At 68.2% G+C, this 57,011-nt stretch carries 54 protein-coding genes (2 of these 54 only partly in view); 17 read left to right on the forward strand and 37 right to left on the reverse strand.

Going from position 1 to position 57,011, the window contains the following annotated elements:
- A protein-coding gene (locus EV643_RS01335) for a thiolase family protein (RefSeq protein ID WP_133798066.1) crosses the window boundary here: on the forward strand, positions 1-853 show its 3' portion. It extends 356 nt beyond the left edge of the window; 853 of the gene's 1,209 nt are visible here — the last part of the coding sequence; its start codon lies beyond the left edge, outside the window; it ends in the stop codon at positions 851-853.
- An 11-nt stretch (positions 854-864) separates the two neighbouring features.
- Positions 865-1,722 (forward strand): intradiol ring-cleavage dioxygenase, encoded by an 858-nt coding sequence (locus EV643_RS01340; RefSeq protein ID WP_133798067.1) that lies wholly within the window; start codon positions 865-867, stop codon positions 1,720-1,722.
- Here the strand turns inward: EV643_RS01340 and EV643_RS01345 are convergent.
- Complete coding sequence (locus tag EV643_RS01345) at positions 1,719-2,972, reverse strand: alpha-amylase family protein (protein WP_202869343.1); 1,254 nt, start codon at positions 2,970-2,972, stop codon at positions 1,719-1,721. The two genes, EV643_RS01340 and EV643_RS01345, sit on opposite strands and share 4 nt — an antisense overlap.
- Positions 2,973-3,018: 46 nt before the next feature.
- Complete coding sequence (locus EV643_RS01350; RefSeq protein ID WP_133798069.1) at positions 3,019-3,687, reverse strand: TrmH family RNA methyltransferase; 669 nt, start codon at positions 3,685-3,687, stop codon at positions 3,019-3,021.
- Positions 3,688-3,711: 24 nt separating this feature from the next.
- Between EV643_RS01350 and EV643_RS01355 the strand changes: the two genes are divergently transcribed.
- Positions 3,712-4,431 (forward strand): DedA family protein, encoded by a 720-nt coding sequence (locus tag EV643_RS01355; RefSeq protein WP_370452178.1) that lies wholly within the window; start codon positions 3,712-3,714, stop codon positions 4,429-4,431.
- 21 nt (positions 4,432-4,452) lie between these two features.
- Here the strand turns inward: EV643_RS01355 and EV643_RS01360 are convergent, their stop codons facing one another.
- The 8 genes from EV643_RS01360 to EV643_RS01395 form a co-directional block, all read right to left on the reverse strand.
- A complete protein-coding gene (locus EV643_RS01360) occupies positions 4,453-4,863 on the reverse strand; it encodes a hypothetical protein (protein WP_238165277.1) in 411 nt (136 codons plus the stop codon).
- Between the two features lie 131 nt (positions 4,864-4,994).
- The gene (locus tag EV643_RS01365) at positions 4,995-7,976 is read right to left on the reverse strand and encodes an AfsR/SARP family transcriptional regulator (RefSeq protein ID WP_133798070.1); all 2,982 of its coding nucleotides are present in this window, start codon (positions 7,974-7,976) and stop codon (positions 4,995-4,997) included.
- Between the two features lie 291 nt (positions 7,977-8,267).
- Positions 8,268-9,071 (reverse strand): LemA family protein, encoded by an 804-nt coding sequence (locus tag EV643_RS01370; RefSeq protein ID WP_133798071.1) that lies wholly within the window; start codon positions 9,069-9,071, stop codon positions 8,268-8,270.
- A gap of 79 nt (positions 9,072-9,150) precedes the next feature.
- Complete coding sequence (locus tag EV643_RS01375; RefSeq protein WP_133798072.1) at positions 9,151-10,122, reverse strand: quinone oxidoreductase family protein; 972 nt, start codon at positions 10,120-10,122, stop codon at positions 9,151-9,153.
- A gap of 53 nt (positions 10,123-10,175) precedes the next feature.
- A complete protein-coding gene (locus EV643_RS01380; RefSeq protein ID WP_133798073.1) occupies positions 10,176-10,535 on the reverse strand; it encodes a hypothetical protein in 360 nt (119 codons plus the stop codon).
- Positions 10,532-11,395 carry a DODA-type extradiol aromatic ring-opening family dioxygenase gene (locus EV643_RS01385; RefSeq protein ID WP_133798074.1) on the reverse strand — a complete coding sequence of 288 codons (864 nt, stop codon included), beginning with the start codon at positions 11,393-11,395 and terminating at the stop codon, positions 10,532-10,534. Before EV643_RS01385 ends, EV643_RS01380 begins: the two co-directional genes overlap by 4 nt.
- Before the next feature lie 27 nt (positions 11,396-11,422).
- Entirely contained in the window at positions 11,423-12,274 is an 852-nt protein-coding gene (locus EV643_RS01390; RefSeq protein WP_133798075.1) for a citryl-CoA lyase, read from the reverse strand.
- Positions 12,271-13,491, reverse strand: a complete 1,221-nt coding sequence (locus tag EV643_RS01395; RefSeq protein ID WP_133798076.1) for a CaiB/BaiF CoA transferase family protein — start codon at positions 13,489-13,491, stop codon at positions 12,271-12,273. The genes EV643_RS01390 and EV643_RS01395 overlap by 4 nt, the downstream gene beginning before the upstream one ends.
- 212 nt (positions 13,492-13,703) lie before the next feature.
- Between EV643_RS01395 and EV643_RS01400 the strand changes: the two genes are divergently transcribed.
- Positions 13,704-15,191, forward strand: coding sequence for an amidohydrolase family protein (locus EV643_RS01400; protein ID WP_133798077.1), 1,488 nt, complete (start codon positions 13,704-13,706; stop codon positions 15,189-15,191).
- Positions 15,192-15,294: 103 nt separating this feature from the next.
- A complete protein-coding gene (locus tag EV643_RS01405) occupies positions 15,295-16,125 on the forward strand; it encodes an IclR family transcriptional regulator domain-containing protein (protein ID WP_133798078.1) in 831 nt (276 codons plus the stop codon).
- Positions 16,126-16,155: 30 nt separating this feature from the next.
- On the opposite strand, the gene EV643_RS01410 is transcribed toward EV643_RS01405, so the two are convergent.
- From EV643_RS01410 to EV643_RS01420, 3 genes are read right to left on the reverse strand one after another with little or no spacing between them, the layout of a single operon-like run.
- Positions 16,156-16,851 carry a hypothetical protein gene (locus EV643_RS01410; protein ID WP_133798079.1) on the reverse strand — a complete coding sequence of 232 codons (696 nt, stop codon included), beginning with the start codon at positions 16,849-16,851 and terminating at the stop codon, positions 16,156-16,158.
- Positions 16,851-17,396 carry an orotate phosphoribosyltransferase gene (gene pyrE, locus EV643_RS01415; RefSeq protein WP_133798080.1) on the reverse strand — a complete coding sequence of 182 codons (546 nt, stop codon included), beginning with the start codon at positions 17,394-17,396 and terminating at the stop codon, positions 16,851-16,853. The genes EV643_RS01410 and pyrE overlap by 1 nt, the downstream gene beginning before the upstream one ends.
- Positions 17,397-17,423: 27 nt before the next feature.
- Positions 17,424-18,050: a class E sortase gene (locus EV643_RS01420; RefSeq protein WP_238165278.1), complete on the reverse strand. Its 627-nt coding sequence runs from the start codon at positions 18,048-18,050 to the stop codon at positions 17,424-17,426.
- Between the two features lie 108 nt (positions 18,051-18,158).
- On the opposite strand from EV643_RS01420, the gene tdh reads away from it, so the two are divergent.
- From tdh to EV643_RS01445, 5 genes are all read left to right on the forward strand, one after another.
- Positions 18,159-19,226 carry an L-threonine 3-dehydrogenase gene (gene tdh / locus EV643_RS01425; RefSeq protein WP_133798082.1) on the forward strand — a complete coding sequence of 356 codons (1,068 nt, stop codon included), beginning with the start codon at positions 18,159-18,161 and terminating at the stop codon, positions 19,224-19,226.
- Positions 19,226-20,407 carry a glycine C-acetyltransferase gene (locus EV643_RS01430; protein WP_133798083.1) on the forward strand — a complete coding sequence of 394 codons (1,182 nt, stop codon included), beginning with the start codon at positions 19,226-19,228 and terminating at the stop codon, positions 20,405-20,407. Before tdh ends, EV643_RS01430 begins: the two co-directional genes overlap by 1 nt.
- 249 nt (positions 20,408-20,656) lie before the next feature.
- Positions 20,657-21,139 (forward strand): hypothetical protein, encoded by a 483-nt coding sequence (locus EV643_RS01435; RefSeq protein ID WP_238165279.1) that lies wholly within the window; start codon positions 20,657-20,659, stop codon positions 21,137-21,139.
- 3 nt (positions 21,140-21,142) lie between these two features.
- On the forward strand, positions 21,143-22,228 hold the full coding sequence (locus EV643_RS01440; RefSeq protein WP_133798085.1) for a winged helix DNA-binding domain-containing protein: 1,086 nt from the start codon (positions 21,143-21,145) through the stop codon (positions 22,226-22,228).
- Between the two features lie 62 nt (positions 22,229-22,290).
- Positions 22,291-23,115 carry an aldo/keto reductase gene (locus EV643_RS01445; protein WP_133798086.1) on the forward strand — a complete coding sequence of 275 codons (825 nt, stop codon included), beginning with the start codon at positions 22,291-22,293 and terminating at the stop codon, positions 23,113-23,115.
- Between the two features lie 22 nt (positions 23,116-23,137).
- Here the strand turns inward: EV643_RS01445 and EV643_RS01450 are convergent, their stop codons facing one another.
- Positions 23,138-24,010 (reverse strand): LysR family transcriptional regulator, encoded by an 873-nt coding sequence (locus EV643_RS01450; protein WP_133798087.1) that lies wholly within the window; start codon positions 24,008-24,010, stop codon positions 23,138-23,140.
- Positions 24,011-24,292: 282 nt separating this feature from the next.
- On the opposite strand from EV643_RS01450, the gene EV643_RS01455 reads away from it, so the two are divergent.
- Positions 24,293-25,192, forward strand: a complete 900-nt coding sequence (locus EV643_RS01455; protein WP_133798088.1) for a LysR family transcriptional regulator — start codon at positions 24,293-24,295, stop codon at positions 25,190-25,192.
- A gap of 1 nt (position 25,193) precedes the next feature.
- Here EV643_RS01455 and EV643_RS01460 read toward each other — a convergent pair whose 3' ends face one another.
- The 6 genes from EV643_RS01460 to EV643_RS01485 all read right to left on the reverse strand — a co-directional run bounded on the left by EV643_RS01460 (position 25,194) and on the right by EV643_RS01485 (position 32,593).
- Positions 25,194-27,641 carry an XRE family transcriptional regulator gene (locus EV643_RS01460; RefSeq protein ID WP_133798089.1) on the reverse strand — a complete coding sequence of 816 codons (2,448 nt, stop codon included), beginning with the start codon at positions 27,639-27,641 and terminating at the stop codon, positions 25,194-25,196.
- 103 nt (positions 27,642-27,744) lie between these two features.
- Entirely contained in the window at positions 27,745-28,548 is an 804-nt protein-coding gene (locus EV643_RS01465; RefSeq protein WP_133798090.1) for a hypothetical protein, read from the reverse strand.
- Between the two features lie 100 nt (positions 28,549-28,648).
- A complete protein-coding gene (locus tag EV643_RS01470) occupies positions 28,649-29,416 on the reverse strand; it encodes an SDR family NAD(P)-dependent oxidoreductase (RefSeq protein ID WP_133798091.1) in 768 nt (255 codons plus the stop codon).
- Positions 29,417-29,479: 63 nt separating this feature from the next.
- Positions 29,480-30,316, reverse strand: a complete 837-nt coding sequence (locus EV643_RS01475) for a carbohydrate ABC transporter permease (protein WP_133798092.1) — start codon at positions 30,314-30,316, stop codon at positions 29,480-29,482.
- The gene (locus tag EV643_RS01480; RefSeq protein ID WP_133798093.1) at positions 30,313-31,281 is read right to left on the reverse strand and encodes a carbohydrate ABC transporter permease; all 969 of its coding nucleotides are present in this window, start codon (positions 31,279-31,281) and stop codon (positions 30,313-30,315) included. Before EV643_RS01480 ends, EV643_RS01475 begins: the two co-directional genes overlap by 4 nt.
- 4 nt (positions 31,282-31,285) lie before the next feature.
- Entirely contained in the window at positions 31,286-32,593 is a 1,308-nt protein-coding gene (locus EV643_RS01485; RefSeq protein WP_133798094.1) for an ABC transporter substrate-binding protein, read from the reverse strand.
- 187 nt (positions 32,594-32,780) lie between these two features.
- On the opposite strand from EV643_RS01485, the gene EV643_RS01490 reads away from it, so the two are divergent.
- The 3 genes from EV643_RS01490 (at position 32,781) to EV643_RS01500 (ending at position 36,945) form a co-directional block, all read left to right on the forward strand.
- A complete protein-coding gene (locus EV643_RS01490; RefSeq protein WP_133798095.1) occupies positions 32,781-33,482 on the forward strand; it encodes a FadR/GntR family transcriptional regulator in 702 nt (233 codons plus the stop codon).
- Between the two features lie 252 nt (positions 33,483-33,734).
- Positions 33,735-35,714, forward strand: a complete 1,980-nt coding sequence (locus EV643_RS01495; RefSeq protein ID WP_133798096.1) for a glycosyl hydrolase family 28-related protein — start codon at positions 33,735-33,737, stop codon at positions 35,712-35,714.
- Positions 35,715-35,793: 79 nt separating this feature from the next.
- Complete coding sequence (locus EV643_RS01500) at positions 35,794-36,945, forward strand: pyridoxal phosphate-dependent aminotransferase (protein WP_133798097.1); 1,152 nt, start codon at positions 35,794-35,796, stop codon at positions 36,943-36,945.
- 161 nt (positions 36,946-37,106) lie between these two features.
- Here the strand turns inward: EV643_RS01500 and EV643_RS01505 are convergent, their stop codons facing one another.
- From EV643_RS01505 to EV643_RS44625, 4 genes are all read right to left on the reverse strand, one after another.
- Positions 37,107-37,664: a hypothetical protein gene (locus tag EV643_RS01505; RefSeq protein WP_133798098.1), complete on the reverse strand. Its 558-nt coding sequence runs from the start codon at positions 37,662-37,664 to the stop codon at positions 37,107-37,109.
- 221 nt (positions 37,665-37,885) lie between these two features.
- Positions 37,886-38,716 (reverse strand): hypothetical protein, encoded by an 831-nt coding sequence (locus EV643_RS01510; protein WP_133798099.1) that lies wholly within the window; start codon positions 38,714-38,716, stop codon positions 37,886-37,888.
- A 90-nt stretch (positions 38,717-38,806) separates the two neighbouring features.
- Entirely contained in the window at positions 38,807-41,389 is a 2,583-nt protein-coding gene (gene clpB, locus EV643_RS01515) for an ATP-dependent chaperone ClpB (RefSeq protein WP_133798100.1), read from the reverse strand.
- 247 nt (positions 41,390-41,636) lie between these two features.
- The gene (locus EV643_RS44625; RefSeq protein WP_202869344.1) at positions 41,637-41,795 is read right to left on the reverse strand and encodes a hypothetical protein; all 159 of its coding nucleotides are present in this window, start codon (positions 41,793-41,795) and stop codon (positions 41,637-41,639) included.
- Positions 41,796-41,897: 102 nt separating this feature from the next.
- Here EV643_RS44625 and EV643_RS01525 point away from each other — a divergent pair, with 102 nt between their 5' ends.
- A complete protein-coding gene (locus tag EV643_RS01525; protein WP_133798101.1) occupies positions 41,898-42,152 on the forward strand; it encodes a hypothetical protein in 255 nt (84 codons plus the stop codon).
- On the opposite strand, the gene EV643_RS01530 is transcribed toward EV643_RS01525, so the two are convergent.
- From EV643_RS01530 to dnaK, 5 genes are all read right to left on the reverse strand, one after another.
- Positions 42,113-42,655, reverse strand: coding sequence for a GNAT family N-acetyltransferase (locus EV643_RS01530; RefSeq protein WP_133798102.1), 543 nt, complete (start codon positions 42,653-42,655; stop codon positions 42,113-42,115). The two genes, EV643_RS01525 and EV643_RS01530, sit on opposite strands and share 40 nt — an antisense overlap.
- A gap of 388 nt (positions 42,656-43,043) precedes the next feature.
- The gene (locus EV643_RS01535; protein WP_133798103.1) at positions 43,044-43,499 is read right to left on the reverse strand and encodes a heat shock protein transcriptional repressor HspR; all 456 of its coding nucleotides are present in this window, start codon (positions 43,497-43,499) and stop codon (positions 43,044-43,046) included.
- The gene (dnaJ, locus tag EV643_RS01540) at positions 43,499-44,674 is read right to left on the reverse strand and encodes a molecular chaperone DnaJ (RefSeq protein ID WP_133798104.1); all 1,176 of its coding nucleotides are present in this window, start codon (positions 44,672-44,674) and stop codon (positions 43,499-43,501) included. Before dnaJ ends, EV643_RS01535 begins: the two co-directional genes overlap by 1 nt.
- A 30-nt stretch (positions 44,675-44,704) precedes the next feature.
- On the reverse strand, positions 44,705-45,460 hold the full coding sequence (gene grpE / locus EV643_RS01545) for a nucleotide exchange factor GrpE (protein WP_238165280.1): 756 nt from the start codon (positions 45,458-45,460) through the stop codon (positions 44,705-44,707).
- Positions 45,457-47,340, reverse strand: a complete 1,884-nt coding sequence (gene dnaK, locus EV643_RS01550; protein WP_133798105.1) for a molecular chaperone DnaK — start codon at positions 47,338-47,340, stop codon at positions 45,457-45,459. The genes grpE and dnaK overlap by 4 nt, the downstream gene beginning before the upstream one ends.
- Before the next feature lie 243 nt (positions 47,341-47,583).
- Between dnaK and EV643_RS01555 the strand changes: the two genes are divergently transcribed.
- Positions 47,584-48,054 carry a GNAT family N-acetyltransferase gene (locus EV643_RS01555; protein ID WP_133798106.1) on the forward strand — a complete coding sequence of 157 codons (471 nt, stop codon included), beginning with the start codon at positions 47,584-47,586 and terminating at the stop codon, positions 48,052-48,054.
- Between the two features lie 31 nt (positions 48,055-48,085).
- Here EV643_RS01555 and EV643_RS01560 read toward each other — a convergent pair whose 3' ends face one another.
- Positions 48,086-49,102 carry a sialidase family protein gene (locus EV643_RS01560; RefSeq protein WP_133798107.1) on the reverse strand — a complete coding sequence of 339 codons (1,017 nt, stop codon included), beginning with the start codon at positions 49,100-49,102 and terminating at the stop codon, positions 48,086-48,088.
- Positions 49,103-49,269: 167 nt separating this feature from the next.
- Here EV643_RS01560 and EV643_RS01565 point away from each other — a divergent pair, with 167 nt between their 5' ends.
- Positions 49,270-50,145 (forward strand): type IV toxin-antitoxin system AbiEi family antitoxin domain-containing protein, encoded by an 876-nt coding sequence (locus EV643_RS01565; RefSeq protein ID WP_133798108.1) that lies wholly within the window; start codon positions 49,270-49,272, stop codon positions 50,143-50,145.
- A gap of 74 nt (positions 50,146-50,219) precedes the next feature.
- On the opposite strand, the gene hutI is transcribed toward EV643_RS01565, so the two are convergent.
- The 7 genes in view from hutI to EV643_RS01600 are tightly spaced (at most 52 nt apart) and all read right to left on the reverse strand, a layout consistent with a single transcriptional unit that may run on beyond the window.
- Positions 50,220-51,386 (reverse strand): imidazolonepropionase, encoded by a 1,167-nt coding sequence (hutI, locus tag EV643_RS01570; protein ID WP_133798109.1) that lies wholly within the window; start codon positions 51,384-51,386, stop codon positions 50,220-50,222.
- The gene (locus EV643_RS01575; protein WP_133798110.1) at positions 51,383-52,690 is read right to left on the reverse strand and encodes a formimidoylglutamate deiminase; all 1,308 of its coding nucleotides are present in this window, start codon (positions 52,688-52,690) and stop codon (positions 51,383-51,385) included. Before EV643_RS01575 ends, hutI begins: the two co-directional genes overlap by 4 nt.
- Positions 52,687-53,937 (reverse strand): allantoate amidohydrolase, encoded by a 1,251-nt coding sequence (locus tag EV643_RS01580; RefSeq protein WP_238165281.1) that lies wholly within the window; start codon positions 53,935-53,937, stop codon positions 52,687-52,689. The genes EV643_RS01575 and EV643_RS01580 overlap by 4 nt, the downstream gene beginning before the upstream one ends.
- A gap of 2 nt (positions 53,938-53,939) precedes the next feature.
- On the reverse strand, positions 53,940-54,872 hold the full coding sequence (locus EV643_RS01585) for an ABC transporter substrate-binding protein (protein ID WP_133798111.1): 933 nt from the start codon (positions 54,870-54,872) through the stop codon (positions 53,940-53,942).
- Between the two features lie 52 nt (positions 54,873-54,924).
- The gene (locus EV643_RS01590) at positions 54,925-55,575 is read right to left on the reverse strand and encodes an ABC transporter permease (RefSeq protein ID WP_133798112.1); all 651 of its coding nucleotides are present in this window, start codon (positions 55,573-55,575) and stop codon (positions 54,925-54,927) included.
- 1 nt (position 55,576) lies between these two features.
- A complete protein-coding gene (locus EV643_RS01595; protein WP_133798113.1) occupies positions 55,577-56,230 on the reverse strand; it encodes an ABC transporter permease in 654 nt (217 codons plus the stop codon).
- Positions 56,227-57,011, reverse strand: the 3' portion of a protein-coding gene (locus tag EV643_RS01600; RefSeq protein WP_133798114.1) for an ABC transporter ATP-binding protein. It continues 223 nt past the right edge of the window; only the last 785 of its 1,008 coding nucleotides appear in the window; its start codon lies beyond the right edge, outside the window; the stop codon is at positions 56,227-56,229. The genes EV643_RS01595 and EV643_RS01600 overlap by 4 nt, the downstream gene beginning before the upstream one ends.

Raw genomic sequence — 57,011 nt, forward strand, 5'->3', positions numbered from 1 at the left:
GATGAGCCGGGCCCCCTGGGTCCTGCCCAAGCCCGACAAGGCGTTCCCGCACGGCAGCGTCACCGCCGAGTCGACCTCGCTCGGTTGGCGGCTGGTCAACCCGAGGATGCCGAAGGAGTGGACGGTCTCGCTCGGCGAGGCCACCGAACTGCTGGCCGAGCGCCACGGGATCACCCGCGAGGCGCAGGACCTGTTCGCCCTGGAGTCGCACGAGAAGGCCGGGAAGGCGTGGGCGGCGGGCAGGTTCGACCCTGAGATCGTCCCGTGGGAACACCTCGCTCCGGTCCTTCCGCCGAAGCAGGCCAAGGCGCTGACCAGGGACGAGTCCATCCGTGACGGCGGCACCCTCGAAGTGATGGGCGGCCTCAAACCCGCATTCAGAGCCAATGGCACGGTGACCGCGGGCAACTCGTCCACGCTCAACGACGGTGCGTCCGCCGTACTGATCGCCGACGAGGCGACGACACAACGCCTGGAGGTCGAACCTCTTGCGCGGATCGTCAGCCGAGCAGTGCACGGTGTCGAACCGCAGTACTTCGGGATCGGGCCGGTCGAGGCCTCCCGCAAGGCACTGAGCAAAGCAGGTATCACTTGGGACGACCTGACGCTGGTCGAGCTCAATGAGGCGTACGCCGCGCAGAGCCTGTCCTGTCTGCAGGAATGGCCCGAGCTGGATCGGGCCAAGGTGAACGTCAACGGTGGAGCGATCGCCCTCGGGCATCCCCTGGGCAGCTCCGGCACCCGGATTCTCACCACGCTCGCGCACGAGTTGCGCCGGCGCGGTGGTGGCTACGGCCTGGCCACCCTCTGCATCGGCGTGGGCCAGGGCCTGGCGATGGTGATCGAGGCGTAAGGAGCGACGGGATGGATCTGCAAGGCGATGACCTGACCGAGGCGGTGGTGGCCAGCTTCGACGGCAGCCAGAACGCCCGGACCAAGACCGTGATGAGCGCGCTGGTACGGCATCTGCACGCGTTCGCCCGTGAGGTCGACCTGACCGAGGAGGAGTACTTCACCGCGATCGGCTTCCTCACCCGGACCGGGCAGATCTCGACCGGTAACCGGCAGGAATTCGTCCTGCTCGCCGACGTCCTCGGCTTGTCGATGCTGACCGTCGGCCTGGCCAACCGGAAGCCCCCGGAAGCAACGGCATCCACGGTCTTCGGACCCTTCTTCGTCGAAGGATCCCCCGCGATCGAGCTCGGCGGCGACATCGCCAACGGTGCTCCCGGACAGCCCTGCCTGGTAAGCGGCAAGGTCCTGGACACCGACGGCAACCCGATCCCCAGCGCCCTGGTGGAGACCTGGCAGGCCGACGAGGAGGGCTTCTACGACGTACAGAAGGACGTCGGGCAACCACAGAACCGCGGCCATCTGACCACCGATGCCGAAGGCAACTACTCGTTCTGGTCGGTGCGTCCGGTCGCCTACCCGATCCCCGACGACGGACCGGTCGGCGAACTCCTCCACGCGGCCGACCGTGGCGTGATGCGGCCCGCACACATCCACTTCATGGTCACCGCGCCCGGGTTCGCCCGGCTGATCACACACATCTTCGCCGCCGGAGACAACTACCTGCACAACGACGCGGTCTTCGGCGTCAAGGACTCGCTGATCGCCGACTTCACCGAGCACCCGGCCGGTACCGCCCCGGACGGCCGCGAACTCGACCAGCCTTTCTTCACCGTGCAATATGACCTGGTGCTCGCCGGTACGCCTTAGCCGAGCAGCACCCAGCTGTTGCCGGGGACGACGGCCGGATCCTGGTCCGAGGCACCGTCCGGATGAGCGATGACGGCGAGATCGGTCAGGTCGACAGGGAAGTGGCGGGGTTCGTCGGCGAGGTTGAGGAGGAGAAGCAATCGCTGGTCGCCGTCGATGCTGCATAAGGCGACCGACTCGTTGGTGAGGTGCTCCACGGTGGTACGGGCCCTGACCAACCAGGGGTTGCGGCGGCGGACCCCGATCAGCCGTTGGTGCAACCGGTACGTCGGCCAACCGTCGTCGGCCAGGTCGGAAGGCTTCGCCGGGAACGCCGGCCGGATCGCGTCGTCACCGCCGGCCCGGTCCTCCTTGATCCCACGGAACGCCTGCTCGTCGCCGGAGTAGATGCTCGGCACCCCCGCCACGGCGAACAGGATCGCCAACGCATGCCCGAAGTGCCGTTCATCCGAAAGCTTGCTCGCCAGCCGCGTCACGTCATGGTTGCCCACGAACGTCTGCGGCACGAACGTGTCGACCAACGCGTCGTGCCGCTTCAACGCATGCGCGAGCTCGAAGAAGTTCCGGTCGTTCAGCGAACTCCAGATCGCCTTCCACAACTCGTACTGGGTAACCGAGTCGAGCCCACTCGTCGCCACATAGCCGGCGTAGTCCCCGTGGATCAGCTCACCGAAGAACCACGCGTCCGGGTACCGCGGCCGCACCTGCGCAAGCACATCCCGCCAGAATTCCGGCGCAACGTGGTACGCCGCATCCAACCGCCACCCATCCACACCACGATCGAGCCAGTGGCACATCACGTCCACGACGTACTGGACGACGGCCGGGTTCGAGTGGTCCAGCGCGACCAGGTGTTCGTGGCCCTCGAAGACCTCGATCGACCCGTCGACGCTGCGGCGGAACCACTCGGGCGGTGCGTCGAAGGATCGGCCGACATGGTTGAAGACTCCGTCGAGCACAATGCGCAGTCCGCGCGATCGGGCGGCCGTGACCAACCGGTCGAAGGTCTGGTCGTCGCCGAGCCGCGGGTCGATCCGGAAGTGGTCGACGGTGTCGTAGCCGTGTGTCTCCGCGGCGAACACCGGTCCCAGCAACAGCCCGGAACAACCCAGCTCGATCGCATAGTCCAGCCAGTTCTCCAACTGGTCCAGCCGATGGACGAGCGGCTCGCGGGCCGCTGAACCAGAAGGCTCGGCTCCGGTGAAACCGAGCGGATAGACCTGCCAGAAGATCGCATGATCAGCCCACATGTGCAGTCATCCTGGGCACCACCAAGGTGATCCCGCAAGCGATAACTCAGGGCTTCTGGTGGAAGGTGTGGCGGCGGATCCAGGCGTGCATGGCGATGGCGGCGGCCGCGCTGGCGTTGATGGAGCGGGTTGAGCCGTATTGGGCGATGTTCAGGACGTCCGTGCAGATCTCGTGGGCGGCCGCGGTGAGGCCGGGGCCCTCCTGGCCGAAGAGGAGGACGCAGGCGGCGGGGAGTTCGTAGGTCTCCAGCGGGACCGAGCCGGGGAGGTTGTCGATACCGATCACGGGGAGGTCGTGCTCGTCGGCGTACGACTTGAGGTCGGCCAGGCTCGGGTGGTGGCGGACGTGCTGGTAGCGATCCGTGACCATCGCGCCACGGCGGTTCCACTTCCGGTTGCCGACGATGTGGACCTCGCGGGCCAGGAAGGCGTTCGCGGTACGGACGACCGAGCCGATGTTCAGGTCGTGCTGCCAGTTCTCGATCGCGACGTGGAACGGGTGCCGCTGCCGGTCCAGGTCCTCGACGATCGCCTCCAGCCGCCAGTACCGGTACTTGTCGACCACGTTCCGGCGGTCTCCGTGCGCGAGCAGCTCCGGATCGAACCGCGAATCGGCCGGCAGAACGCCTTGCCACGGACCGACGCCCACCTCGGACGGACCGACCAGATCGGCGCCGATCACGTCAGCAGTACTGTCACGATTAAGCTCTTGCACAGGTTGGGACGCTACCCTGTCGCTGTGCTTCCTCTCATGGCGATGCTGATGCCGAACTGGATGGACCCGGAGTTCCTGCTCCACTGGCTGGGCGACTGGGCCCTGTGGGGATCCGCCGTGGTGATCTTCATCGAGTGCGGGTTGCTGTTCCCCATCCTGCCCGGTGACTCGCTGCTGTTCGCCGTCGGCCTGTTCATCGCGATCGGCACCATCGACATACCGCTGTGGGTGGCGTGCGTGGTCCTGACCGTTGCCGCGTTCCTGGGCAACGTGTCCGGCTACTACATCGGCCGGGCACTCGGGACGACGTTGTTCAAGAACCCGGACGCGAAGATCCTGAAACCGAAGTACATCGACCAGACGCACGCCTTCTTCGACAAGTACGGGCCGCGCGCGCTGGTGCTGGCCCGTTTCGTGCCGATCGTGCGGACTTTTATCACCCTGGTGGCCGGCGCCGGCCGGATGGACCCGAAGAAGTTCTTCCTCTGGACCGGGGTCGGCGCGGTCCTGTGGGGTACCGGCGTCACCCTGCTCGGCCACGCGCTGGGCCGGATCAAGTTCATCCACGACCACCTCGAGTCGGCGCTGATCCTGCTGGTGATCATCTCGGTGATCCCGATGCTGGTCGAGTACGTCCTGGCCCGCCGCCGGGCGCGCGCCAACGACGCGGACGGTGACGGTCGCGACGACCGCTACGACACCGAGGCCGAGCGCACCGCGGTGATGGAGAAGATCAACGAGTAAGGCCCGCCCGCGTAGTACAGATCAGTGGGCGAAGGGGAAGTGGGGGTCGGACCAGACCCAGTCGGTGCTGAGGTCGGTGAGGACGGCTACGGCGATCTCGCCGGACGGCAGTGGCCCGACCAACTCACCGGCGCCGAGTGAACATGCCACCCGGACCCGGTCAGCCGCCTGGTACCAGACCAGCGCCCCCCGTGGCGCCGCCCCCTCGTGCAGCAGGGCGTGATGGTCGAGCCACCGCAACGCGTCGGCCGCATCGTGCCAGCCGCTGTCATGGGCATAGCCGAAGGCCATCCGCTGGAACTTCAGCGTCCAGTCCTGCCAGGCCGCCGATCCCACGCGTTCCAGCTGCCACTCGAGTGCGGACTCGGTTTCCCGCGGATTTGCCACCTTCTCAGCTATCCGGCGTTCCACACTCACTCCCCCCAAGGCCATGACTCCACTGGATCAGCACGCAGCAGTACGCCGCGTGTCCCCCGTCCTCCGGCCTGTGCCGTGGCTGAGACAAATCTTCGCCCGGCCGCATACACCGGCCGTACATTGCCGGATTCAACTACTAGGCGTCATCAACCGGCTGCGAGATCGGTCCCGAGGTCGGTCAGCACGGCCCGCGCGTCGGCGACCTTGGCGTCGTTGCCGATCTGCTGCCACGACCGGACCGCCCGGTTCAGGTAGCGCCGGGCGAAGTCGGCGTTGCCGGTGGTCGCGTGCAGCCGGCCGAGGCTGTGCGCGGCCGCGCCTTCGACACTGCGATCGCCCAGCCGGTGACCGATCTCGATCGCGTCCAGCAACATCTTGCGGGCCGCCGCGTCCTGGCCGAGAGCCATCAGCACGGCCCCGAGCTCGGCTCGCGCGTACGCCGCGCAGTGGTCGTCGCCGATCCCGTTGAAGATCGCGAGCGACGCCTGCAATTGGCGAACCGCCTGATCGTGCCGGCCCTGCTGGGTCCGCAGCGCGGCGATCCGGCGGCGGATCTTGGCTTCCCGGTGCTTGTCGCCGAGCCGGACTCCGATCAGGAACGCTTCGGCCATGTACCGCCCCGCCGTCACAGTGTCGTTGCGGGCCAGCCAGATCGAGGCGACCGCACTCCGCGCCGACGCCTCGCCGTTCTTGTCCCCCACCTCGACGAACGCCTCGACTGCCTTCTCGTACTGCGCGAGCGCTTCGTCGAGCCGGCCTCGTTCGCGCAGCCAGGTACCGAGGCCGACCGCGGCGACGCCGTCGCCGAGCCGATCGCCGACCTCGGCGAAGATCGCGGCGGCCTGGGTGAAGTGCTCCCAGGCGGGCTCCCAGTCGTCGCGGTAGAGCGCGAGCTGGCCCAGGTTCCGGTGCAGGATCGCTTCGCCTCGGCGGTCCCCGCACGCGATCGCGCTGATCAGGCCGGGCTGGTGCGACTCGTTCCAGTCGTCGAACCCCGCCCGCATGTCGAGGTACGGGCCCCAGGCCGCAGCCAGTCGCCAGGCGTACTCGTGCAGGCCGTTCTGCGCGGCGGCCCGGATCGCCGGGACGAAGGTGCTCCGCTCGCTGTCGAACCAGGCGATCGCATCCGCGTCGGTGAACGGCGCCGGGTCGGGTGACCGCAGGGGTCCCTCGTAGTCGGGGTTGCCGAAGTACACGAACGGCAGGGCTGCCGCGGCCCGGCGTACCTTGTCCAGCAGGGCATCCAGGAGGGTCGCGAGGTCCTTCAGCGCCTGAGCCTTCTCGGCTTCCTCGCCGACGCCGATCGCGTGCAGCCGGAGCAGATCGTGGACCCGGTACCGGGCCTTGCCGGTGGCGTCGACCGAGCTGATCTGGACCAGGTTGACCTCGATCAGCCGGTCCAGGCTGCGGCGTACGGAGGCCGGGCTGGCAACCGGTTCGAGCACCCGGGCGGAGAAGACGCCGACCGCGAAGCGTCCGATCAACCGGTAGAGGCGGGCCTCTGCGGGGCTGAGCGAGTCGTAGCTGAGGTCGGCGCTGGTCCGGACCGCCAGCTCGCCGATGCTCAGCTCGTCCAGCCGGTGGGTCTCGTCCCGGAGGCGACGGGCCAGCTCGGCCGGGCTCAGGTCGGGCCGCTGGGCGAGCCGGCTGGCCACGATCCGGATCGCGAGCGGCAGGTTCCCACAGGCGGAGAGGATCTCCTCGACCGCTGCCGAGCGACTGTCCACCCGGCCGGTGCCCGCGACCCGCTGGAGCAGCTCAGCCGCCTCGCTGTCCTCGAAGGTGTCGAGCGGCATGCTGTCCGCCCCGGCCAGGTCCATCAACCGGTTCCGGCTGGTGACGACGACGGCGGAGGCGCCCGTACCCGGCATCAGCGGGGCGATCTGACTGGCCGCGGCGGCGTCGTCGAGGATGATCAGCACCCGCCGGCTGGCCAGCTCCGATCGGAGCATGGCTGATCGCCGCTCCGGATCCGGCGGTACGGCGAAGTCGGGCACGTTCAAACTCAGCAGCAGGTCGGTCAGGGCACCACCGGAATCGCGCGGCTCGGTGGCCCCGCGCATGTCGAGATAGATCTGCCCGTCCGGGAAGGATTCGCGGACCAGATGGCCCAGCCGGATCGCGAGCGAGGTCTTGCCGGTCCCGGGCGCACCGGAGACCACGGCGATCGGCGGCCGGACCGGGTCGCGCCCGCAGACGAGATCGCGGAGTTGTTCGAGATGCTGCTCCCGACCGGAGAAGTCGGCCAGGTCCAGCGGCAACTGACTCGGGGGCCGGTGCGGCTCGACGAGCTCTGGGGCGGCCATCGGCCCTTCGGTCGCGGGCAGCGTCGACGGTTCCGTCGTACTGACTCGTGGGACACCGGGATCCGGCCAGTTCGCGGAGCGGCCGTTCTGGGCGCGGGCGCCGGCGGCCGCCAGGTCCGGGCCGGGCTCGACGCCAAGCTCGTCGGCGAGGGTCCGGACGGCCTTCGTGTACGCCGCGCGCGCCTCACTCGTCCGCCCCGCGGCGAGCAAGGTGTCGACGAGCCTGCGCCACAGCTGTTCGTCGTACGGGTCCTCGGTCAGCCGGCCACTCAGCAGCACCGCGGCGCCGGCGTGATCGGCGTACTCGAGCCGCAGGTCGAGCAACGTGTCGACCAGGCTCCGGTACTGCGCCTCGAGGCGGGCGATCGATCCCTCCCAGGCGGCGGAGCCACCGAGATCCTCCAAGGGGTGGCCACGCCAGAGCGAGTACGCCCGGGAGAGCACCTGCATCGCCTGCCGGCCCTCGTCCGCGTCACGCAGGTGACCGCCCTCGGCCAGCAGCGACTCGAACATGCTGGAGTCGAGCTCGTCGACGCCGACCTCGATGCTGTACCCGGCCGCGGAGGTGTCGATCGGCGTGGGCAGCCCGGCCTCCTGCAGGACCCCGCGCAGCGCCCGGACGTAAGTGCGGATGTTCGCGGTCGCGGAGCGTGGTGGGTTGCCTTCCCAGAGTGCGTCCGCGATCAGGTCGGTGGAGACGAACCGGTTGGGGTGCAGCAGCAGCGTGGCCAGCAGTTGCCGGGGCTTACTCGCCTTCAGCGGCTGCCCCTGAACGTGGCCCAGACGCAGAGGTCCGAGGATCTCGTACCTCAGACTGTCCACTTGGCTGCCCTCTCAACTGTTCTGCCCGCGCCCCATCGTGGCATCCCGGTGCACCCGCCGGGAAGGCTCGGCCCTTGGGATGTACGTCCCGATGTACGCCGGATGTATGCGCACCCGGCAAAGTGACGGTCGTACCGGGGGGAGGGCAGGCCCGGGGGTGACGGACTCATCGCCGTCGCGCCCCGGGCCTGAATTTTCGGGACCTGGGGCGCTGGGCAACGGTCGTGCGGGGACGGCCGGGGGGAGGCTCAGCGCCCCGAACTACGGGCCACCGGGCCGGCATCTGATCCGTCAGGAGCCGGTGAAGGGCGGTTGACCGTCTTGCGGACCGGGGGCGGCCGCGGGCGGCCCGCCCACCGGTGGCTGACCCTGGTACGGCGGTTGTGGCTGGCCCTGCTGCGGGACCTGCGGGTAGTTGCCCTGGTACCCCTGATCGCCGCCCGGCAGCTCCGGCTGGATCTGGCCCGACGAGTGCGCACCCTGCTGCATCTGCGGCGGCGCCTGCTCGCCCGCGACCGACCCGATCGTGCCGAACGAGACCTGCGGGACCGCGCGCACCGTCTCGTCCTTGACCTCGAAGTAGCCGGCCTTCTCGAACTTGAAGCCGTTCGCGATCAGGTTCGACGGGAACGCGTCGATCCGGGTGTTGTAGTCGCCCACGTTCGCGTTGAAGAACCGGCGGCCGGCCGCGATCCGGTCCTCGGTGTCGGTCAGCTCGCGCTGCAGGTTGAGGAAGTTCTGGTTCGACTGCAGCTGCGGGTACGCCTCGACCGAGATCATCATCTGCCGCAGCGCGCCGGACAGCTCACTCTCGGCGACCGCCCGCTGCTCCGGCGACGCGGTCTGCACATTGACCGCCTGGGTGCGCAGCCGGGCGACCTCCTCGAACACGTGCCGCTCGTGCGCGGCGAACGCGCGGACGGTCTCCACCAGGTTCGGGATCAGGTCGTAGCGGCGGTGCAGTTCGACGTCGATCTGCCGCCAGGACTCCTGGATCAGGTTCCGCTGCTTGACGAATCGGTTGTACGAGACCATCAGCGCGATGGCCAGGATCACGACGATCGCCACGATCACGATGGTGATGACTGCGCCCATTACCTGCTCCCCGGGTGTTGGCTACTACCCGGGACTCTAGCCCTCGCCGGGTCCGCCCTTAACCCGCAGCACCGGCGTACTAAAGGGTCAAGACGAGGCGGCCGGAGGTCTGTCCGGCGGCTTGGCGTCGCCACGCGGCCGCCACATCAGGCAGCGCAACAGTCTCGTGCGCGACCCTGATCCGGCCGGTGTGGGCGTGTGGGAGGACCGCGGTCAGGGCGAGTGTGCGCTGTTCGGACGTCAGGGCGTTGTTGGTGTAACCGAGGATGCTCGCGGAGCGACTACGCAGTACCGACGAGGAGAACGTCGCCTCGTCGCCCGAGGCGCCACCGAGGTTCACCAAGCGGCCGCCGTTCGCCAGCAGCCGCGCGGCTGCGGTGGCGGCGATCCCGAAGACCGGGTCGATCGCCACATCGACGGCACCGCCTGTCGCTTCAGCGAGTCGAGCGGTGAGCTCGTCCACGTCGGAGGTCAGGCTGACCACCTCGTGGGCGCCCGCAGCCAAGGCACGCTTCTGGGCTTCCTCGGACCGGCACACGGCGGTGACCTTGCCTGCCTCCAACACTCGTGCCGCACCGATGGCGGCCTGCCCGACGGCTCCCCCACCGCCGAGCACGAGCACCCGCTCACCTGCCAGGAGCCGGGCACGCCAGGTCAACGACATCCATGCGGCCACCGCGGACAACCCGAGTGCGGCGACCACCGTGTCCGGAACCGGTGTGTCGAGCACGATGAGGTCGGCGTCCGGGACGGCGCAGCGCTCGGCGAAGCTGCCGTCCCCTGCCGCCATACCGGCCGACGTCGAGAAGAACACCCTGGTCCCGGGAGCCACGACGCCCGAGTGCTCGACCACTCCGACTCCTTGTACGCCGGGGACGTACGGAACCGGGGGTGCGCCGAAGTACGACGTACCGGAGGCGCAAAGCAGATCGAGCGGGACGACGGGCGCGGCGGTGACCCGTACGACGCTCTGGCCGTCGGAGGGGACCGGGTCCGGATGTTCGGTGGGCGATGGGGGTTCGCCATGTTTGCCCAGGACGGCGGCTCGCACGCGGTCTCCTCGGATGACGGCCCGGTCGCGGCCGGGCGGTGGTGATCGTGGGGTCAGGTGGCGATGTCGGGGTACGGCAGGCTGAAGTGCTCCATCGCCTTGCCGTAGGCCTTCTGGTACTCCAGCGGACCGTGGTCGCGTTCGAACATCGCGATGAAGAGGGTCAGGGTGAGGAACGGATGCGCCCCGAGCTCGAACAACGCGACGTGGTCGTGCTCGCGCAGCGCCTTGCGTTCGGCGTCGGTGAAGGCGAGCCAGGTCGACTTCTCGTCCGTCGTGCAGTTGAGGATCTTGTTGGCCAGCTCCTCCTCCCACCAGGTCACCGTGCCGGTCGCGTCCTCGCGGTAGCGCTCGACCAACTCGGGGTCGCGATCGACGGTATAGAGGAACTTGTCCAGCAGGTACTTGCTCATTCCGGTACTCCGTTCGGATACCAGGTGAAGTAGGCCTCCATCGTGTGGAAGAGGTCGAGGGAATCGACGTGGTCGGCCTTGGCACCGGCACCGGCGACGCCCATCATCAGCATGAAGTCCATGAAGCCGTGGGTCGCGTTGCCCGGCAGGTGGAGGCTGTCCAGGGTCACTTCGGACAGGCAGCCCTCGATGTCGCCGGTGGCGATCCACTCGACGGCCTTGCGGTCGAACTCCGGATCGGGGCCGTGGGCACCGAACTGACGGGGACCGCCGAGCTCGAGTGACAGATGGCCAGTGCCGATGATCGCGACCCGCTTGTCCTCCGGCCACGATTCCACCAGCTGCCGGATCGTCCGGCCGAGTTCGACGAACCGCTTCGGCCGCGGCAACGGGGGCGCGAAGATGTTCGTGTAGATCGGCACGATCGGCAGGTCCGCCTGCGGGCGCAGCGTGATGATCGGGCAGGTGATGCTGTGGTCGATCCGCAGTTCGTTGCTGAAGGCAAGGTCGAAGTCCGCGTCCAGCCCGTCCCGCAGGATGTGCGCCGCGAGGTTCTCCTCACCCGGCAAGGTCATCCGGGGCAGGCCGAACTCGCGTTCCTCGTTGTAGAAGTTCGCGTCGAAGAACGGCGCCTTGCCGACCAGGAACTGCGGCATGTTGTCCAGCCAGAGCTGGTGGAAGTGGTCGCTGCCCACCATCACCAGGATGTCGGGCCGGGCCTTGGTGAGCGTCTCGCGGAACGCCTCGATCTTGGCGACCCACTCGTCGGCGAACGGCGGGCGGTCGGCGCCGGTGGCCGTGCTCGCCCGGTAGTAGAACGGATGGTGCGTGGAGGCGATGACCGCTGCGACGGTGGCCATGAGGTGCTCCTCTGCGTCCGGGATGAGTCAGGTTGTCGGGTCGGCGGCGGGGTCGACGTACGGGTCGGTGGCGCGGTCGGCGGTCGGGTCGACGTACACGGCGTTGCGGTCGACGGTGAGGTAGGTGTCCATGCCGATCGGGCGGCGGCGCTCCTCGGCGAGCTGTCCGAGCAGGCCGGCCGCCCTGGCCAGCAAGGCGAAACCGCGCAGCAGCTCGACCGGCAGCCCGAGGTCGGCCAGCGCGGCGCCGCAGACACCCGCGCCGTTGAGCGGAAGCCTCCGGCCGAGGACCTGCTCGTGCACCCGCCCGATGGCCTCGAACAGCCGCAGATGTGGGCCCCGCAGTCCTTCCTCCTCCGCGATGCCGATCAGCGTCGGCGTGCGTGGGTCCTGCACCTTGTGGACGGGATGTCCCAGACCGGGTACGAACCGCTTCGCCGCCCGGGTCTCGGTGACGGCAGCCAATGCAAGGGCGTCCCAGCCGGCATCGTCGTCAGGCAACTCGCCTTCGTGCCGCTGCAAGGTCTCGTGCAGGTAGGCGCCGCAGTCCTCGGTCACGCCCAGGAACCTCGAACCACCACCCAGCAGACCGGCGGCAAGCGCGCCCTGGAGCGAGTCGGGCGCGGACAGATAGGTCAGCCGGGCAGCGATCGCCGTCGGAGTGAACCCGTGATCGGCAAGAGCGACCAGCACCGCTTCGAAGACCCGCGTCTCCGAAGGCGTCGGCCGCCGAAGCGCCACCAGCCAGAAGGCCAGCTCGCCGAAGCTCACCTTGCCCATCAGATCGGCGGTGAGATCCTGCCCGAGCAGCCGGATCTCGTCCGCGGTGGAAGTACCGAGCGAGGTCGGAAACGCAAGCCCATCAGCGGAATCGGTCATGCCGAGCGCTCCTCTCCAGTACGCCGGGCGCCCGGCTCGTCGTCCGTACGGTGCTCGGGCGGAGCGTCGAGCCAGCGACGGAGGTCGGCGCCGTGTTCGTCCAGCGAGGGCGGGGGCAGCCGGTACTCCGCTGGCGTCTCGGAGAACGTGATCGGGTTCCGTACGGTCGGCACGGCATTCGCGCCAGACCCGACAGTCACGACCGGATCGAGGCCGATGTCCTCGGCGAATGCCACCCCACCGTCGACGGTGTTGATCGGCCCGCACGGCACGCCCGCGTCGATGATGTCGCGGAACCACTCCATCCGGGTGCGCGTTCGCAGCCGCCCCACCAGCAGCGGGCGCAGTTCCTCCCGGTTGGCCGTTCGCTTCTCGTTGCGGTCGAACCGCGGATCGTCCGCGAGCTCCGGTACCCCGAGAACCTCGACCAGCTTGCGAAACTGACCGTTGTTCCCAGCCGTGATGATCAGCTCACCGTCGGAGCACGGCAGCGGCTCGTACGGGAACAGGCTCGGATGACTGTTGCCCATCCGCAAAGGGACAACGCCGCCCGCGACGTACGCGCTCGACTGGTTGACCAAGCCCGACAGCGCCGACGACAACAGATTGACCTCCACATGCTGACCCCTGCCGGTCTGGTGGCGTGAGTTCAGCGCGGACAGGACGCCGATGGTCGCGTGCATCCCCGCCATCACGTCGAAGACCGAGATACCGGCCCGGTACGGCTCGCCACCCGGGTCGCCGGTCAGACTCATCAGCCCGGAGATTGCCTGGACGATCAGGTCGTACCCAGGCAGCGCGGCACCCTTCGGCCCGCTGCCGAACCCGCTGATCGACGCATAGACCACACCTGGGTTGCCGACCGCAACGGAGTCGTAGTCCAACCCGAACCGGGCCAGTCCACCGGGCTTGAAGTTCTCCACCAGTACGTCGGCGCGCCGGGCCAACTCCTGCGCCGTCGCGAGGTCACCCGGGTCCGTGAGGTCCAGCGCGATCGACCGCTTGTTGCGGTTGACCGCGAGGTAGTAGGTCGAAATCCCGTCCCGCACCGGCGGCTGCCAGGACCGCGTGTCGTCGCCCGCGGGAGCCTCGACCTTGACCACCTCGGCCCCCAGATCGGCCAGCAGCATGGTCGCGTACGGGCCGGCCAGGATCCGGGAGAAGTCGGCCACCAACAGCCCGGCGAGCGGACCCTGCACCGCGGGCGTATCAGGCACGAACCTGCTCTCCTCTCGCTTGCGATAGAAAACGGACAATTGTCCGCCATCCGCGTCGACTCAGTCTCCTGCCGCGTCTTCTGAACTGTCAAGCGCGGACTCAGGCGACCAGGGCGAGCTATTGACAGGCCCGACCGACGCTTCAATAGTGGCAATATCGCCGTGATGACCGGCATACGGACCCCTGTCCGACTCAAGCTTTGGAGGAGATCATGTCCACTGCCGAGACGCCGACGGAAGGCCGGCCGGTAGTACTGCGCGGCGGCACCGTCCTGACCATGGACGACAACCACGCCGTTCTGACTGGTGCGGACGTTCTGGTCGACGGAGACCGGATCGCCGCCGTCGGCCCGGCTCTCGACGTACCCGACGGCACGTTCGAGATCGACGCGCGCGGGGGCATCGTGATGCCGGGCATGATCGACACCCATCGGCACATGTGGCAGACCGCGATGCGGGCGTACGGCGCCGACTGGACCCTGACCCAGTACTTCGTCTGGTACTACCTCGAGCACGGCCGACTCTTCCGGCCCGAGGACATCTACGCCGGCAACCTGGTCTCCGCCTGGGAATCCCTCGAGGCGGGGGTGACCACCACGGTGGACTGGTCGCATGGGTTACAGACCGTCGATCACGCGGAGGCGGCCGTGGACGCCCTGCAAGCCGTGCCCGGCCGATTCGTCCTTGCCTACGGCAACATTCAGGCGGGGCCCTGGGAGTGGACCGCCGACAAGAGCGTCCGGGCGTTCCTGGAGCGCCGCCGGGCCGAAGCGGATGACCTGCTCGGCCTCCAACTCGCCTTCGATGTCACCGGCGACCCGGCCTTTCCGGAGCGGGCGGCCTTCGAGGTGGCCCGGGAGCTCGGGCTCGGCGTGACCACGCACGCCGGGGTATGGGGCGCGACCAACGATGACGGCATCCGGCTGATGCACGAGAACGGGTTCATGACGCCCGACAACATCTACGTCCATGCCGCGACGCTGACCACCGACTCCTACCAGCGGATCGCCGCGAGTGGCGGCTCGGTTTCGGTCTCGACGGAGTCCGAGCAGAGCGCCGGCCAGGGGTACCCGCCCACCTGGCAGGTCCGTCGGTACGGCATTCCGGTCTCACTCTCGATGGACACCAGCGTCTGGTGGAGCGGCGATCTCTTCTCGGCGATGCGCACCACCCTCGGCGCCGACCGATCCCGCGAGCATCTCGAGGCGCACATGAAGGGCGACACCGTGACCCATACGCACCTGCGCGCCGAGCAGGTCGTGGACTGGGCCACCCGCGGCGGCGCTCGAGCGCTCGGCCGGGACGATCTCGGCAGCCTCGAACCAGGCAAGAAGGCCGATGTCGTGCTGATCAAGAACGACGCCTCCCCGGTGTCGTTCCCGCTGCTGAACCCCTACGGTCAGGTCGCGTTCCAGGCGCAGCGCGGCGACGTGCACACCGTTCTCGTCAACGGCCGGGTGGTGAAGTACCAGCACGAACTGGTCGGCGCCGACCTGCCCGCCGTACGACGTACCGTCGAAGCCACGATCGACCACCTCCGCGCAGCGATGGGTGACGAGGCCTGGGCCGGCGGGATGAACCCCGATCTGCCGCACGACGAGGTCCTGGACAACCCGTACCAGTACACGGAGTACAAGTCCGAGTCGACGCGGGAGGCGAGGGGGAGCATGTTCGGCGACCCCGGCTCGGCGGACAGGTGACTGCGACGAGCCTTGGCAGCCGTTACCGGCCCGGGCCCGTAGGCTCGTCGTCGATCGGTGGTCCGCGCGGCGGGCCGGGCGGCACCAGCGGAGGCAGAACCTGATGGCAGGACGAGGCGCGGGTCCCGATTTCGTCGAGTCCCTGGCTCGCGGGCTGGACGTGCTCGCCTGTTTCGACGCCAACCACCGGAGCATGTCTCTCAGCGAGGTGGCGACCGCGGCCGGGCTCGCGCGACCGACCGCACGCCGGCTGCTGCTGACGTTGGAGGAGCTCGGTTTCGTCCGGTCGACCGGCGGGGCGTTCCAGCTGACGCCCAAGGTGCTGACCCTCGGTATGGCGTACGTCGGTGCGCTGGGGTTGTGGGACATCGCCCGGCCTCATCTCGAAGCGCTCGTGGCCCGCACCGGCGAGTCGTCGTCCATGGCGCAGCTGGATGGGTCGGACATCGTTTACGTCGCTCGGGTGTCGGTGCCGAAGATCATCGCGCTGCGGGTCGACATCGGGACCAGGTTCCCGGCCGCGCAGACGTCACAGGGCAAGGTGCTGCTCGCCGGTCTGTCTCCCGAGGAGCTTTCGGCGACACTTGCGCAGCCGAGTCGGGCCGGACTCCCGCCGTACATCGGGCGGTCGGCGGAGCAGCTCCGCGACGAGCTCACCGAGATCCGGGCGCGCGGATGGGCGCTGGCGGATGAGGAGCTCGCGCCCGGCGTACGGTCGGTGGCGGCTCCGGTACGGGATGGGACCGGAGCGATCAGGGCCGCCATGAACGTGACGGTGCACGCTGCGGAGACGTCGACCGAGCGGCTGCTTCAGGAGTATCTGCCACTGCTGCTTCGGACAGCCGGTGATGTCAGTGCCGAGTGGGCGCTGTGGCAGTCGCGACCCCATGTCGAGGTCGGCCAGGTTCAGCGCAAGGACGAGACGTCCGCTTAGCCCTGGCCGGCTGGGCTTTGGCTGCGGCGCTCAGCCCTGGCGGGGGTCGACGCCGGCGTAGTCGCGCCAGACGTACGGCGGGACGTGATCGGTCACCAACTGCAGGAGCTGGAGGCGGTTCATCACCTCGGCGGGAGCATGCGCTCCGTTGTCCCAGCCGATCAGTGAGTTGCCCTCGATCCGCCAGCCGATCTCGCCGCGGGCCAGCAGCATCTCCATCATCCGCGGGTGGATCACCGCGTGCCCGAACCGCGGGTCGTCCGCCTTCACCCGGAACGCCCGGTTGAACTGCTCGCTCTCGAACTGCAGATCGGCGAACCCGAACGCGTTCGCGAGCGCGCCGCCGAAGATCCCCTCGTGGGTGACCTCCAGGTGCGGCAGCGGCCCGGGGAGCTGCATCACCACGACGCCGAACTTGTGCGTGGTGGTGCGGCGGCGGCCCTTCGAGTCGGTCGAATGGGTCTGGTAGCTGTAGTCGAAGGCAACGATCTGGCGGCCCTGGTACGGACCGGTGAGCACGTTCTTGACCCGCCGGTTGTCCCCGGTCTGGAACGGCGTACCGCTCCACTGGCCCGCCAGGCCATGGTTCTCCGGCTGGTACGTGAGCCCTTGCTGGGCGGCGAATGCGGCGAACGCCTCGCGCCGCTTCTTCGCGGCCATGTAGTTGAAGTAGAAGACGCCGCCGCCGATGACGACGGCGGCCGCGACGATGAGTACTGGTTCCATCAGCCGAGCCCGAGTTCGTCCAGACCGAACACCGTGCGGTACTCCAGGCCCTCGGACTCGACCTTCTCCTGCGCGCCGGTGGACCGGTCGACGATCACGGCCACCGCGACCACCTCGGCCCCGGCCTCGCGGAGCGCCTCGACGGCGGTGAGCACCGAACCACCCGTGGTGGACGTGTCCTCGACCGCGAGCACCCGGCGCCCCTTCACCTCCGGCCCTTCGATCCGGCGCTGCAACCCGTGCGTCTTCTCGGCCTTGCGGACCACGAACGCGTCCAGCTTGCGCCCCTGCTGAGCGGCCGCGTGCAGCATCGACATGGCGACCGGGTCGGCACCGAGCGTCAGCCCGCCGACGGCGTCGTACTCCAGGTCCTCGGTCAGCTCCAGCATCGCCGGCCCGATCAGCGGCGCCGCCTCCGCATCCAGCGTGATCCGCCGCAGGTCGACGTAGTAGTCGGCTTCCTTCCCCGACGCCAGCGTCACCCGCCCGTGCACGATCGCCTTGCTCTTCACCTGTTCCAGCAACGCACCACGGTCAAAGCTCATGAGCACCCACCTTAAGCGACGGCGAGCTCAGCGCTTCTTTTCGAGGTTGATCAGGTGGCCGAAGGCGATTGAGCGGTCGGGCGAGTGGAAGAGGTCTTCGCAGGTGGTGAGGGTGATCAGCGACTTGGTGGGGGTTTCTTGGGGTTTGCCGGGGACAGGGTCGAGGACCCAGGTGTCGGACGGCTTGACGGTGAGGTCGCGTGGAGAGGTGTCGAGTTCGTAGGTGTAGATCGCGTCGGCGGTCTCGACGACAACCTGGTCGCCCTTGCGCAGTTCGAGCAGCTTGCGGAACGGCGATCCGTGGGTGACCCGGTGCCCGGCGATCGCGAAGTTGCCCGGAACGCCTGGGAGCTGGGTCTGCGGATAGTGCCCGATTCCACGGGCCAGTTCACCCTTGCCGACCCCCTCGACGACCGGTTTCACCCACTCGGCCCCGAACTTGGGGATCCGGACCAGCGTGAACGGCGTACCGGCGGCTGGTTCCTTGATCGTTGTCTCGGCCCGCCATTCGTCCCGCAGCTCGCGCTCCAGTTGGTCCATCGTCCGGTTCGAGGTGATCCCCGTCCCGAAGTACTGCCAGCCGACCCAGCCGAGCAGGCCGACACCCGCCAGCAGCAGGACGATCCCCAGTCCCCGTACCACGCCCCGCGCCATGGCGACCAGTATGCAGTCAGGCTGCAAAGGCTGTGTACGACGTGTCGATGGACGCGGACAGCGGCCCGGGATCACGATGATGACGGCAACCAAGCGAGGAGGTACGCCGTGAAGGCGCTGGTCAAGGCCGAGAGCAGGCCCGGACTGTGGCTGCAGGACGTCCCGGAGCCCGTGATCGAGCCGGACGAAGTACTGATCAAGGTACTGCGGACGGGGCTGTGCGGCACCGACCTGCACATCCAGAACTGGGACCACTGGGCGCAGAAGAACGTCCCGGTCCCGATGGTCACCGGACACGAGTTCGCCGGCGAGGTGGTCGAGATCGGCGCGGGCGTCCGGGACGTCGCGGTCGGCGACATCGTCAGCGGCGAGGGTCACCTGGTCTGCGGGCGCTGCCGGAACTGCCGGGCCGGGCGACAGCACCTCTGCATCAAGACGCGTGGGCTCGGCGTCCACGTGCCGGGCGCGTTCGCGGAGTACGTCGCGTTGCCGGCGAGCAACGTGTGGGTGCACCGCGATCACGTCGACTTGGACGTGGCCGCGATCTTCGACCCGTTCGGCAACGCGGTGCACACGGCACTGTCGTTCCCGGTGGTCGGCGAGGACGTGCTGATCACCGGCGCCGGGCCGATCGGGATCATGGCCGCCGCGGTCGCGCTGCACGCCGGAGCGCGGAACGTGGTGATCACCGATCTGTCCGATTACCGGTTGGAGCTGGCCCACAAGATCGGCGTCACGCACGCGGTGAACGTCGGCCGCCAGTCGATCGCCGAGGCGCAGCGCGAACTCGGGATGCGCGAGGGCTTCGACGTCGGGATGGAGATGTCCGGCCAGCCGGCCGCACTGCGCGACATGCTCGCGAACATGAACCACGGCGGCAAGATCGCCATGCTCGGCCTGCCGTCCGACGAGATCGCGATCGACTGGAGCACGGTGGTGCTCAACATGCTGACGATCAAGGGCATCTACGGCCGGGAGATGTTCGAGACCTGGTACTCGATGTCCGTGATGCTGGAACGCGGTCTGGACCTCGGCCCGGTGATCACCCACCGGTTCGGGTACGCCGATTTCGAGCAGGCCTTCGACGTGGCCCGGCAGGGTCAGTGCGGCAAGGTCATCCTGGACTGGACCACCTCGACGTACGAGCCTCACCCGACGAATGAAGGAGTGCACTGATGTTCGGCCGGATGCGTGACGACCTGCTGGGAACGATCGGCGAGATCCGCGAGGCGGGTCTGTACAAGTCGGAGCGGGTGATCACCTCACCGCAGAACGCCGGCATCTCGGTTGCCGACGGCAAGCAGGTACTCAACTTCTGCGCGAACAACTACCTCGGCCTGGCCGACCACCCGGAGGTGATCGCGGCGGCCCGGAGCGCGCTGGACGAGTGGGGCTTCGGGATGGCGTCGGTCCGGTTCATCTGCGGCACCCAGCAGATCCACAAGGACCTGGAAGGTGCCCTGAGCAACTTCCTCGGCACCGACGACACGATCCTGTACAGCTCCTGCTTCGACGCCAACGGTGGACTCTTCGAAACCCTGCTCGGCGCCGAGGACGCGGTGATCTCCGACGAGCTCAACCACGCCAGCATCATCGACGGCATCCGGTTGTCCAAGGCTCGTCGCTTCCGGTACAAGAACCGCGACATGGCCGATCTCGAGGCACAGCTGAAGGACGCGGCGGACGCGCGGTACCGGCTGATCGCGACCGACGGCGTGTTCTCGATGGACGGGTACGTCGCCCCGCTGGACGAGATCTGCGACCTGGCCGAACGGTACGACGCCCTCGTCATGGTCGACGACTCGCACGCCGTCGGCTTCGTCGGCCCCGACGGCGCCGGCACCCCGTCGCTGTTCGGCGTCAAGGACCGCGTAGACATCGTCACCGGCACCCTCGGCAAGGCCCTCGGCGGCGCCTCGGGCGGCTACGTCTCCGCCCGGGCCGAAATCGTCGAACTCCTCCGCCAGCGCTCCCGCCCCTACCTCTTTTCCAACTCGCTGGCCCCCTCGGTCACCGCCGCCTCCCTGAAGGCCCTGGAGTTGATCGGCGGCTCGAGCGACCTCCGCGACAAACTCACCGCCAACACCACCCTCTTCCGCACCAAGATGACCGAAGCCGGCTTCGACGTCCTCCCCGGCACCCACCCCATCAGCCCGGTGATGATCGGCGACGCCGCCCAAGCCGCCCGCCTGGCCGACAAACTCCTGGAACTCGGCATCTACGTCATCGGCTTCTCCTACCCGGTAGTCCCCCACGGCAAGGCCCGAATCCGAACCCAACTCTCCGCCGCCCACTCCACCGAAGACGTCGAGCACGCCGTAGCCGCCTTCATCGAGGCCCGCACCGCCCTCGCCTGATTCGCTTGCTTGCGTCCGAAGAGGGTCTGTCCGCTGGCGGGACATAGCAAGAACTGGCGGGATCCCCCATCCCCGAATCTCAGAGGTTGACGGGGGCGGCATGGACGGTCGGGGCGGCTAGGGTTGACCGGTTCGTCCGCCCCTGTGAGGAGTGTTATGCGTTGGGTGCTGGCTGTTGCCGGTGTGGTTGGGTTGTTGGGGGTTTCTGGGTGTGCTGGTGGTGAGGAAGGGCCGCAGCCGGTTGCGGCGGTGACGGCTAGTACGTCGGTGACGCCTAGTGCCACGCCGACGGCCGGTGGGGTCAGGCCGACTGCGGAGCCGACGGTGGTGGCGGCTCCGGTTCGGCTGACGGTGGGGCAGGCTCGGCAGCAGTATCTGGCGGTGACTCGGCCGTACAACGTCGCGTTGGAGCGGTTCGAGCTTGGGGCGGACAGTGGGGCGTCGCTGCAAACGTTGCAGGGTCGTGCGAAGGCCGTGGCCGCGGCGAATCTGGCTGAGTCCCGGCAGCTGGCGAAAATCGCCTGGCCGACGATCGTGGCTGCGCAGATCCGGCAGTTGCTGACCATCAACGCCACGGCCCGGGCGTACTGGTTGAAGGTGGCGGCAGCGGACAGCATGAGCGCGATGGCTCGGCACGTCCAGCGCGCCGCCGAGGCCGGCGGGAAGAGCCCGGCCGCGGAGATCCGGAAGCGCCTCGGCTTGCCGGAGTACAACGAAGCCGACTACAGATGACCCATGAGCAAGCTCAGTGGACGGGCGGTCAATCGGGCGACGTTGGCTCGGCAGTTGTTGCTGGAGCGGTCTGACTGCGGCGCCGTTGAGGCGGTGCAGCGGCTGGCCGGGATGCAGGGGCAGGAGCCGAAACATCCGTACGTCGGGTTGTGGTCGCGCGTCGACGGGTTCACCGATGAGCACCTGAACAAGGCCATCGAGGAGCGCGAGGTGGTCCGCGCGAGCCTGTTCCGGGGGACGTTGCATCTGGTGACGGCCGCGGACTATCTGCGGTTCAGGACCACGATCAGCCCGATCTTCGAGGCGGGGCTCAAGATCCTCGGCGATCGGGGCAAGGGGCTGGAGCCGGACAAGGTGGTCGCGGCCGCGCGGCGGATCCTGGCGAAGGAGCCCCTCACGTTCACCGAGATACGGGACGCGCTGGTGACCGAGTTCCCCGAGGTGAACGACCGGGCGCTCGGGTTCTGCACGCGGATGATGGTCCCGCTGGTGATGTTCCCGACGGACACGCGATGGGGCTGGCCCGCGAACGCCCGATTCACACCGGCCGAGGAGTGGCTGAAGGCGAAGCTCCACGCCAGCGCAGCACCGGAAGAGCTGGTCACCCGGTATCTGGAGGCGTTCGGGCCTGCAACGCCGGCCGACTTCCAGACGTGGTCCGGGTTGACGAAGGCCAAGTCGTACTTCGACGCCGTGGAACTCGAGACCTTCACGGACGAGGCGGGCAAGACCTTGTACGACGTACCGGGTGGTCCTCGGCCGGATGAGGAGACCCCGGCACCCGTGAGGTTCCTGCCCGAGTTCGACAACTTGTTGCTGTCGCACGCGAAACGCGAACGGATCATCGCCGACGAACACCGCCCGGCCGTGTTCACCAAGAACCTGCGGGTGAAGTCGACGTACCTGGTCGACGGGGTGGTCGCGGGCGTCTGGTCGGCCGAGAAGAAGCGTGGTGTGGCGACTCTCACGCTGACCCCGTTCGGGCGGTTGCCGAAGTTGACGCAGGCGGAACTGGAGCGCGAGGGGAGCGCGTTGCTGCGGTTCCTGGAGCCGGACGCGAAGACCTACGACCTGGTTACGGCCGGTTGATGAGGTTGTTGTCACACGTCAGATGACTGGGCTGGGACCCAACGCAGGGGTGGAATGGACAGATGAGCACAGTCCCCACGATCACTCTGGACAACGGCGTCGAGATCCCGCAGCTGGGCCTGGGGGTCTGGCAGATCGAGGACAGCCTCGTCACCGATGTCGTCGCCGAAGCCTTCGACGCCGGCTACCGGCACATCGACACGGCCGCCATCTACCGCAACGAGTCCGGTGTCGGCCGCGCGATCGCGGCCGCCGGGCTGCCGCGCGAGGAGCTGTTCATCACCACCAAGGTGTGGAACAGCGACCAGGGCTACGACTCCACCCTGAAGGCGTTCGACAAGAGCATCGGCAAGCTCGGCCTCGAGTACGTCGACCTGTACCTGATCCACTGGCAGGCGCTGAAGCAGGACCGGTTCGTCGACACGTGGAAGGCCTTCGAGCGCCTGTACGCCGACAAGCGGGTGCGCGCGATCGGCGTGTCCAACTTCCACATCCCGGCGCTGCAGCGGTTGTTCGACGAGACCGGCGTACGGCCGGCGGTCAACCAGATCGAGCTGCACCCGGCGTTGCCGCAGGACGAGTTGCGCGCGTTCAACGCGGAGAACGACATCATCACCGAGGCGTACAGCCCGCTCGCGACCGGCGATCTGATCGGCGATCCGACGCTGAAGCAGCTCGCGGACAAGCACGCCAAGACGCCCGCGCAGGTGATGATCCGCTGGCACCTGCAGCTCGGCAACGTGGTGATCCCGAAGACGAAGACGCCGGCCCGGATCCGGGAGAACATCGAGGTGTTCGACTTCAAGCTGGACAACGAGGACATGGCAGCGATCGCCGACCTCGAGACCGGCATCCGCACCGGCGGCGACCCCGACCACTTCGGCTAGTCCGCCCGCTGACGAATGATCGCTAAGGGCCGGTCAGTTGGAGGAACCGGGTCAGGACGGGTGAGGGGTTGTCCGGCGACCACGCCACGGAGAGTTGCCAAGGTGGTAGGTCGTCGGACAACTCGCGGTACACAACTGCCGCCGGATCGATCGGCGGTGTCGGCGCGATCAGCAACGACACCCCCAGCCCGGCGGCGACCAGCGACACGATCGTCTGCACATCCGCACCGTGTTGCGTGATCCGCGGCGTGAACCCTGCGGCCTTGCAGTAGCTCACGATCGTGTCGAACACCGACGGCCCGCTCGCTCGCGTGTAAAGCACGAAGGTGTCGTCAGCCAGGTCGGCAAGGCGAAGGCGCGACCGTTTGGCGAGCGGGTGACCCGCCGGTAGCGCGGCGACCAGTGGATCGGTGGAGACCACTCGCGAGGCAAGCCCTGGTTCAGCCGCGGGCAACCGGAGCAGGCCGACGTCGATCCGACCGTCGCGCAACTCCTCCGTCTGCCGGATCGTCGTCAGCGTCTCGAGGTCGAGGACCACCTGGGGATACGCCTGCCGGAACGCCCCGAGCAGGCGCGGCAGCACCTCGAAGGTCGCCGACTGGACGAACCGCAACCGCAGTTTGCCCAGCTCGCCTCGCTGCGTCCGCTGCGCGTTCTGGACCGCCTCGTCCGCGCGGCGCAGCAGCTCCGTCGCGTCGGCCCGGAAGCTCTCCCCCGCGGCCGTCAGCACGAACCGCTTCCGCACCCGGGCGAACAGCTCGACGCCGAGGTCCCGTTCGAGCGCCGCGATCTGCCGGCTCAGCGACGGCTGGGTGAGATGCAGCCGGGTCGCCGCCCGGCCGACGTTGAGCTCATCGGCCACCACCACGAACGACTGCAGCTGTCTGAGTTCCATGGCCTAGATCATGCATCAGCCGCATCAACTATGGCCAGAACTTTCATTGGACGCATCAAGGTGCCGGAACCTACGGTCGAAACGACGAAAGGAACCACACCATGTACCTCTTCCCCTACAGCGTCATCGAGAAGGTCGCTCGCGACGCCCAGTCCGCGCTGCCCGACGCCCCGGTCGTCCCCTGGGAGCCATCCCAGCCGCGGCGCCACTTCCCCCGGCTGTCGGTCGGGTTCCGGCGCCTCATTCGATCGGGCGGGACCGAACCGTGCGAAGCTGAGCCCCGTGATCGAAGTGCGAAGGTTGCGCGTACTGCGGGCGCTTGCTGATCACGGCACCGTGACCGCGGCCGCCGAGGTGCTGCACCTGACTCCCTCGGCGGTCTCGCAGCAACTGGCCGCACTGGAGAGCGAGGTCGGCCAGGAACTGCTCGAACGCCGCGGCCGCCGGGTCGCGATCACCTCGGCCGGCCGCCTCCTGCTCACCCACGCCGACACGATTCTCACCGAGGTCGAACGCGCCGAAGAGGCGATGCGACTGCATGCCGACGGCGCCACCGGCGAGATCCGCGTCGCCGCGTTCGCCAGCGCGATCAGCTTGCTCGTGGCCCCTTCCTTGGCCCGGCTCCGCGAGACCACTCCCGGCCTGCGACTCGTCGTACGGGATGCCGAGGGACACCAGGCCGTCACCCAACTCCTCGACGGCGAGGTCGAGCTGGCCGTCGCCGTCGAGCATCGGGGATCACCCGCTCCCGACGACGCCAGGCTGACCCGAATCCCCTTGTACTCCGAGCCTTTCGTCGCCCTGATCCCGCCGGACCATCCGATGACGAAGGCCGACTCGCTCGACCTCACCACCCTCGCCGCCGACGACTGGGTGATGACGTCGGCCGGCAACCCGATCCGGGACGTCGTCCTGCTGGCCTGCGAACAGGCCGGCTTCCAACCGCGGATCGTGCACCACTCGGACGACTTCCGCGCGGTCGCCGCTTTGGTCGCCGCCGGCGCCGGCGTCTCGCTGGTACCACAGCTCGCCCTCCCGGATCCGGGCAAGGCCGTCGTCCGGCAGCTCGAAGCCCCGGTACCGGTCCGCCGGGTGTACGCCGCCACGCGTCCCAGCCGGGCCGACCACCCGCTGATCGCCGCAACCTTGGCCGCCTTGTCAGAGGCAGCTCACCGCCTCTGATCTATTCGCGGTCGCCTGTCTCGTCCAGCAGCTCCCGTACTTCCTTTGCCCGTGGATCGGCCATCCGCTGATAGAGCATGTTCGCTTGCTCCCACTCCTGTCGCGCCTCATCCAGCAGACCCAGCGCCGTCAGGGCGAGGCCCAACTGATGCCGAAGAGCGCCTTCACGATGGTCGGCGGGATAGCGGACGGCGATCTCCAAACCGGCGGTCAACACCTCGCGCGCCTGAGCTTGCTCACCCAAGGCCAACCAGGTGCAGCCGAGTTCCAGCAGGCTGTCCGACTCGATCACCTCGGCCTGGAGGGCACGAGCTTGAGTCAGCGCTTCGGTCAGGACGGAGAGCGCCGCCTCGTACTGCCCGCTCTCCTGCAGCGATCGGCCGATCAAGTTCCGGTGGACGACCGCGCTGACCGGCTTCGAGCGGGCCGACATCAGCGAGATCGCTCGATCGAACGCACTCCGCTGACGGGCCAGATCCCCAAGCCAGCCGGCCAACGCGCCCACCGCCACCAGGCCGCCGACCTCGAAGATGTGCACCTCGAACCGCTCGATGACCGCGAGGGCTTCCTCGGCGAAGGCCAATCCCTCAGCAGCCCTTCCAACCCGCCCCAGGCCGTAACCGACATCGATCAAGGTCGCCGCCAGACTGGTCGGATCTGCCAGCTCGCGGGCCACCGGCAGAGCCAGCCGACGCCAGTACAGCCCTTCCTCATACAGGCCAAGGCCATCGCACAGGGCTCCGGTCCGATACACCAAGGTCCACTCGAGTTTGGTGTCCTTATCGATCGGAAGCCCGACCACCAGGGTCAGCGCCTCCCGAGCCTCGCCGAAACGCACCAGTGTGATCGCCACCCGCCACATGCCCAGCGCCATCCGTACGGCGGCCACCTGGTCTTCGGCACTGCCCGCCGCTAACCCGCGAACCAGCCTGACCACGTTGGGGAGTTCGGCCTCGAGCCACTCGATCACCTGGCTTCGCTCCACCACGTCCTCGGCGTCCGCTGACCAACCACGTCCGTCCGGCGGCCGCCAGGCGTCCCCCGGCGGAGTCAGGTCGTCGTACCGCCAGAGCATGGCGAGATAGCAGTCGAACTCACGCCGGCGTACGTCGGCACGGGCCGACTCGTCCAGTTCGGTCGTGGCGAGCTCCCGCCCGACGTCGCGAACCAGGTCGTGCATCCGGTACTGGTGCAGGGCCGGGTTTTCCAGCAGGTGTACGTCGACCAGGTGCTCGAGCAGGTTTTCGGCCGCTTCCATCGGGAGCTCCAGCACCTTCGCGGCGGCGCGGAGCGGGAACCGATCACCGTCGAAGAGCGCCAGACAGCCGAACGCCTCGGCTGCGGTACGTCGCGCGCCGGCGTACGTGGTGACCGGGACGTCCCTCGCCGGATCGCCGGACGCCAACGCGGCGACCGACAGCATGATGCTCCGCCTGACTCCCACATCCGGTGTCGTGAGCATGTCCAACCGGTCCGCGTCGTCCGCGAGTCGCGCGGCCAATTCCTCGAGCCCACCGGCCCCGTACTCGTGTTGGAGGCGGCTGAGCTGGCCACCCGCGATCCTGATCGCCAGCGGCAGCAGACCGCAGCGGTGTACCACCTGAACCGAGGCTTCCGGCTGCTCGGCCACCAGGTCGTGTCCGACCACCTCACCGAACAACTTGAGCGCTTCGGCCTCGGTCATCACGTCGAGATGCAGATGGTGAACCCCGGGCAGGGCGGAGAGCTCCTGCCGACTGGTGATCACCACGACCGGCCCCGCCGTACCGGGCATCAGCGGCAACACCTGATCGGCGTTCGCGGCATCGTCGAGGAGCAGCACCATCCGTCTGCCGGCCAGGGCGGTCCGATAGCGCGCGGCGAGGACCTGCTGATCGATCGAGGGCCCGGCGGGTGGTACGCCCAAGGTTTGGAGCAGGGCCTGGAGTGCCTCCGCTGCACTCAGTGGTTCGGCGGTTCCGCCTCGGAGGTTCAAGTAGAGCTGGCCGTCCGGGAAGTCGTCGGCGACCAGCTGAGCCGCGTGTACCGCGAGGGTGGTTTTGCCGACTCCACCCATCCCGCCGATCGCGGACACGACCACCGCTGGCGAGACCGCCTGCGGCTCTCGCAGGATCCGCAGCAACTCGTCGAGCCGGTCTGCGCGACCAGTGAAATCGGCGATCGGTGGGGGAAGCTGCCGCGGGATCCCCGGTTCGCCATCGACGCGCCGGGCGGTCTGCCGGAACAGACCGGCGTCGTTCTCAGGCAGCCGCAGCCCATCGATCAACGCCTCGACCGTCTGCACCCGAGGATGCCGCCGGCGTCCACCTTCCAGCGCCCGGATGCCCTCGACACTGAGACCACTCCGCTCGGCGAGCGCCTCCTGGGTCAGACCGGAGCGCTTGCGGAAGCGCCGCAGGAGCTGGGCGACTCCGGCGGCCTCGGCGATGGTTTCATCTGCGCTGGACATGGTGAACCGCGCACAGCGTAAACCGGCCCGGTCCTGGCAAGCGCCGGCTGCCGAGTGTTCGCGTCTCCTCAGGGCCGGCGAGCGCCGGCCACCTCGCGGGTGCTCAGGGCAGGTGGGTGGCGGCGGTGCGGGTGATGCGTTCGAAGTTGGCGGGCTTCACGCCTGGGCCCATTTCGCGGAAGGCAAGGACGGAGACGACGAGGCCCTTGCGGGTGACCGCGTACGGGAAGCCGCCGTCTTCGCTGCCCGGGTCGGACGGAAGCGGGTAGTCGTACCAGCGGAGGATGGTGGTGGCGTCCCCGAGAGCGATGGTGCGGTTCTCGGTCAGCTTCCTCGCGTGGGTCGGCGCGGGACGGGCCGCCTTGCAGGACTTGATGGTGGCGACAATGTTGTCGTACGCCGCGGTGGCGGTGCGGGCGTCGGCGTACCGGGTGAGCCACTGTCCGCCGGACGCGTCGAGGCCGTTGGCGAAGTTGCGGCTGAGTGCACCGAGGACGTTGTCGCCGCGGGTCGAGGAGCGGCCGCAGATCGGCGTACTGGCAGCGCCGTCGGTGGCGGCCCAGTCGCGTTTGGGGTCGGCCTTGGCGAGTTCGCCGCCGGTGAGCAGCATCGACGGGGTCAGCCGGCGAGGCTTGGCCGGGGTCGGCGTCTCGACCGGCGGCTGGGTCGGCTTGGTGCTCGGCGTACCGGTCGGCGTCGGGGTCGCGCTGGGGGTCTGGGTGGGAGCGAGCGTGCTAGGCGTGCCGCCGGTCGGGGTCGAGGTGGGCGAGGCCGGCGTACTGGGTGGCGGTGTCGTGGTGCCGCCGCCCGCGTCGGAGTCGTTGCCACAGGCCACCAGAAGCAGACCCATCGTCGCCAGACCAGCCGCGGCCAACGGCCGAGTACTGCCCCATCCCCGTGTGAACATGTCCGCCAACCTTCTGCTCGTAGATCCGTCGCTTGATGGACGCTAGCGAGCCGGCTTTGGTTGGTCCGGGATTTGAGCCGTGTCTTGGGTCAGGCCTGGGTCAGGCGCGACGGCGGCCGTCGAGGCCGATGGTGGAGACGCGGGCGATCAGGGTGCGGGGGATGTAGCGGGCGGCGAACGAGATGGCCTTGTACCGCCAGGTCGGGATCGAGATCGGCTTGCCGCGCATCAGGTCGGCCCAGGCGGCGTCGACCATTTCGGTCGCGTCCAGCCACATGAACGACGGGATGATCGTCTTGTCCAGGTCCATCCGGGTGTGGAACTCGGTGTGCACGAATCCCGGGCAGAGCGCCATCACGGCGACCCCCTTGGCGTGCAGCTCGACCGCGAGTCCGGACGAGAAGTTGGTCACCCACGACTTGTGCGCGCTGTACGTCCCGCGCGGTACGAAACCGGCGATCGAGGACACGTTCACCACCGCACCCGATCCGCGCTCGATCATCGGCAGCACCGCCGCGTGCGTCAGCCGGAGTACCACCCGGACCAGCAGGTCGAGCTGCTTCTCCTCCTGCTCGACCGGATTCGCCCAGAACGGCTTCTTCTGCCCGAAACCCGCGTTGTTCACCAGTACTTCGATCGGCCCGGTCCGGAACCGCTCCTCCACCACGGCAAGCTGCTCCGGCTCGGTCAGGTCCGCAGGCAGCACCTCACACGCCACCCCGTGCAACCTGGTGAGTTCGGTCGCGACCTCCTTCAGCCGCGCCTCGTCCCGCGCCACCAGCACCAGGTCGTACCCCTCCCGCGCGAGCTTCTCCGCGAACGCCCGCCCGATCCCCACACTGGCCCCGGTCACCAACGCAGTCGCCACAGTTCCTGTCCTCCCGTCGCCGCCTCCCCCAGTCTGTCACCCTGGGCGGCCGGAGGCGGTTGGTCACTCCTTCACGGCACCCGCGGTGAGTCCCTGGACGATGTAGCGGCTGGCGAAGGCGAACAGGATCATCGTGGGGACGATGGACAGTACGGCGGCGGCCGACATCGAACCCCAGTCGATGTTGAAGCTGGAGATGAAGCCGTTCAGCGCCGCGGGGACGGTCTTGTTGCTGTCGCTGTTGAGCAGCGTCACGGACAGGAAGAGCTCGTTCCAGCAGTTGACGAAGTTGAAGATGTACGACGCGGCGATGCCGGGCGTCATCACCGGGACGAGGACCCGGAACAGCGCCGACAACCGCGAGCAGCCGTCCACCATCGCGGCCTCCTCGAGTGACGCGGGGACGTTCTCGAAGAACCCGCGCAACATCACCGTGCAGAGCGGGATCGACACCGCGACGTACACGAGCACCAGACCCCACCGGCTGTCGACCAGGTACATCCTCGTCATCAGGATGTAGAGCGACCCGAGCGCGATGAACCCCGGGATCATCTGGGTGACCAGGAACGCCCCCATCACCGCGCCCTTGGAGACGAACTCGAACCGCGCCAGCACGTACGCCGCGAGCAGCGACACCACCGTCGCAAGGGCAGCCGCGACCGTCGACACGATCAGGCTGTTGCCGAGGTAGATCGCGAAGTTCGACTGCTCGAACAGGCCCTGGTAGTTGGCCAGCGAGAACTGCGTCGGCCAGTACCGCAGCGGATACGCGAAGATCGTGCCCGGATCCTTGAAGGACGTAACCAGGATCCAGTAGAGCGGGAACAGGGTGAAGACCAGGCAGAGCCCCAGACCGGTGATTCGCGCGATCCGGCCGGCCAGGCTGTAATCGTTGATCATCGCATCGCCTTCTTCGGCCGGACCGCGAGCAGGTAGAAGATCGCGAACAGCAGCAGCACGAACACGACCATCACGCCCATCGCCGAGGCGCGGCCGTAGTCGCCCTCCTGGGTCACCTGGATCATGTACGACGTGACGATGTGCGTCTCGTTCGCGGGACCGCCACCGGTCATCCCGAAGATCAGTTCGGGCGAGTTGAAGATCCAGATCACCCGCAACAGCACGGTCAGCGCGAGCGTCGTACGGATCGACGGGATCGTGATGGAGAACAGGGTCCGCACCTTGCCGGCCCCGTCGATCGCGGACGCCTCGTACAACTCGTGCGGCACCGACTGGAGCGCGGCCAGGATCATGATCGCGAAGAACGTCACGCCGTACCAGACGTTCGCGACGATCACCGCGAACATCGCGTACTTCGCGTCCGCGAGCCACGGCACCGGGGTGTCGATCAGGTTCGCCTTCATCAGCAGGTCGTTGACCACGCCGAACTCGCCGTTGAACATCCAGCGGAACAGGATCCCGATCAGGAACCCGGAAACCGCCCAGGGGAAGAACACCAGCGCCTGGTACGCCCCGCGGAACCGGAACCTCCGCCGCAACCACAGCGCCATCGTGAAGCCGATCAGGAACTGCGGCACCAGCGACCCGACTACCCAGACGACCGAGTTCCGCACTGTGCCGCGGAACATCTCGTCGTCCAGCAGGGTGCGGAAGTTCTGCAACCCGACCCAAGACGTGTCGGACAGGTCGTTCAGGTTGTAGTTGCGGAACGCCATCTGGATGCCGCTCAGCAACGGGTAGTAGGTGAACAACCCGACGAACACGATCGCGGGCAGCATGAACGCGAGCAGCACCAACGCCGTCCGCCCGGTGAAGGGCCGTCGCCCTCCGACCGGCCGCGGCCTGGGGTTCGGCGTACTGCGTCCGCCCGTGGCCGTCGGCCGGTCTGTGTCGGTCACTGACATGTGCTCAGTTCCCGGCCCACTTCTTCGTCCAGTACTCGTCCCAGCTCTTCAGGATCTCCGCGGGCTGCGCCTTACCGGTGATGAGCTTCTGTACGTCGGCGTCCGACTTGTTGCCCCACTCGGTCGACCACGCCACACCGCGCGGCTGGGTGACCACGATGTAGGTGTCCGGCGACGAGTTCATCGCGACGTACGACGCCCACGGGCCGTCCTTGAAGAACGGGTCGTCAGCGGCGGACTTCAGGATCGGGACCAGGCTGTTCTCCTTGGAGAACGTCATCGCCGCGTCGCCCGAGGTGAGGAACTTGACCAGCTTCACCGCCGCTTCTTTGTTCTTGCTGCCCTCGGCGACACCCCAGCCCGCGTTCGCCAGGGGTTGCGCCGCCTTGCCGGTCGGGCCGACGGGAAGCGGCGCGGTGTCCCACTGGTCTTCCTTGATCGTCTTCGACTCGCGGACCGTGGCGATCACCTCGGGGTCCTGCAGCAGGAACCCGGTGGTGCCGGAGGTGAAGCCCTGCACCATCTCCGGGTAGCCCCAGCTGACCGACGACTTCGGGGAGGCGTTCTTGAACAGGTCGAGGTACAGGTTGAGCGCGTCGACGGCCTTGGGCGAGGAGAAGATCGTCTTGCCGCTGGTCAGCTTGAACGCGTTGTCCCGGTTGATCTCGTCGATCACGTAGCCGGAGATGATCGCGACCGCGTTGCCGCCGGCACCGAGTCCGCCGCGGAACGAGTAGCCGTACCGGTTCTTCGACGGGTCGTTGATCTTCGTCGCCTGCTCGACCATCTCGGCCCAGCTCTTCGGCGGACCGCTGTACCCGGCCTGCTGGACCAGGTCCTTGCGGTAGAACAGCGACAGCCCGTAGAAGCCGTACGGGACCATGTACGACTTGCCGCCCTGCTGGGTCACCTTGAGGGCGTTCGGGGTGAGCGCTTCGAGGCCGTCCCAGCCCTTCAGGTCGGGAGCCATGTCGTAGATCCACTTGTTCGTCGAGAACGGTCCGACGGTGGTGTCGCGGACCTCCAGCACGTCCACGCCCTGGCCGGACTGGAGCATCTGCTGGATCTTCTGGTCCGCCTGGTTCGTCGGCGGTGAGATGAGCTGGACCTTGATGCCGGAGTTCTTCGCCTCGAAGTCGGCGATCAGCTTCTTCAGCAACGTGGTCCGGGTCGGGTTGGTCAGACTCTCGACCATCTGCAGCCGGACCTCGCCGTCGGCCTTCTCGGCCGGACCCGGACCGCAGGCGGTCACTACCAGCGTGGCCGCGGCCAGGACCGCAGCGATTGGTGCGAGCATCTGTCGGTGACGCATCGGCACTTCTCCTCAGGGGATGTGGGCCAGGGGGACGATGCCAGGGGGACTTCGTTCTGACATCAGATGAGTTGGGCGCCTGTTTCCGGAACATTAGCCAGTTTTGCGCTGAGTCGACAAGGACTTGGTGGATATGTGACCGTAAGTGGTCTGAGGACTTAGGGTTACTCGGAAGAGGAGGTGCGGTATGGCAGCCACCGACAAGGCGCTGACCGGCCTGCGGCAGATGATCGCGTCCGGCGCACTCGGGCCGGGCGCGAAGTTCCCGCCGGAGCCGGAGCTGTGCGACCACCTCGGCGTGTCCCGGAGCTCGCTGCGGGAGGCGGTCCGTTCGCTCGCGGCACTCGGCGTGATCGAGTCCCGGCACGGCTCCGGCACCTACGTCTCGGCGCTGGACCCGGCCGAGATCATCAGCCGGTTCTCCCTGTCGGTCGAGCTGATCCCGCTCGAAGGCGTGCTGCAACTGATGGAGGTACGCCGGATCCTCGAGTCGCACGCGACCGCCGCGGCCGCCGCCCGCCAGGACCCGGACCTGGCGGACCAGCTCGGCGAGATCCTCGACCAACTGGAGGCGACCACCGACGCGGCCGACATCCAGAAACTGGACGCCGCGTTCCACGGCGCGATCTGCACGGCCGGCGGCAACCCGACCGTCACCGCACTCACCGGCGTGATCCGCGGCCGCGGCGGCCACTACCGGATCTTCGAACCGGGCGAGGACTTCGAGGCGATCAAACAGACCAGCGACCGCGGCCACCGCGCCATCCTCGCCGCCATCACCAACCGCGACCCGGCCGCCGCCGCAACCGCCGCCTCCGCCCACATAGCCCAAACCGAACTCTGGCTCCGAGCCCTCCGCCCCGACCCCCAGGTAGCCCTCCCAGACTGACCTGGCGCCCCGGGCCCGGACCGCCACGCCATCACAATCGCCGCCAGCGCAACGCGCTCCCGCTCGGCGCGGCCCCGGGCTCGCACCTTTGATGGTGTGGCGGTCCGCCCACCGCCAACCCGCGCTTCACCTGTGCCCGATTCTTTCTCTCCCCTGTCGAGATCTTGCAGTGGATCGTCGGTCTGCGTATCGTCCGCTGCCAAGCGGACCTGCCTACCCTGAGGCGGCCGTGATCCCGAGGGGGATGTCGCCGTGCACCGGATTCCCTTGCCCCGTCACCGCCGGAACGCCCTGGCCGGCGCCCTGATCGGCGCTCTGCTCGCCACGCCCGCGCTGACCGCGACCGCCACCAACCCTCCTCGACCGGCACCGAAGGTCACCCGGGCCGGTCTTGATCCCGCACTCGTCGAGGGGCGTGGTGCGACCGTCGCGTTCGTCGAGCAGGAGGCCGAGAACGCGTTCACCACCGGCGAGAAGATCGGCCCGAGTCGCGAGGCCTACACCTTGCCCGCCGAGGCTTCCGGGCGCACCGCAGTACGGCTGACTCCTGGGCAGTACGTCGAGTTCACCCTGACCCGGCCGGCGAACGCGCTCACCTTGCGCTACAGCATCCCGGACACGCCCACCGGCGGTGGAATGCGCGCACCCCTCGACGTCACGGTCAACGGCAAACGCAAGCAGACGATGACCCTGACCTCGGAGTACGCCTGGCTCTACGGCATGTATCCGTTCTCCAACGACCCGAACGTCGACCCCATCCCCGGTTGGTGGAAGCCCGAACCCGACCCGGTCGCCAAACCGTTCCGGCCGAACCACTTCTACGACGAGCAGCGGTCGATGCTCGGCAAGACGTACCAGGCCGGCGACCGGGTGCGGTTCGCCGTACCGCGGACCACGCCGGCCGCGTGGTACGTGCTCGACCTCGCCGACTTCGAGCTCGTCGGCGCACCCGTGAAGCAGCCGCCGAAGTCCTTGTCCGTCAGGCTTTTCGGCGCCGATCCGACCGGCCGGTACGACGCGGCGCCGGCGATGGAGCGGACCATCGCGGTCGCGAAGAGACTCGGCTGGTCGGTCTTCATCCCGCCCGGCACGTACCAGGTGAACCGGCACATCATCGTCGACCGCATCACCATCCGCGGCGCCGGCAACTGGTGGACGACCATCAAGGGATCGGTCCTCCCGCTGCCCGAACCGGCGCCGGACAAGTCCGTCCACAGCGCGCCCGGGTTCTACGGCAAGTACGCGGCCGACGGCGGCAGCACCAAGGTGCACCTGGCCGACTTCGCGATCGAGAGTGACGTGCGCGAGCGGATCGACACCGACCAGGTGAACGGCATCGGCGGGGCGATCGGCGGCGGCTCGATCATCGAGAACCTGTACATCCATCACACCAAGGTCGGGATCTGGCTCGACGGCCCGATGGACGGCCTGCTGATCCGCAACTCGATCATCGTCGACCAGGTCGCGGACGCGATCAATCTCCATCTCGGTGTCTCGAACGTCCGCGCGACCAACAACTTCATCCGCAACACCGGCGACGACGGCCTCGCGATGTGGTCCGAGTCGAACGCCGAGGGCCTGGTCAACCACGACAACGTCTACGACCACAACACCGTCCAGACGCCGGTGCTCGCGAACAACATCGCGATCTACGGCGGCCGCGACAACGCCGTCACGGACAACCTCGTCGCCGACCCGATCCGTGAGGGCTCGACGCTGCACGCCGGCTCACGATTCAACGCGACGCCGTTCGAAGGGACACTGGCCTTCGCCCGGAACACGACCGTCCGAGGTGGTCCGCGGGATCTCAACTGGAACCTCGGGCTGGGCGCGATCTGGCTCTATGCGTTGCAGGCCGACATGGCCGGTCAGATCGAGATCACCGACAGCGCGTTCCTGGACTCGACGTACAACGCGTTCATGTTCGTGGTCGACTGGCCGGTGAAGGACGACTACGGGATCACGAACGTTGCCGTGCGCAACGTCCGCGTGGACGGTACGGGTACGAATGTGGTGAACGCCCGCGTCGGCGGCTGGGCCACCTTCGAGAACGTGGACGCCCGTCATGTGGGTGCACCGTTCGTCAACAACTGCGGCACCTTCCACTTCAACGGCCCACCCGAGTTCGACGTACGCCTCCTTGACGGCAACGACGGCGGCTGGACCAACGCCACCTGGTGCGAAGACCGCCCACCCGTCGTACCCCCACCCCCACCTTCCCCTTGGAACTAGTCCCGTACGACGCACCGCGCGCGGCTGCTGGAGTGGACGTCTCGGCCGGGATCCTGCTTCGCGGGGTTAGGGTCGGGGCATGCGCGAACACGCTCAGCGGCTGACCGGACTCGGGACGACCATCTTCGCCGAGATGTCCGCCCTCGCGGCGCGGACCGGCTCGGTCAACCTCGGCCAGGGATTCCCCGACACCGACGGCCCCGACTCTCTGCTCGAGGACGCCATCGCCGCCATCCGCGCCGGCGCGAACCAGTACGCGCCCGGCCGCGGCGTCCCCACCCTCCGCCAGGCAATCGTCGACCACCAGAAGCGGTTCTACGGCCTGGAGTACGACCCCGACACCGAGGTCCTCGTCACCACCGGCGCCACCGAGGCGATCGCCGCCGCCTTGCTCGCGTACGTCGAACCGGGTGACGAGGTCATCGCCCTCGAGCCGTACTACGACTCCTACGCCGCGGGCATCGCGATGGCCGGCGGTCACCGGGTCCCGGTCACGCTCCGCGCCCCCGACTACCGCCTCGACCTCGACGAACTCCGCGCCGCCGTCACCCCGCGCACCAAGGTCCTGCTGATCAACTCCCCGCACAACCCGACCGGCTCCGTCCTCACCGACCCCGAACTCCGCGGCATCGCCGGCCTCGCGATCGAACACGACCTGGTCGTCATCACCGACGAGGTGTACGAGCACCTGATCTACGACGAACTCCAGCACCACCCGCTCGCGTCGTACGACGGCATGGCGGACCGAACGGTCTCCATCAGCAGCGCGGGCAAGACCTTCTCCGTCACCGGCTGGAAGATCGGCTGGATCACCGGCTCCCCGTCGGTGGTCACCGCGGTGAACACCGCGAAGCAGTTCCTCACCTTCACCTCCGGCGCCCCCTTCCAGCCCGCCGTCGCCAATGCACTTGCCCTAGGCAACGAGTACTTCGACGCGCTGCGCGCCGACCTGCAGGCCCGCCGCGACCTCCTCTGCGACGGCCTCGAATCCCTCGGCTTCGAAGTCCACCGCCCCCAGGGCACCTACTTCGTCACCACCGATGTCCGCCCCCTCGGCTACACCGACGGCATCGACTTCTGCCGCATGCTCCCCGACCGCGCCGGCGTAGTAGCCATCCCCCACCAAGTCTTCTACGACAACACCGAATCGGGCCGCCCCCTGGTCCGCTGGGCCTTCTGCAAACAACCGCACATCCTCCAAGAAGCCCTAACCCGCCTAACCCAACTCTGACCCTCGGGCCAAGGGCATCTCAGGGCAACCTGGGGCAGTTCCCCCAACAGGCATGACGCCGAGCAAACTCTGTGCAAGAATCGAGACAGCTCACCAGGTGCTGCTTGGAGAGAAGTGAAGCTGGGATTCCCGCCGGATGACGGGGCCCAGCTTTCGCGCTTTCAGCGGACAATCACACGATGTATGGTGACGATCTCGGACATCGCCAGCAACCAGCGCGGCTCGCCGAGCGCGGCTGAGGTCGCTGCCCCTGCCACCACATCCGGGAGCCACAGCATCGATTCCTGCAACGGCCGGGCGAAGTCGATCGGCAGCTCGCGCGAGATAAGGCCTTTGCCACGGGCACTGTCGACCAGTCGCCGATCGCGTTGATCCTGCGCCGGCGCACGCGACTCCAGCCACACACGGCTGACTCCGAACTGGTCGAGCTCGTAGAGCAGCAGTTCCAGGCAGCATCGGCGAGCCCGCTCTTGTTTCAACCTGTGCACGGGAGCCCCGACGACCACGATCGCGGCGATGTCCAGCGCGGCAGCCGCCTGGGCGATCTGGTCGCGTCGTTTGTCGGATTCGGCGTTCCAGTGCAGCCGCACGACTCCCTTGCCGGTAAGCGCCTTGAGGTCCTCCCTGAGACGCTCGAGATCGGCGGCATCAGCCACGACGGCAGCCAACGTATAGCTACCCGGCAGAAGCCCGTCGCCGACGATGACGGACTCATCCACCCAGGCGAACAAGGTGAAGTCAGCGGGTTTTGTTCTTCGCACCAACGGATTGTGCAGGCAGCTGGGCCGCCAAGTTGTGCGCCATTCGGGGGGCAAGGTGGGGCAACCTCGGGGCACATCGACGCAGGTTCGCGTTGGCCCTGACAGGTGGGCGTGTGGTGCGCGAGGATTGGTGCTTGAGGCAACGGTTGCTTTTCGTTGCCTCCTTCTGTTGCCGTTGGTCAGCGGTGCTGGAACCAGAGTTTGGTGGGTTGTTGGAGAAGGAGGATCAGGAGGGTGGCGTGGATGGCCAGGCCGAGGATGCTGCCGGGGAGGGCCATCAGGCCGCCGGCGATGCCGATGGCGGCTACGACGATGAGCATGGTGCGGGCCCAGGCGCGGCGTTTGCGGACGAAGATCGCCGGGAGGATGTAGGCGACGGCAGAGATCAGGATCGCGACGACGACCACGCCCTGGCTGCCGGAGGATCCGGTGAGGATCTCGGAGATCTGCTCGCCGGCCGAGGTGAGCGAGAACAGGCCGAGGAGGACGCTGAGGCCGCCGAGCCCGAAGGAGATGGTGGCGGCGATGGTGACCTGTTTCGGCGGGGCCGGGGTGATCGGCTGGTAGGCGTACGGGCTCGGCTGCTGGGGGAAGGGGGTGCCTGGCGGGCCGTATCCGGTGCCGGGTTGGCTGGGCGGCGGACCGAAGGAACCCGAACCCGGGGTAAACGTGCCGAACGGGGGCCCAGGCTGGTTGGTCGGCGCGTTGGGCTGGCCGAACGCGCCGGGGTAGGGACCGGGGCGGTCGGCGGGTGGAGGGTTGGTGCCGGGCGCGCCGGGTCCGGTGGGACCGGGCTGGCCCGGTGAGCCGAAAACGCCTTGGTACGGGCCAGGACCTTCAGGTTCACCCTGCTGGCCTGCCGCAGGTTCTTGCTGGTGGCCGGCCGCAGGCTCAGGCTGCTGACCGGCCGCAGGCTCACGCCGGCGAGCTGCCCCTTGTGCGTCCGCGGGGGGTGTGTCGCCGGGGCGGGGCTGGTCGTCGGCCGGGGGGTTGCCCGGTTGGTCGGTCATGGGGCGAGTCCTTCCACCTGTTGGGGTCGATCCTCGCAGATAGGCGAAACGGCCGGAGAACCCGAAGGTGCCCGGCCGTTCAGCCGACCGTCAGTTGCCGGTGAGTTCGAGGGTGTCTTTGGCTTCGCTGAGGCGGACGTGGACGGTGTCGCCGTCGCGGATGGCGCCGGCGAGGAGGCCGCGGGCTAGTTCGTCGCCGATGGCGGACTGGACCAGGCGGCGGAGCGGGCGGGCGCCGTACACCGGGTCGTAGCCGGTCATCGCCAGCCACTCCAGCGCGTCCTCGCCGACGTCCAGGGTGATCCGGCGGTCGGTGAGGCGCTTCTGCAGGGCGTTGATCTGGAGGGCGACGATCTGGGTCAGCTCCTCGCTGCCGAGCGCGTCGAACAGGACGATCTCGTCCAGCCGGTTGAGGAACTCGGGCTTGAACGACTGCCGCACGATCGTCATCACCTGGTCGCGCTTGACCTGGTCGTCGATGGTCAGGTCGGCCAGGTACGCCGAACCCAGGTTGCTGGTGAGGACCAGGATCGCGTTGCGGAAGTCGACCGTCCGGCCCTGGCCGTCGGTCAGCCGCCCGTCGTCCAGCACCTGCAGGAGGATGTCGAAGACCTCGGGGTGCGCCTTCTCCACCTCGTCGAGCAGGATCACCGAGTACGGACGGCGGCGGACGGCTTCGGTCAGCTGGCCGCCCTCCTCGTACCCGACGTACCCCGGTGGGGCGCCGACGAGGCGGGAGACGCTGTGCTTCTCGCCGTACTCCGACATGTCGATCCGGACCATCGCGCGTTCGTCGTCGAACAGGAAGTCCGCCAGCGCCTTCGCCAGCTCGGTCTTGCCGACACCGGTCGGGCCGAGGAACAGGAAACTCCCGGTCGGGCGGTCCGGGTCGGAGATGCCGGCCCGGGCCCGGCGGACCGCGTCGCTGACGGCCTTGACCGCCTTGCGCTGGCCGATCAGCCGTCGGCCCAGCTCGTCCTCCATTCGGAGCAGCTTGCCGGTCTCGCCTTCGAGCAGCCGGCCGGTCGGGATCCCGGTCCACATCGCGATCACCTCGGCGATCTCGGTGGGGCCGACCTCCTCGTTCACCATCGCGTCCGGACCGTCGGTCACCTCGGGCTCGGCCGCGGCCGCCTCCAGCTCCTTGGTCAGTTCGGGGATCTCGCCGTACAGGATCTCGGAGGCGCGCTGCAGTTCGCCGTCGCGCTGGGCGCGCTCGGCCTGGCCGCGCAGCTCGTCGATCCGCTCCTTGATCTCACCGACCCGGTTCAGGCCGGACTTCTCCTTCTCCCAGCGGGCTTCCAGCGCACGCAGCTCCTCCTCGCGGTCGGCGAGGTCGGCACGCAACCGACCGAGCCGCTCCTGGCTGGACGGATCCTCCTCGCGGGACAACGCGAGCTCCTCCATCTTCAGCCGGTCGACCGTCCGCCGCAGCGAGTCGATCTCGACCGGGGAGGAGTCGATCTCCATCCGCAGCCGGGACGCCGCCTCGTCGACCAGATCGATCGCCTTGTCGGGCAACTGGCGGCCGGAGATGTAGCGGTTCGACAGGGTCGAGGCGGCGACCAGCGCGCTGTCGGAGATGGCCACCTTGTGATGCGCCTCGTACCGCTCCTTGAGACCGCGCAGGATCGCGATCGTGTCCTCGGCACTCGGCTCGCCGACGAACACCTGCTGGAACCGCCGCTCCAGCGCAGGGTCCTTCTCGATGCGAGTCCTGTACTCGTCCAGGGTGGTGGCGCCGATCATCCGCAGCTCGCCGCGGGCCAGCATCGGCTTCAGCATGTTGCCGGCGTCCATCGCGCCCTCACCGGACGCGCCCGCGCCGACGACGGTGTGCAGTTCGTCGATGAAGGTGATGATCTGGCCGTCCGACTCCTTGATCTCGGTCAGCACGGCCTTCAACCGCTCCTCGAACTCACCGCGGTACTTCGCGCCGGCCACCATCGCGCCGAGGTCGAGGCTGATCAACCGCCGGCCACGCAGCGATTCGGGCACGTCGCCGGCGACGATCCGCTGGGCGAGCCCTTCCACCACCGCGGTCTTGCCGACCCCCGGCTCACCGATCAGGACCGGGTTGTTCTTGGTCCGGCGTGACAGCACCTGGACCACCCGGCGGATCTCCGAATCCCGGCCGATCACCGGGTCGAGCTTGCCGTCGCGGGCCCCCTCAGTCAGGTCGACGCCGTACTTCTCCAGGGTCTTGGTGGTCCCCTCGGCCTCCGGCGAGGTGATCCGCCGGTTGCCGCGCATCTTGTCAAACGCCTGCAGCAACGCGTCCGGAGTGACGTCCAGCGCGCTTTTCGCCGTGCCCTCGACAGTGGCCAAGGAGATCAGCAGGTGCTCGGTTGAGATGTACTCATCGCCCAGACCGAGGGCGCGCTGCTCCGCCTGGTTCAGCACGTCGGTCGTCTTCGGGGACAGACTGGGCGCCTGCACGCTGCCGCCGCTCGCCTTCGGCAGCCGGGTCAGCTGCTCGGCGGTGCGTCGGCGCACGGCATCCAGATCGGCGCCCGCGGCCTCGAGCAGACCGAGGGTGGCCCCCTCCGGCTGCGCGAGCAGCGCCGACAACAGGTGAATCGGTTCGACGGTCGGATTACCCGCCGCGGCGGTCTGACGGATCGCCACCGACAGGGTCTCCCGGGCCAGCGTCGTCAACCGTTGAACATCCATCTGGTTCCAGCCTTTCCAACTCAGCGAACTAGCTTCACTGCCTACAACCTACCGAAAGTTGAGTCCATTCCACTCAAGTCTGTCGAAGTCTGGGGATAAGTCAGGGTCTCCACCGAGAGCCGCCACTCACAGTGATAGACCGTGACACAGTGTCAGACCCAAATCCGGGTCGAGGCTGCCGACCGCCGGTACCACCCGAGGCCGGTACGCCGGTACGCGGGAGCCCCGACGTACCGGCGTATTGGTGTCAGGACTGGTAAGCGCCCGCGTCCCACTGGGTGATGCCGGTCAGGGATTTGCCGGCCAGGTCGTACGGGAAGCCGGCGTCCTCACCCCGGCCGATGGCAGGGCTGCCCGGCTTCGGTCGCAGATCGGTCGCGCTGGTGAACAACGGGTCGACTTCCACCGAGTTCGGCCAGAGTCGAACTGGAACACCTCGCCGGAGTACACACTCCGGTCCTCGTCCGCGCCGTCGGCCGTCTTGCCGGTGCCGTAGCGGCCGAGCTCGGTGAAGGTCTCGTTGTCGATCGTGGTGTTGTACTCGATCAGGTTGCGGTTGCCGTTGCTCTCGGCAACGGTGCTGGTGGTGTTCGTGGTCGGACCGCATACGTTGCTGGATCCGGAAGGACGCCACTGGTCGTGGGAGGGCCAGTGGGTGGGGTCGGCGTACGTCCTGGTCGGGCTCGCGTTCCTGGTGCTGCAGGCGGTGCGGCCGCTCGAGGGTCAGGACTTCTTCTTGAAGTCGGCGGCGCGGAGCCGGTAGACCTGCAGGTTCAGGTCGTAGTACTTGTCGGTCTCGCCGACCCACTCCATCCCGAGGCGGCCGGCGGTGGCGATGGCGCGTTTGTTGTGGGGCCGGGCGACGGCGAAGATCTCGTCCACCGAGCCGTCCCCGAACGCCCAGGTCAGCAGCGTCCGGCTGGCCTCGGTCGCGTAGCCGTAGCCCCACGCGGACGGCTTGAACTGCCAGCCGATCTCGAGGTCCTCCTCGTACGGCGGCAGCAGCCGGATCAGCATCCCGCCGACGACCTCGCCGGTGTCCTGGCGGGCCACGGCCCAGCGGCCGGCCGGGATGACGAAGTTGGGCTGGGCCTCGATCCAGGCGGTCAGCACCTGCTTCATGGCCGGCAGGTCGTCGACCCGGTCGATCGCCGGCGACAACCACTGCGCGACGTCCGCCGACCCGTAGATCTCCAGCGCCGCTTCGACGTCCGCCTCGTCCCAGTCCCGGATCACCAGCCGGTCACTCCGCAAATTGAGCGTCACCAACCCAGAGTATGCGCCGCCACGCCACCGGCAAGCCTGACCAGATGAACAACAGGTTCGGGGTGGGGACGACAGCTGGGGATGCGGGAGCCCTCGGCCGGGTGTTGGGCCGAGGGCTCGGGGGGAAGATATCGGGGAGTTGTCTCCCCGGGGGCCGGAGACTCCCGGGGGGCGGGAGTCTCCGGCTGGGCCAGACCTTCCGGGGGGATGGAAGGGCTCTGGCCCGGGCCGGGGCTCCGGGGGGGTGGAGCGACCGGCCGACCGGCTGCTCCCGGGGGGATGGGAGACAGCCGGAGCTTTCAGCGTTGGCCTAGTTAAGCGTTCGCCTGGTTCAGCGTTGGCGTAGGGCCTGGTCTGACACTTCCCTGCAGTCGGGAGCGGGAAACCGTCAGCGTTGGCCTAGTTCTAGTGGTTGGGTGCGGATCCAGCGGGTGGTGGTCTGCTGCCGGCCCATGGCGATCACGTCGCCGGCGGGGCCGGCCGAGAAGACCCGGCTGGCGGCGGGACGGCGGGAGGCGCCGACGCCCCGTTGAACCTCCGCGAGCAGCTGGTTGACCCGGCGGCGCAGCTCCTCCACCTCGGTCTGCAGCTTGAGGATGTGCTGGATCCCGGCCAGGTTGACGCCCTCTTCCTGGGACAGGAGCTGCACATACTTCAGCTTCGCCACGTCGTACGCCGAGTAGCGCCGGCCGCGGCCGGACGCCCGGCTCGGCACCACCAGGCCGAGCCGGTCGTACTGGCGAAGCGTCTGCGGGTGCATGCCGGCCAGTTGGGCCGCCACCGAGATCACGTAGATCGGGGTGTGGTCGTCCCAGGTCGGCACCTGGCCGTACGGGGTGCCCATCACGTGCTCCCGAACAACCCGGCCCGCAGATCAGGCTGATCCGACGCCGTGCTGAACTCCAGCAGCTTGGCGCGCTGCTCGTCGTTCAGCTCGTGCGGAACCTGCACCTCGATGGCCAGCAGCAGGTCGCCCTTGCTGCCGTCGCGCCGAACCGAACCCTTGCCGCGGACGCGCAACTTGCTGCCGTTCGCCGTACCGGGTGGGATCCGGACGGTGACCGGCAACCCGTCCAGCGTCGGCACCTTGATCTCGGCACCCAGCGCCGCCTCGGTGAAGCTGACCGGCACGGTCAGCGTCAGGTGCTCGCCCTGGCGGCCGAAGATCCGGTGCGCGTTCACGTGCACGGTGACGTAGAGGTCGCCCGCCGGGCCACCCCGTTCGCCGGCCGCGCCCTTGCCCTTGAGCCGGATCCGCTGACCGTCCTGGACCCCGGCCGGGATCCGGACCTGCATGGTCTTGCTCGACTGACCGCGGCCGGAACCGTGGCAGGTCTCGCACGGCTGGTCGACGACCAGACCGCGACCCTTGCACTCGGTGCACGGTTCGGTCATCGCGAAGACGCCGCCCTGGACCGAGGTCTGCATCCCGGTGCCCTCGCACTTCAGGCACACCTTCGGCACCGTCCCGTACTTCGCTCCGGTGCCGCGGCAGGTCTTGCACGGTTCGTCACTGGTCATCCGGAGTGCGACGGTGACACCGTTCACGGCCTCGCCGAACTCGATAGTGGCCTCGGTCTCGATGTCGGCACCGCGTCGTGGCCGCGCCGTCGACGAGGTGGTCGTGGTCCGGCCACCACCGCCGCCGAACATGCCGCCCAGGATGTCGCCGAGGCCGCCGCCGGCCGTGGATCCGGCCCGGTTGAACAGGTCGCCGACGTCGAAGCCGAACCCCTGCCCGCCGGCCGTCCCACTGGTGCCCGGCATCCGGAAGCCACCACTGCCGAAGAGCCGCCGCGCCTCGTCGTACTCCTTGCGCTTCTTAGGGTCGCCGACCACGTCATACGCCTCGGAGACCTCCTTGAACTTGGCCTCCGCGGACGCGTCCCCGGCGTTGGAGTCCGGGTGGTACTTGCGCGCCAGCTTGCGGTACGCCTTCTTGATCTCGTCGGCCTCGGCGTTCTTGGAGACACCGAGCGTCTTGTAGAAGTCCTTCTCCAACCAGTCTTTCGTACTCATCGACGTCTCACCTCCTGAACGCTCTCGCCGTCACTCCGCAGGCTTGCCCGCGGACCGGTCGGTGGTGTCATCTGTGCCTTCTGCCGCGTCATCCAGAACCACACCCTCGGTCACCTGGCCGTCAGCGGCCGGCTCCTCGGCCGGCAACTGTTCGGTCGGCTCCGAGACAGCCACCCGGGCCGGTCGCAGGATCCGCTCACCGAGGCGGTACCCCGGCTGCATCACCAGTGTCGCGGTCGGACCGTCCACCTCGTCGGAATAGTTGTGCAGCAGCGCCTCGTGGATCCGCGGATCGAACGGGTCGCCGACCTCGCCGTACTTGACCAGGCCCAGCTTCTCGGTGACCCGCTCGAGCGACTCGGCGACCGCCTTGAACGCGCCCTCGAGCTCACTCGCCTCGCGGGCCCGGCCGACGTCGTCGAGGATCTGGAGCAGCTCGGTCAGCACCGAGCCGATCACCACCTCACGGTTGGCCTCGCGGTCGCGATCCACCCGGCGCTTGTAGTTCACGTACTCCGCCTGCAGTCGCTGCAGGTCCGCGGTACGTTCGGCCAGCGCTTCGGTCAACAGGGCCTCCTGGGCCGACGGTCCGATCAGGTCGGACGGGTCCCGCGGCGGCTGGGCCCCCGGGGTACCGGGCATGCCCGGAGCGGCGCCGGCGGCGGGAGCCTCCGAAAGGGCAGACTCCCTCACCTTGCCGGTCTCCGGGTCGATCCGGCGCTTGTCCCGGACGACGGGCTCGCCGTCACCGAACTCGCTGCCAGGCTCGTTCGGTCGATCTGTCACTTGGCGTCGCCCTCCGCCTTCGGGGTGTCCTGCGGGCGGTCCTCGTCAACGATCTCCGCGTCGACCACGTCGTCGTCGGAGCTGCTGCTCGAGGAGTCGTCGGACGAGCTGCTGCCGTCCTCGGACGAGCTGCCACCGGCGGCCTGAGCGTTCGCGTACATCGCGGCGCCCATCTTCTGGCTGGACTGGGCGAGCTTCTCCGACGCGGCCTTGATCACGTCGGCGTCCTCACCCTCGAGCGCCTTCTTCAGCTCGGCGACGGCATCCTTGACCTCGGTCTTGACGTCGTCCGGGACCTTGTCCTCGTTCTCGGACAGGAACTTCTCGGTCTGGTAGACGAGGCTCTCGGCCTGGTTGCGGTTCTCCACCGCTTCGCGGCGCTTGTGGTCCTCCTCCGCGTACTGCTCGGCGTCGCGGACCATCTTGTCGATGTCGTCCTTCGGCAGCGCCGACCCGCCGGTCACGGTCATCCGCTGCTCCTTGCCGGTGGCCATGTCCTTGGCGTTGACGTGCACGATGCCGTTCGCGTCGATGTCGAAGGACACCTCGATCTGCGGCACATTCCGCGGCGCCGGCGGCAGGCCGGTCAGCTCGAAGTTGCCCAGCGACTTGTTGTCGCGGGCCATCTCCCGCTCGCCCTGGTAGACCTGGATCATCACCGACGGCTGGTTGTCCTCGGCCGTGGTGAAGATCTCCGAACCCTTGGTCGGGATCGTGGTGTTGCGCTCGATGATCTTGGTGAACACGCCACCCTTGGTCTCGATGCCCAGGCTCAGCGGCGTCACGTCGAGCAGCAGGACGTCCTTGACCTCACCCTTCAGCACACCGGCCTGCAAGGAGGCGCCGACCGCGACGACCTCGTCCGGGTTCACGCCCTTGTACGCGTCCTTGCCACCGGTCAGCTCCTTGACCAACTCGGCCACCGCCGGCATCCGGGTCGAACCGCCAACCAGGATCACGTGGTCGATCTTCGACACGTCGATCCCGGCGTCCTTGATGACGGCCTTGAACGGCGAGCGGGCGCGCTCCAGCAGGTCGTTGGTCATCTTCTGGAACTCGGCCCGGGATAGCTTCTCCTCCAGGTGCAGCGGGCCGGAGTCGGTCAGGCTCAGGTACGGCAGGTGGATGGTGGTCTCGGCCGCGGCGGACAGCTCGATCTTGGCCTTCTCGGCAGCCTCCTGCAGCCGCTGCATGGCCATCTTGTCGCCGGACAGGTCGGTGCCGTTCTTGTTCTTGAACTGGGTCACGAGCCAGTTGACGATCCGCTGGTCCCAGTCGTCACCACCGAGGTGGTTGTCACCGCTGGTCGCCTTCACCTCGAAGACGCCGTCGCCGATCTCCAGCAGCGACACGTCGAAAGTGCCGCCACCGAGGTCGAAGACCAGGATGGTCTGCTCGTGACCTTTGTCCAGGCCGTAGGCGAGCGCCGCCGCGGTCGGCTCGTTGACGATCCGGTGCACCTTCAGACCGGCGATCTCGCCGGCCTCCTTGGTCGCCTGGCGCTGGGCGTCGGTGAAGTACGCCGGCGTGGTGATGACCGCGTCGGTAACCTGCTCGCCGAGGTACGCCTCAGCGTCCCGCTTCAGCTTCTGCAGCACGAAGGCGCTGATCTGCTGCGGGGTGAACTTCTTGCCGTCGATGGTGGTGCTCCAGTTTTCGCCCATGTGGCGCTTGATGGAGCGGATGGTGCGGTCGACGTTCGTGGTGGCCTGCCGCTTCGCCACCTCGCCGACCAGGACCTCGCCGTTCTTGGCGAAGGCGACCACCGAGGGCGTCGTACGCGCTCCCTCGGCGTTGGGGATGACGGTGGGCTCGCCACCTTCCAGTACGGCGATGACGGAGTTCGTCGTACCGAGATCGATACCGACCGCGCGGGCCATCTGTTTACCTCCACGAAGTTGAGTGATGCAGACTCAATGTTGCCGGTCTGCGACCAGCGTTTCAAATCGAGCGCCGGAAGCGCTCCGGCAGACTTGAGTACACCTGGCTCAACATTGCCCGATGCCCGGGTCATTCCCAACCCCGGGGTCGGGTTTTCCGGGATCCGTCCGGTGCTGCCCTGATCGGACCCCTGCCGCTGCAAGCGGTTGCCGTGGGACGCTGTGCAAGTGAAGCTCCGCCCGATGACTTCAGTCGACGAGGCCGCGGTGCTGGCCCTCAACGCCGCCGCCGCAGACCACGTCGACCCGCTTGGCCCGGACCGGCTGGACTGGTTCCGGCTGATCGCCGCGCACGCGGTCGTCGTCGAACTGGAGGGAGAGGTCGTCGCGTTCGTGCTCACCTTCACCCCCGGGTCGGCCCACGACAGCCTCGACTTCCAGTGGTTCACCGAGACCTACGCGGACAGGTTCCTGCACCTGGACCGGATCGTGGTAGCCGAGGAACACCGCCGGCAGGGCATCGGGACAATGGTCTACCGCGCGGTCGAGCGAGCCGCCAAGCCGTTCGACCGGCTGGTCTGCCAGATCCGCTCCGACCCGCCGAGCGTCGCCGCCCTGGCCTTCCACGCCGGCCGCGACTTCGTCGAGGTCGGCAAACTCCGCCGCCCCGACGGCATCACGGCTGCCCTGTGCTCTAAGGAACTCACCGACTGAGTGGGTCCGAGGTGCAGGGCAGGCCCGGCGTTCAGGACAGGGCGGTGCGCGGGAGGATCTCGCCGACGATCTCGCGGGTGAAGATGTCGTAGCTGATGATGAGGAGTTCGTCGGCGGGGAGCTCGACGACCGCTGGGTTGGACTGGTCGACGGTGTTGCGGCCGGCGTCGATGACCGGGTGCACGGGGTCCTTGTCCCACGGGCCCAGTGGTTCGCGGATGACCGTCGCGACCGTCGGACGGCCCGGGCTGAAGCGCTTGGAGACATCTCCGTAGGCGACCAGCACGGCCCCATCCGTCAGGGTCAAGGTGTCGGCCGACGACGCGTACAACCCAGACGGCTCCGGGGCCGACCAGGTGAAGCCGTTGTCGTCGGAGCGGACCAGTTCGGCCTCCTCATCGGTGCGGAGCAAACCGACTACTTGACCGGCAGGGAGCAACGTCAGCACCGGTTCGACGTACTCGCGATCGTCCCGCCGTCCCAGCACGACCTCGCTCGCGGCCGGCCAGGTGCGGCCCCCGTCGGTCGAGCGGACCACACTCGCCGAGTGACATTGGTCACCCGGGAACACCCCGTAGACCGGCACGAGCAGATCGCCGTTCGGGAGCTCCAGGATCTGGCCGTGCGCGACGATGTGCCCCGCGCGGAATCCGTGCCACAGCTCATCCGTCTCCTGCACTATCCCGGACCCGACCAGCACCGGCTCACCCCAGCTCGCACCCCCATCGACGGACCTGGCCACGAGCACACCCGGGCACACATACGGCCGCACCGACCAGTCGATCTGGAACCAGCTCAACAGGATCTCCCCGTTGGCCAACTGCATCACCATCGGATCCCGGTCGTCGTACATCGTGTCCAGCACGACCCGCGGCTCCGACCACGTCCGCCCGTCGTCCCCACTCTCCGCCGCCACGATCCGCCCCACACTCCGCACATGCCCCAACCCCTCCCGCCAAACCACCAGCACCCGCCCATCCCCCAGCCGAACGGCGCTAGGGAAATACGGAAGCTGACCTTGGATCGTGCGAGTGATGGAGACGCGCATGGGGAAACCGTATGCGTACCCCCACCACTCACCAACCGCGTCGCAGCCGAACCTCCCACGCTCAGGCACGGCCGATTCGGCCGGCCGAACGGTCGTTGGTGAGTGGTGGGGATACGCCTGTGGATACTGACCGACGTTCGAGGCGGAGATCCGGCAGGCTAGGACACGTGACAGACGTCGGCGACGTGCTCTCCCGACACGGTGGCAGTGCGACGTTCGCCGAGCTCCGGACAGTTGTGCCCGCACGGCATATCCGGGCTGCCCTGGTCGCCGGACAGATCCGCCGAGTGGCCAAGGGGGTGTACGCCCTGCCCGAAGCACCTGCGGCGCTGACGGCAGCACGAAGCCACGGCGGTGTGGTCTCGCATCTGAGTGCGGCTCAGCACTGGAAGATCAACATCATCAGCACACCCACGCTGCCCCATGTGACCCTCCCGCCAGGGCGAGTGCGACGCTCGGCGGGGTTGCCGTGCACTCTGCACTGGGCGGAGGCACCGTCGATCGGCGACGTCACCACCCCGGTTCGCACGGTGCTCGACTGTATCCGCACATTGCCGCTGAGCGACGCGCTGGCCGTCACCGACTCGGCCTTGCACCAGAGCATCGTCGATCCGGATGAGCTGTTCGCTGCAGCGGCGGACCTCCGAGGGCCGCACCGGAAGCGGATCCAGCAGGTCGTCGCACTGGCCGACGGCCGGGCTGAGTCCGTCCTGGAGTCGGCACTCCGGGCGATCCTCATCGAAGCCGACATCGAGGGATTCGAGCCGCAGGTCGTCGTTCAGGACAGCGGGTTCTCCGCCCGGCTCGACCTGGCCCACCGGCAGCTCCGGATCGATCTGGAGGCTGACGGCTTCGAACACCACAGCACCCGCACCGCGCTCGTCAGAGATTGCCGCCGGCAGGTGAATCTGAGCATTCGCGGCTGGACGGTGCTCCGCTTCAGCTGGGAGGACATCATGTACTCGCCGGAGTGGGTGGTGGAAGCGGTAGCGCTGGCAACCGTCTCTCCACCACTCACCAAGCACCTCCGTCAGGCCGCATGAGCCTCACGCTGAGCGTGCCGGACCAGGTCGACCAGGGCTTGCTGAGTGGTGGAGATACGAGGTGCCCACCAGCCTTAGGACAGGGGGCGGCCGGCGATGAAGGTTTGGGTAATGAGGGGGACGGCGGGGCGGTAGGCGAGGTGGAGGTGGGAGGGGGCGTCCAGGACGGCGAGGTCGGCGCGGGCGCCGGGGGTTAGGTGGCCTATGTCGGTGCGGCGGAGGGAGGTGGCGCCGCCGGCGGTGGCGGACCAGAGGGCTTCGGCGGGGGTCATGTGCATCTCGCGGACGGCGAGGGCGATGCAGAAAGGCATCGAGGAGGAGTAGCCGGAGCCGGGGTTGCAGTCGGTGGCCAGGGCGACGGTGACGCCGGCGTCGAGGAGGCGGCGGGCGTCGGGGTAGGGCGAGCGGGTGGAGAACTCGACGGCCGGCAACAACCCCGCGACCACGCCGGCAGAGGCCAGGGCGTCCACGTCGGCGTCGCTCACAAACGTGCAGTGGTCGGCGGCCGCGGCACCGACTTCGCAGGCGACCTGAACGCCGGGACCCTCGCCCAGTTGGTTGGCGTGGACGCGAGCCTGCAAGCCCTTCGCCTGCCCGGCCCGGAGGATCGCACGGGCCTGGTCCGCGTCGAAGGCGCCCCGCTCGACGAAGACGTCCACCCACTTCGCATTCCGCGCCGCCTGCTCCAGCATCGGCCCGGTCACCAGCGAGACGTATCCGGCCGGATCATCCGCGTACTCAGCCGGTACGACGTGCGCGCCGAGGTACGTGGTCTCGTCGGTGAAGTCCGACGCGATCGCCAGCGCCCGGGCCTCGTCCGCGACCGTCAACCCATAGCCGGACTTGATCTCCACGGTCGTGGTGCCCTGGCGGCGCATCTCGGTCACCAGGCGGGCCACGTTCGCGGTCAACTGTTCGTCGGCGGCGGCCCGGGTCGCGGCGACGGTGGTCCGGATGCCACCCGCGCTGTACGGCTGACCCGTCATCCGCGCGGCGAACTCCTCCGCCCGATCTCCCGCGAAAACCAAGTGCGCATGCGAGTCGACAAAACCCGGGATCACCGCGCGGCCGCCGAGATCCAGCGAACTGTCCGCAGCAGGCGCATCCCGTCGGGACCCGACCCAGGAAACAACACTGCCCTCGATCACCAGCGCGGCGTCGCGCAGTTCACCGAGTGGTCCACCGTGAGACGGGTCGTTCGTCACCAGCGAACCAATCCCGGTCAGCAGCAGCGAACTCATGTCACCTCCGCGATCGAAGCGGCCAGCTCAGCCGCCACATCCATCTTCACGTGATTGCCGTCAGCAACCACGACGACCCCGCCAACCACCACAGAAGTGACATCGGCGGCCGAGGCGGCGAACACGACCGACTCGAGCGAATCCCCCGTCCCCGCCGTGCGCACACTGTCCAGCCGCACCGCGACGAGATCCGCGACCGAGCCGACCTCCAGTCGGCCCGCGGCCGGAAAACCCAGCGAGCGATGCCCGTCCGTGGTCGCTGCGGCGAGCAACTCGGCCGCGGACCAGTGTCCCCGCTCCTGCGACGACAGCCGCTCGTCCAGCTCGACCGCCCGCATTTCCTCGAAGAGATCGATCACCGCATGGCTGTCCGACCCCAACGTCACCGCCGATCCCACATCCCGCAGCGCGACCGAAGGCCCGATCCCATCCGCGAGATCCCGCTCGGTCGTCGGACAGAAACACGAGTACGTCGCGGAGCTGCCGAGCAGGCCGACATCAACCGCCGTCAAGTGGGTCGCATGCACCGCACTCGTCCGCGCACTCAAGAACCCCGACTCGTCCAGCACCTGCGTCGGAGTCCGCCCGTACGCCGCCAAGCAGGCCGAGTTCTCCGCGACCTGCTCGGACAAGTGGACATGCAAAGGGGCCGACGGCAACAACGACGCCACCTCCCCCAACTGATCCCGAGGCACCCCGCGAACGGAGTGCGCGGCCGCCCCGATCACCACATCGTCCGCGCCGCGCAACTCCTGGACCCGCGAAGCCCAACCGGTCGCATCGCCGTCGCTGAAACGCTGCTGCACCTCGTTCAGCGGTTGGTCGAATCCGCCAGACACATAACACGTGTCCAGCAAGGCGATCCGCAACCCGGCATCCCGCGCCGCCGCGATCAGGGCCGCGCCCATCGCGTTCGGGTCGTCGTACCGGCTGCCGCCCGGGCCGTGGTGGAGATAGTGGAACTCGCCGACCGCGGTGATCCCGCCGAGCACCATCTCGCCGTACACGGCGCGCGCGAGGCGGTAGTAGCTGTCCGGCGTGAGCACCGACGCGACGGCGTACATCCGTTCGCGCCAGGTCCAGAAGGTGCCGCGCTCGGTCTGGGTCCGGCCGCGCAGCGCACGGTGGAACGCGTGGCTGTGGCAGTTCGCGAGCCCCGGCAGCACGAGTCCGCCGAGCCGGACGGCATCCCCCGCAGGGGCACCGACGTCGACCGCGGCGATCCGCCCGTCCGCGACCGTGATCAGCACGCTTTCCGCAACCCCGGAAGGCAGTAGCGCCCGCGAGCACCAGTAAGACGTCACTGAGCAAGATCCTTCAGTACTGCGGCCAACGTCTCGACGCCGGCCAGACAGTCGTCCATCTCCGCGTGCTCGGCCGGCGAGTGCGACACCCCGGTCGGGTTCCGCACGAACAGCATCGCCGTCGGGATCCCCGCATCCGAGAACACCCCTGCGTCGTGCCCGGCACCGGTCGGCAACACCGGCGCACCATCCAGTACGCCGACCAGCCGGTCCCGCAGCCCGGCCGGAAAGTCGACCACCGGCGACACGGACTCCGCGACCACATCCACCTTCGTCCCGTCCCGGCCGGCCCGTTCGACCGCCTGCCGAGTGATTGCCTCCAGCAACGACTCCAGGACTTCGGTCGACCCGGCCCGAGCATCCAGCCAGGCGGTCACTTGCGACGGTACGGCGTTCGTGCCGTTCGGCTCGACCGCCAACCGGCCGAAGGTCGCACGCGCACCGACGAGCCGGGCCTGCTTGTTCGCTGCCAGCGCGGTCATCGCATACGTCAGCATCGGGTCGTGCCGGTCTTCCATCAACGTCGTGCCGGCGTGGTTCGCCTCGCCGGTGAAGGTGAACCGGTAACGCCCGTGCGGCCAGATCGAGCTGGCGACGCCGACCGGAGCCGTCAACGCGCGGCCCTGCTCGACGTGCAGCTCCACAAACGTGCCCATCCGGGCGAGCAACGGCGACGGCCCGACCCCGGCCGGATCCGTACCGGCCTCAGCCAGCGCGTCGGCCAGTGAAACCCCCGCGCGATCCTTCAACGCAAGGGCTTTCGAGGCCGGCAACACCCCCGCGGCGACCCGTGATCCGAGACAAGGCATCCCGAACCGCGAACCCTCCTCCTCAACGAAAGCGCCGACCCCGATCGGCACCGAGGACGAGAAACCCGAAGCCCGCAACAGGTCGACGGCAGCCAGCGCCGATACCACCCCAAGCGGACCATCGAAGGCCCCGCCATCGATGACCGAATCCAGATGGCTCCCAGTCACCACACCAGGCACCGCCGGCACCCCAGCCGAAGTACCAGATCCACCGACGGCAGCCCCATCGGCGCCAAACCCGCCCGGGGCCCACCAAGCGACGAGGTTGCCGATTCCATCGGATTCAACAGCCAGACCGCGGGCGGCGCACTGGTCCAGGAACCAGTCCGTCGCCGCCCGCTCCGACGGCGTCCAGCCGCCGCGCCGGTACCCCCCGGTCGAGGGGTCCCGGCCGACGGCGGCCAGCGCCGCCCACATCTGCTCGAATGACTCGGTCAAGGTCAGGACAGCGGGTTCTTCGACAGCCAGTCCTTGGCCACCGCGGACGGCTGCTCCTTGCCGACGTCGATCCGCTTCACCAGATCGGTCAGCGAATCCGTGGTGAGCTTCGCGGACACCGCGTTCAGGGTGCTCGCGACGTCGGCCGACTTGTGGTCGGTACGGATCAGCGGAACGATGTTGTTCGGCGGCAGGATGTTCTCCGGGTCCTCCAGCATGACCAGGTTGTTCTCCTTGATCACCGACTGGGTGGTGAAGAAGTTCGACACCTGGATCTGGTTGTCCACCAGCGCCTTCAGGCTCAGCGGGCCACCGGCGTCCAGGGTCTTGTACGACTTGAACTCGACACCGTACTTGTCCTTCAGCCCGGCCAGACCGGCCTCGCGGACCTTGAACTCGGAGCTGCCGCCCGCGACCATGTCCTTCGACACGGCCTTCAGGTCGGCCAGCGACTTCAGGTTGTACTTCGTCGCGGTCGCCTGAGTCACCACGATGGTGTCCTCGTCGGCGGCCGGCGACTTGTCCAGCACCTCGAGCCCCGAAGGCAAGGCCGCCTTGAGAGCGTTGTACGCCGCTTCGTCCTCGGTCTCGGTGGCGTCCTTCTTGAAGTAGCTCAGCGCGGCACCGGTGTACTCCGGCAACAGGTGCACCGAACCGTCCTTGATCGCGGCCATGTAGGTCTCGCGGTTGCCGATGTTCGACTCCTGCTTGACCTCGATGCCCTTCGCCGCCAGCGCCTGCCCGAAGATCTCCGCGAGCAGCTGGCTCTCGGAGAAGTCGGCCGAGCCGACGGTGATACTGGTGACCTTGTCCGGCGCCGGGGACGAACCCGCGTCGCCGTCACCGGACAGCGGATCGCCTCCACCCCCACAGGCAGCCAGGCCGAGCACCGCGACACCAGCTATCGCGGTGCGGACGAGCGTGGATCTCAACACGGGAAACCTCCAGTATTCGTTCGGCGCCGTTCGGTGCCGATTGGGTCCGTCATCAGTTGTTCCGCAGCCCGGGCGAGACCGCGACCCGGCTCGCCACGGCGAACAGGGCGTCCAGCAGGATCGCCAGCAGGGCGACCAGCAACGCACCGCTGAACATCTGCGGGAAGTCCCGCAGCTTGAGCCCGTCGACCACATACCGGCCGAGCCCGCCGAGCGAGACCAGCGCGGCGATGGTCGCCGTCGAGACGATGTACAGGGTGGCGCCGCGGATCCCCGAGATGATCAGCGGCATCGCGATCGGGATCTCCACCTTGGTGAGGATCTCCCGGCCGGTCATGCCCATCCCGCGGGCGGCGTCGATGGTCGCGGCGTCCACCCCCGACAGCCCGGCGTACGTCGAGGTCAGGATCGGCGGGATGCCCAGCGCGACCAGGGCGATCAGCACCGGCAGGAAGCCGATCTGGTCGGTCAGGAGTACCGCGAGCATCAGCAACCCGAGGCTGGGCAGCGCACGGGCCGCGTTCCCGAGGTTGATCGCCAGGAACGCACCACGCCGGGTGTGACCGATCAACAGCCCGACCGGCAGGGCGATCAGGGTGGACAGGCCGAGCGCGGCCGCCGTGTACCAGATGTGTTCGAAGATCCGGGCGCCGATCCCTTCCGGGCCGGACCAGTTGGCGGAGTCGAAGAGGTACTCGAACATGTCAGGCCACCTTCACCATCGAGATGACCCGCGCCCACGGGGTGAGCAGCCGCTGCAGACCGACCAGCACCAGGTCGGCGATCAGGGCCAGGAGCAGGGACAGGACGACGCCGACCACGACCGGGGTGAGGAAGTCACGCTGGAAGCCGGCGGTGAACAGCTCGCCGAGGCCGCCGATCCCGATCACCGCGCCGACGCTCACCATCGAGATGTTCGCGACCGTGACGACGCGCAGGCCGGCGAAGATCACCGGGACCGCGATCGGCAGGTCGATGGTGAGCACCCGGCGGACCGAGCCGAACCCGACCGCGATCGCCGACTGCCGCACCTCCGGCGGCACCGACCGCAGACCGTCGATCACGTTCCGGATCAGCAGCGAGACCGTGTAGATGGTCAGCGCGACGACGATGTTGATCGTGGACAGCACCTGGGTGCCGAGGATCGCCGGCAGCACGATGAACAACGCGATCGACGGCAGCGAGTAGAGCACCCCGCCGAACGCGATCAAAGGGTTCGCCAGCCAGGCGTACCGGGTCGCCAGATACCCGAGCGGCACGGCGATCAGCAGGCCGAGGATCACCGGCAAGATGGCCAGGTACAGGTGTTCGCGGAGCTGATCCCAGATCAGCCCGAGATTGTCGCCGACCCAGGTCATGACCGCAGCGCCCCGACCACGACAGCCTGGTCTATCGCGCCGACCGCGCGGCCGTCGGCATCGACGCAGACCCCTTGCCCGATAGGCGACGTCAGTACCGCGTCCAGCGCCGCGCGCATCGAGTCGGTACGCCGGAACACGGCGCCGGTGGGCAACAGTTCGGCCGCGCCGGCGCCCTTCCGCCAGCCGAGTGGCTTACCCGACTCGTCGACGGCCAACTCGTCCGGCAGCGGACCGAGCTCGATGTCGGCGGCCGAGCGGAACGTCAGCGCCCGGTACCCACGATCCTGGCCGACGAAGCTCTCGACGAACTCGTCAGCCGGTTCGGCGAGCAACTCGGCCGGCGGCGCGAACTGGGCCAGCTTGCCACCGACCCGCAGTACGGCCACGTTGTCGCCGAGTTTGATCGCCTCGTCGATGTCATGCGTGACGAACACGATCGTCTTGCCGATGTCGCGCTGCAGCCGGAGCAGCTCCTCCTGCAGCTGATGCCGGACGATCGGGTCGACCGCGCTGAACGGCTCGTCCATCAGCATGATCTCCGGATCCGCCGCCAGCGCGCGGGCCACCCCGACTCGTTGCTGCTGGCCACCGGACAGCTGGGCCGGGTACCGCTCGGCCAGCTTGACGTCGAGGCCGACCCGTTCCAGCAGCTCCATCGCCACCGAACGGGTCTTCTTCTTGTCCCAGCCCAGCAGCTTCGGCACGGTGGCCACGTTGTCCACCACGGTCCGGTGCGGGAACAGCCCGGCGTGCTGGATCACGTACCCGATCCCACGCC

The organism is Kribbella caucasensis (genome assembly GCF_004361855.1).
Taxonomy (GTDB): Bacteria; Actinomycetota; Actinomycetes; order Propionibacteriales; family Kribbellaceae; genus Kribbella; species Kribbella caucasensis.

Bases quoted from the DNA above. Each gene is read 5' to 3' on its own strand.
- EV643_RS01340 (WP_133798067.1), top strand. From the start codon at position 865: ATGGATCTGCAAGGCGATGACCTGACCGAGGCGGTGGTGGCCAGCTTC.
- EV643_RS01345 (WP_202869343.1), bottom strand. From the start codon at position 2,972: ATGTGGGCTGATCATGCGATCTTCTGGCAGGTCTATCCGCTCGGTTTC.
- EV643_RS01360 (WP_238165277.1), bottom strand. From the start codon at position 4,863: ATGGCCTTGGGGGGAGTGAGTGTGGAACGCCGGATAGCTGAGAAGGTG.
- EV643_RS01370 (WP_133798071.1), bottom strand. From the start codon at position 9,071: ATGGGCGCAGTCATCACCATCGTGATCGTGGCGATCGTCGTGATCCTG.
- EV643_RS01380 (WP_133798073.1), bottom strand. From the start codon at position 10,535: ATGAGCAAGTACCTGCTGGACAAGTTCCTCTATACCGTCGATCGCGAC.
- EV643_RS01385 (WP_133798074.1), bottom strand. From the start codon at position 11,395: ATGGCCACCGTCGCAGCGGTCATCGCCTCCACGCACCATCCGTTCTAC.
- EV643_RS01390 (WP_133798075.1), bottom strand. From the start codon at position 12,274: ATGACCGATTCCGCTGATGGGCTTGCGTTTCCGACCTCGCTCGGTACT.
- EV643_RS01400 (WP_133798077.1), top strand. From the start codon at position 13,704: ATGTCCACTGCCGAGACGCCGACGGAAGGCCGGCCGGTAGTACTGCGC.
- EV643_RS01405 (WP_133798078.1), top strand. From the start codon at position 15,295: ATGGCAGGACGAGGCGCGGGTCCCGATTTCGTCGAGTCCCTGGCTCGC.
- EV643_RS01410 (WP_133798079.1), bottom strand. From the start codon at position 16,851: ATGGAACCAGTACTCATCGTCGCGGCCGCCGTCGTCATCGGCGGCGGC.
- pyrE (WP_133798080.1), bottom strand. From the start codon at position 17,396: ATGAGCTTTGACCGTGGTGCGTTGCTGGAACAGGTGAAGAGCAAGGCG.
- EV643_RS01420 (WP_238165278.1), bottom strand. From the start codon at position 18,050: ATGGCGCGGGGCGTGGTACGGGGACTGGGGATCGTCCTGCTGCTGGCG.
- EV643_RS01430 (WP_133798083.1), top strand. From the start codon at position 19,226: ATGTTCGGCCGGATGCGTGACGACCTGCTGGGAACGATCGGCGAGATC.
- EV643_RS01440 (WP_133798085.1), top strand. From the start codon at position 21,143: ATGAGCAAGCTCAGTGGACGGGCGGTCAATCGGGCGACGTTGGCTCGG.
- EV643_RS01445 (WP_133798086.1), top strand. From the start codon at position 22,291: ATGAGCACAGTCCCCACGATCACTCTGGACAACGGCGTCGAGATCCCG.
- EV643_RS01450 (WP_133798087.1), bottom strand. From the start codon at position 24,010: ATGGAACTCAGACAGCTGCAGTCGTTCGTGGTGGTGGCCGATGAGCTC.
- EV643_RS01460 (WP_133798089.1), bottom strand. From the start codon at position 27,641: ATGTCCAGCGCAGATGAAACCATCGCCGAGGCCGCCGGAGTCGCCCAG.
- EV643_RS01465 (WP_133798090.1), bottom strand. From the start codon at position 28,548: ATGTTCACACGGGGATGGGGCAGTACTCGGCCGTTGGCCGCGGCTGGT.
- EV643_RS01475 (WP_133798092.1), bottom strand. From the start codon at position 30,316: ATGATCAACGATTACAGCCTGGCCGGCCGGATCGCGCGAATCACCGGT.
- EV643_RS01480 (WP_133798093.1), bottom strand. From the start codon at position 31,281: ATGTCAGTGACCGACACAGACCGGCCGACGGCCACGGGCGGACGCAGT.
- EV643_RS01485 (WP_133798094.1), bottom strand. From the start codon at position 32,593: ATGCGTCACCGACAGATGCTCGCACCAATCGCTGCGGTCCTGGCCGCG.
- EV643_RS01490 (WP_133798095.1), top strand. From the start codon at position 32,781: ATGGCAGCCACCGACAAGGCGCTGACCGGCCTGCGGCAGATGATCGCG.
- EV643_RS01500 (WP_133798097.1), top strand. From the start codon at position 35,794: ATGCGCGAACACGCTCAGCGGCTGACCGGACTCGGGACGACCATCTTC.
- EV643_RS01510 (WP_133798099.1), bottom strand. From the start codon at position 38,716: ATGACCGACCAACCGGGCAACCCCCCGGCCGACGACCAGCCCCGCCCC.
- clpB (WP_133798100.1), bottom strand. From the start codon at position 41,389: ATGGATGTTCAACGGTTGACGACGCTGGCCCGGGAGACCCTGTCGGTG.
- EV643_RS01535 (WP_133798103.1), bottom strand. From the start codon at position 43,499: ATGGGCACCCCGTACGGCCAGGTGCCGACCTGGGACGACCACACCCCG.
- dnaJ (WP_133798104.1), bottom strand. From the start codon at position 44,674: ATGAGTACGAAAGACTGGTTGGAGAAGGACTTCTACAAGACGCTCGGT.
- dnaK (WP_133798105.1), bottom strand. From the start codon at position 47,340: ATGGCCCGCGCGGTCGGTATCGATCTCGGTACGACGAACTCCGTCATC.
- EV643_RS01555 (WP_133798106.1), top strand. From the start codon at position 47,584: ATGACTTCAGTCGACGAGGCCGCGGTGCTGGCCCTCAACGCCGCCGCC.
- EV643_RS01560 (WP_133798107.1), bottom strand. From the start codon at position 49,102: ATGCGCGTCTCCATCACTCGCACGATCCAAGGTCAGCTTCCGTATTTC.
- hutI (WP_133798109.1), bottom strand. From the start codon at position 51,386: ATGAGTTCGCTGCTGCTGACCGGGATTGGTTCGCTGGTGACGAACGAC.
- EV643_RS01590 (WP_133798112.1), bottom strand. From the start codon at position 55,575: ATGTTCGAGTACCTCTTCGACTCCGCCAACTGGTCCGGCCCGGAAGGG.
- EV643_RS01595 (WP_133798113.1), bottom strand. From the start codon at position 56,230: ATGACCTGGGTCGGCGACAATCTCGGGCTGATCTGGGATCAGCTCCGC.